Source organism: Micromonospora sp. H33, assembly GCF_052068455.1.
In the GTDB taxonomy this organism is placed as follows: Bacteria; Actinomycetota; Actinomycetes; order Mycobacteriales; family Micromonosporaceae; genus Micromonospora.
The window spans coordinates 110058-164890 of sequence record NZ_JBQHDE010000011.1; the positions used below are offsets into that span (position 1 = coordinate 110058).

58 protein-coding genes and 2 pseudogenes (2 of these 60 cut by a window edge) are annotated in these 54833 nt (G+C 73.4%); 20 read left to right on the plus strand and 40 right to left on the minus strand.

Annotated elements, in window-relative coordinates:
- Nucleotides 1-661, minus strand: the start of a protein-coding gene (gene glgX, locus ACTMS0_RS22155) for a glycogen debranching protein GlgX (protein ID WP_441157164.1). 1457 nt of this gene lie to the left of the window's left edge; the window shows 661 of its 2118 coding nt (coding positions 1-661); its start codon is at nt 659-661; its stop codon lies off the left edge, out of view.
- A gap of 324 nt (nt 662-985) precedes the next feature.
- Here glgX and ACTMS0_RS22160 point away from each other — a divergent pair, with 324 nt between their 5' ends.
- A complete protein-coding gene (locus ACTMS0_RS22160) occupies nt 986-2389 on the plus strand; it encodes a glycosyltransferase family 4 protein (RefSeq protein WP_441157165.1) in 1404 nt (467 codons plus the stop codon).
- Nucleotides 2390-2568: 179 nt separating this feature from the next.
- Here ACTMS0_RS22160 and ACTMS0_RS22165 read toward each other — a convergent pair whose 3' ends face one another.
- The 4 genes from ACTMS0_RS22165 to ACTMS0_RS22180 form a co-directional block, all read right to left on the minus strand.
- Nucleotides 2569-3852: a citrate synthase gene (locus tag ACTMS0_RS22165; protein ID WP_441157166.1), complete on the minus strand. Its 1284-nt coding sequence runs from the start codon at nt 3850-3852 to the stop codon at nt 2569-2571.
- A 218-nt stretch (nt 3853-4070) separates the two neighbouring features.
- A complete protein-coding gene (locus tag ACTMS0_RS22170) occupies nt 4071-6197 on the minus strand; it encodes a sulfatase-like hydrolase/transferase (RefSeq protein WP_441157167.1) in 2127 nt (708 codons plus the stop codon).
- Nucleotides 6190-7608 carry a methyltransferase gene (locus ACTMS0_RS22175; protein ID WP_441157168.1) on the minus strand — a complete coding sequence of 473 codons (1419 nt, stop codon included), beginning with the start codon at nt 7606-7608 and terminating at the stop codon, nt 6190-6192. The genes ACTMS0_RS22170 and ACTMS0_RS22175 overlap by 8 nt, the downstream gene beginning before the upstream one ends.
- Entirely contained in the window at nt 7608-7757 is a 150-nt protein-coding gene (locus ACTMS0_RS22180) for a hypothetical protein (protein WP_168003842.1), read from the minus strand. Before ACTMS0_RS22180 ends, ACTMS0_RS22175 begins: the two co-directional genes overlap by 1 nt.
- Nucleotides 7758-7934: 177 nt before the next feature.
- Between ACTMS0_RS22180 and ACTMS0_RS22185 the strand changes: the two genes are divergently transcribed.
- The gene (locus tag ACTMS0_RS22185; protein ID WP_441157169.1) at nt 7935-8330 is read left to right on the plus strand and encodes a VOC family protein; all 396 of its coding nucleotides are present in this window, start codon (nt 7935-7937) and stop codon (nt 8328-8330) included.
- A gap of 3 nt (nt 8331-8333) precedes the next feature.
- Here ACTMS0_RS22185 and ACTMS0_RS22190 read toward each other — a convergent pair whose 3' ends face one another.
- Nucleotides 8334-9014, minus strand: a complete 681-nt coding sequence (locus ACTMS0_RS22190; RefSeq protein ID WP_441157170.1) for a helix-turn-helix domain-containing protein — start codon at nt 9012-9014, stop codon at nt 8334-8336.
- A 37-nt stretch (nt 9015-9051) separates the two neighbouring features.
- Between ACTMS0_RS22190 and ACTMS0_RS22195 the strand changes: the two genes are divergently transcribed.
- Both ACTMS0_RS22195 and ACTMS0_RS22200 read left to right on the plus strand, forming a co-directional pair.
- Nucleotides 9052-9906: an arginase family protein gene (locus ACTMS0_RS22195; protein WP_441157171.1), complete on the plus strand. Its 855-nt coding sequence runs from the start codon at nt 9052-9054 to the stop codon at nt 9904-9906.
- Between the two features lie 31 nt (nt 9907-9937).
- Nucleotides 9938-10711 (plus strand): MFS transporter, encoded by a 774-nt coding sequence (locus tag ACTMS0_RS22200; RefSeq protein WP_441157172.1) that lies wholly within the window; start codon nt 9938-9940, stop codon nt 10709-10711.
- A 92-nt stretch (nt 10712-10803) separates the two neighbouring features.
- Here ACTMS0_RS22200 and ACTMS0_RS22205 read toward each other — a convergent pair.
- From ACTMS0_RS22205 to ACTMS0_RS22220, 4 genes and pseudogenes are all read right to left on the minus strand, one after another.
- A pseudogene (locus ACTMS0_RS22205) lies at nt 10804-12006 on the minus strand (HAMP domain-containing sensor histidine kinase); the annotation flags it as partial.
- 95 nt (nt 12007-12101) lie between these two features.
- Nucleotides 12102-12285, minus strand: a pseudogene (locus ACTMS0_RS22210) (two-component sensor histidine kinase); the annotation flags it as partial.
- Nucleotides 12263-13009 (minus strand): response regulator transcription factor, encoded by a 747-nt coding sequence (locus tag ACTMS0_RS22215; protein WP_441157173.1) that lies wholly within the window; start codon nt 13007-13009, stop codon nt 12263-12265. The gene ACTMS0_RS22215 and the pseudogene ACTMS0_RS22210, both read right to left, overlap by 23 nt.
- A 65-nt stretch (nt 13010-13074) precedes the next feature.
- Nucleotides 13075-13308 (minus strand): hypothetical protein, encoded by a 234-nt coding sequence (locus tag ACTMS0_RS22220; RefSeq protein WP_441157174.1) that lies wholly within the window; start codon nt 13306-13308, stop codon nt 13075-13077.
- A 161-nt stretch (nt 13309-13469) separates the two neighbouring features.
- Here ACTMS0_RS22220 and ACTMS0_RS22225 point away from each other — a divergent pair, with 161 nt between their 5' ends.
- The 3 genes from ACTMS0_RS22225 (at nt 13470) to ACTMS0_RS22235 (ending at nt 16057) form a co-directional block, all read left to right on the plus strand.
- Complete coding sequence (locus tag ACTMS0_RS22225) at nt 13470-14402, plus strand: serine/threonine-protein kinase (protein WP_441157175.1); 933 nt, start codon at nt 13470-13472, stop codon at nt 14400-14402.
- A gap of 89 nt (nt 14403-14491) precedes the next feature.
- Nucleotides 14492-14920, plus strand: coding sequence for an OsmC family protein (locus ACTMS0_RS22230; RefSeq protein ID WP_441157176.1), 429 nt, complete (start codon nt 14492-14494; stop codon nt 14918-14920).
- 285 nt (nt 14921-15205) lie between these two features.
- The gene (locus tag ACTMS0_RS22235) at nt 15206-16057 is read left to right on the plus strand and encodes a hypothetical protein (RefSeq protein WP_441157177.1); all 852 of its coding nucleotides are present in this window, start codon (nt 15206-15208) and stop codon (nt 16055-16057) included.
- Between the two features lie 92 nt (nt 16058-16149).
- Here the strand turns inward: ACTMS0_RS22235 and ACTMS0_RS22240 are convergent, their stop codons facing one another.
- The 6 genes from ACTMS0_RS22240 to ACTMS0_RS22265 all read right to left on the minus strand — a co-directional run bounded on the left by ACTMS0_RS22240 (nt 16150) and on the right by ACTMS0_RS22265 (nt 20291).
- Nucleotides 16150-16647, minus strand: coding sequence for an ATPase (locus tag ACTMS0_RS22240; RefSeq protein WP_441157178.1), 498 nt, complete (start codon nt 16645-16647; stop codon nt 16150-16152).
- A 181-nt stretch (nt 16648-16828) separates the two neighbouring features.
- Nucleotides 16829-17275: a response regulator gene (locus tag ACTMS0_RS22245; RefSeq protein WP_441157179.1), complete on the minus strand. Its 447-nt coding sequence runs from the start codon at nt 17273-17275 to the stop codon at nt 16829-16831.
- Nucleotides 17276-17358: 83 nt separating this feature from the next.
- Nucleotides 17359-17691, minus strand: coding sequence for an STAS domain-containing protein (locus ACTMS0_RS22250; RefSeq protein ID WP_441157180.1), 333 nt, complete (start codon nt 17689-17691; stop codon nt 17359-17361).
- 84 nt (nt 17692-17775) lie between these two features.
- A complete protein-coding gene (locus tag ACTMS0_RS22255) occupies nt 17776-17952 on the minus strand; it encodes a hypothetical protein (protein WP_441157181.1) in 177 nt (58 codons plus the stop codon).
- The gene (locus ACTMS0_RS22260) at nt 17949-19706 is read right to left on the minus strand and encodes a SpoIIE family protein phosphatase (RefSeq protein WP_441157182.1); all 1758 of its coding nucleotides are present in this window, start codon (nt 19704-19706) and stop codon (nt 17949-17951) included. The genes ACTMS0_RS22255 and ACTMS0_RS22260 overlap by 4 nt, the downstream gene beginning before the upstream one ends.
- 270 nt (nt 19707-19976) lie before the next feature.
- On the minus strand, nt 19977-20291 hold the full coding sequence (locus ACTMS0_RS22265) for a hypothetical protein (protein ID WP_441157183.1): 315 nt from the start codon (nt 20289-20291) through the stop codon (nt 19977-19979).
- Between the two features lie 232 nt (nt 20292-20523).
- On the opposite strand from ACTMS0_RS22265, the gene ACTMS0_RS22270 reads away from it, so the two are divergent.
- Both ACTMS0_RS22270 and ACTMS0_RS22275 read left to right on the plus strand, forming a co-directional pair.
- Nucleotides 20524-21498 (plus strand): DUF2267 domain-containing protein, encoded by a 975-nt coding sequence (locus tag ACTMS0_RS22270; protein WP_441157184.1) that lies wholly within the window; start codon nt 20524-20526, stop codon nt 21496-21498.
- A gap of 128 nt (nt 21499-21626) precedes the next feature.
- The gene (locus ACTMS0_RS22275) at nt 21627-22409 is read left to right on the plus strand and encodes a spermidine synthase (RefSeq protein WP_441157185.1); all 783 of its coding nucleotides are present in this window, start codon (nt 21627-21629) and stop codon (nt 22407-22409) included.
- Between the two features lie 45 nt (nt 22410-22454).
- On the opposite strand, the gene ACTMS0_RS22280 is transcribed toward ACTMS0_RS22275, so the two are convergent.
- The gene (locus tag ACTMS0_RS22280) at nt 22455-23753 is read right to left on the minus strand and encodes an NAD(P)/FAD-dependent oxidoreductase (RefSeq protein WP_441157186.1); all 1299 of its coding nucleotides are present in this window, start codon (nt 23751-23753) and stop codon (nt 22455-22457) included.
- 105 nt (nt 23754-23858) lie between these two features.
- Between ACTMS0_RS22280 and ACTMS0_RS22285 the strand changes: the two genes are divergently transcribed.
- From ACTMS0_RS22285 to ACTMS0_RS22300, 4 genes are all read left to right on the plus strand, one after another.
- Nucleotides 23859-24017: a hypothetical protein gene (locus ACTMS0_RS22285; protein ID WP_441157187.1), complete on the plus strand. Its 159-nt coding sequence runs from the start codon at nt 23859-23861 to the stop codon at nt 24015-24017.
- A 98-nt stretch (nt 24018-24115) separates the two neighbouring features.
- The gene (locus ACTMS0_RS22290) at nt 24116-25564 is read left to right on the plus strand and encodes a M20/M25/M40 family metallo-hydrolase (protein WP_441157188.1); all 1449 of its coding nucleotides are present in this window, start codon (nt 24116-24118) and stop codon (nt 25562-25564) included.
- A gap of 93 nt (nt 25565-25657) precedes the next feature.
- Nucleotides 25658-26272: a 30S ribosomal protein S4 gene (gene rpsD / locus ACTMS0_RS22295; protein WP_441157189.1), complete on the plus strand. Its 615-nt coding sequence runs from the start codon at nt 25658-25660 to the stop codon at nt 26270-26272.
- Nucleotides 26269-26445 carry a hypothetical protein gene (locus tag ACTMS0_RS22300; RefSeq protein ID WP_441157190.1) on the plus strand — a complete coding sequence of 59 codons (177 nt, stop codon included), beginning with the start codon at nt 26269-26271 and terminating at the stop codon, nt 26443-26445. Before rpsD ends, ACTMS0_RS22300 begins: the two co-directional genes overlap by 4 nt.
- Nucleotides 26446-26611: 166 nt before the next feature.
- Here ACTMS0_RS22300 and ACTMS0_RS22305 read toward each other — a convergent pair whose 3' ends face one another.
- From ACTMS0_RS22305 to ACTMS0_RS22325, 5 genes are all read right to left on the minus strand, one after another.
- Nucleotides 26612-27325 (minus strand): poly-gamma-glutamate hydrolase family protein, encoded by a 714-nt coding sequence (locus ACTMS0_RS22305; RefSeq protein WP_441157191.1) that lies wholly within the window; start codon nt 27323-27325, stop codon nt 26612-26614.
- Between the two features lie 8 nt (nt 27326-27333).
- A complete protein-coding gene (locus ACTMS0_RS22310) occupies nt 27334-27627 on the minus strand; it encodes a DUF6510 family protein (protein WP_441157192.1) in 294 nt (97 codons plus the stop codon).
- 18 nt (nt 27628-27645) lie between these two features.
- On the minus strand, nt 27646-28404 hold the full coding sequence (locus ACTMS0_RS22315; RefSeq protein WP_441157193.1) for a ferredoxin reductase: 759 nt from the start codon (nt 28402-28404) through the stop codon (nt 27646-27648).
- Entirely contained in the window at nt 28404-28994 is a 591-nt protein-coding gene (locus ACTMS0_RS22320; protein WP_441157235.1) for a sulfite oxidase-like oxidoreductase, read from the minus strand. Before ACTMS0_RS22320 ends, ACTMS0_RS22315 begins: the two co-directional genes overlap by 1 nt.
- A gap of 79 nt (nt 28995-29073) precedes the next feature.
- Complete coding sequence (locus tag ACTMS0_RS22325) at nt 29074-30087, minus strand: TerC/Alx family metal homeostasis membrane protein (protein WP_441157194.1); 1014 nt, start codon at nt 30085-30087, stop codon at nt 29074-29076.
- 415 nt (nt 30088-30502) lie between these two features.
- On the opposite strand from ACTMS0_RS22325, the gene ACTMS0_RS22330 reads away from it, so the two are divergent.
- Nucleotides 30503-31669: a CaiB/BaiF CoA transferase family protein gene (locus tag ACTMS0_RS22330; protein ID WP_441157195.1), complete on the plus strand. Its 1167-nt coding sequence runs from the start codon at nt 30503-30505 to the stop codon at nt 31667-31669.
- Between the two features lie 36 nt (nt 31670-31705).
- On the opposite strand, the gene ACTMS0_RS22335 is transcribed toward ACTMS0_RS22330, so the two are convergent.
- Nucleotides 31706-32116 carry a DUF2267 domain-containing protein gene (locus ACTMS0_RS22335; RefSeq protein ID WP_441157196.1) on the minus strand — a complete coding sequence of 137 codons (411 nt, stop codon included), beginning with the start codon at nt 32114-32116 and terminating at the stop codon, nt 31706-31708.
- A 150-nt stretch (nt 32117-32266) separates the two neighbouring features.
- Here ACTMS0_RS22335 and ACTMS0_RS22340 point away from each other — a divergent pair, with 150 nt between their 5' ends.
- Both ACTMS0_RS22340 and ACTMS0_RS22345 read left to right on the plus strand, forming a co-directional pair.
- The gene (locus tag ACTMS0_RS22340) at nt 32267-32539 is read left to right on the plus strand and encodes a DUF2795 domain-containing protein (protein WP_441157197.1); all 273 of its coding nucleotides are present in this window, start codon (nt 32267-32269) and stop codon (nt 32537-32539) included.
- 12 nt (nt 32540-32551) lie between these two features.
- Nucleotides 32552-33196 (plus strand): DUF1345 domain-containing protein, encoded by a 645-nt coding sequence (locus ACTMS0_RS22345; RefSeq protein ID WP_441157198.1) that lies wholly within the window; start codon nt 32552-32554, stop codon nt 33194-33196.
- A gap of 219 nt (nt 33197-33415) precedes the next feature.
- On the opposite strand, the gene ACTMS0_RS22350 is transcribed toward ACTMS0_RS22345, so the two are convergent.
- From ACTMS0_RS22350 to ACTMS0_RS22365, 4 genes are all read right to left on the minus strand, one after another.
- Nucleotides 33416-34075, minus strand: coding sequence for a hypothetical protein (locus tag ACTMS0_RS22350; RefSeq protein WP_441157199.1), 660 nt, complete (start codon nt 34073-34075; stop codon nt 33416-33418).
- 51 nt (nt 34076-34126) lie between these two features.
- Entirely contained in the window at nt 34127-35098 is a 972-nt protein-coding gene (locus ACTMS0_RS22355; RefSeq protein ID WP_441157200.1) for a pirin family protein, read from the minus strand.
- A 29-nt stretch (nt 35099-35127) separates the two neighbouring features.
- Complete coding sequence (locus ACTMS0_RS22360; protein ID WP_441157201.1) at nt 35128-36054, minus strand: hypothetical protein; 927 nt, start codon at nt 36052-36054, stop codon at nt 35128-35130.
- 263 nt (nt 36055-36317) lie between these two features.
- Nucleotides 36318-36905, minus strand: a complete 588-nt coding sequence (locus ACTMS0_RS22365; protein WP_441157202.1) for a hypothetical protein — start codon at nt 36903-36905, stop codon at nt 36318-36320.
- Nucleotides 36906-37750: 845 nt separating this feature from the next.
- Between ACTMS0_RS22365 and gdhA the strand changes: the two genes are divergently transcribed.
- The gene (gene gdhA, locus ACTMS0_RS22370) at nt 37751-39088 is read left to right on the plus strand and encodes an NADP-specific glutamate dehydrogenase (RefSeq protein WP_441157203.1); all 1338 of its coding nucleotides are present in this window, start codon (nt 37751-37753) and stop codon (nt 39086-39088) included.
- A 131-nt stretch (nt 39089-39219) separates the two neighbouring features.
- Nucleotides 39220-40590, plus strand: coding sequence for a hypothetical protein (locus ACTMS0_RS22375; protein WP_441157204.1), 1371 nt, complete (start codon nt 39220-39222; stop codon nt 40588-40590).
- A 97-nt stretch (nt 40591-40687) separates the two neighbouring features.
- Here ACTMS0_RS22375 and ACTMS0_RS22380 read toward each other — a convergent pair whose 3' ends face one another.
- The 3 genes from ACTMS0_RS22380 to ACTMS0_RS22390 all read right to left on the minus strand — a co-directional run bounded on the left by ACTMS0_RS22380 (nt 40688) and on the right by ACTMS0_RS22390 (nt 44457).
- A complete protein-coding gene (locus ACTMS0_RS22380) occupies nt 40688-41332 on the minus strand; it encodes a hypothetical protein (protein WP_441157205.1) in 645 nt (214 codons plus the stop codon).
- 13 nt (nt 41333-41345) lie between these two features.
- The gene (locus ACTMS0_RS22385; RefSeq protein ID WP_441157206.1) at nt 41346-43130 is read right to left on the minus strand and encodes a DUF4012 domain-containing protein; all 1785 of its coding nucleotides are present in this window, start codon (nt 43128-43130) and stop codon (nt 41346-41348) included.
- A gap of 115 nt (nt 43131-43245) precedes the next feature.
- Nucleotides 43246-44457 (minus strand): glycosyltransferase family 4 protein, encoded by a 1212-nt coding sequence (locus ACTMS0_RS22390; RefSeq protein WP_441157207.1) that lies wholly within the window; start codon nt 44455-44457, stop codon nt 43246-43248.
- Nucleotides 44458-44589: 132 nt separating this feature from the next.
- Between ACTMS0_RS22390 and ACTMS0_RS22395 the strand changes: the two genes are divergently transcribed.
- Entirely contained in the window at nt 44590-45144 is a 555-nt protein-coding gene (locus ACTMS0_RS22395; RefSeq protein ID WP_441157208.1) for an arsenate reductase/protein-tyrosine-phosphatase family protein, read from the plus strand.
- Here the strand turns inward: ACTMS0_RS22395 and ACTMS0_RS22400 are convergent.
- Nucleotides 45125-46582, minus strand: a complete 1458-nt coding sequence (locus tag ACTMS0_RS22400) for a polysaccharide biosynthesis tyrosine autokinase (protein WP_441157209.1) — start codon at nt 46580-46582, stop codon at nt 45125-45127. The genes ACTMS0_RS22395 and ACTMS0_RS22400 overlap by 20 nt on opposite strands.
- A 295-nt stretch (nt 46583-46877) precedes the next feature.
- Between ACTMS0_RS22400 and nhaA the strand changes: the two genes are divergently transcribed.
- Nucleotides 46878-48191 (plus strand): Na+/H+ antiporter NhaA, encoded by a 1314-nt coding sequence (gene nhaA, locus ACTMS0_RS22405; RefSeq protein WP_441157210.1) that lies wholly within the window; start codon nt 46878-46880, stop codon nt 48189-48191.
- A 123-nt stretch (nt 48192-48314) separates the two neighbouring features.
- Here the strand turns inward: nhaA and ACTMS0_RS22410 are convergent, their stop codons facing one another.
- The 9 genes from ACTMS0_RS22410 to ACTMS0_RS22450 all read right to left on the minus strand — a co-directional run.
- Nucleotides 48315-48512, minus strand: coding sequence for a hypothetical protein (locus ACTMS0_RS22410; RefSeq protein ID WP_441157211.1), 198 nt, complete (start codon nt 48510-48512; stop codon nt 48315-48317).
- On the minus strand, nt 48509-48829 hold the full coding sequence (locus ACTMS0_RS22415) for a hypothetical protein (RefSeq protein ID WP_441157212.1): 321 nt from the start codon (nt 48827-48829) through the stop codon (nt 48509-48511). Before ACTMS0_RS22415 ends, ACTMS0_RS22410 begins: the two co-directional genes overlap by 4 nt.
- Nucleotides 48826-49179, minus strand: a complete 354-nt coding sequence (locus ACTMS0_RS22420; RefSeq protein WP_441157213.1) for a DUF1622 domain-containing protein — start codon at nt 49177-49179, stop codon at nt 48826-48828. The genes ACTMS0_RS22415 and ACTMS0_RS22420 overlap by 4 nt, the downstream gene beginning before the upstream one ends.
- A 40-nt stretch (nt 49180-49219) precedes the next feature.
- Complete coding sequence (locus tag ACTMS0_RS22425; RefSeq protein WP_441157214.1) at nt 49220-49807, minus strand: TMEM165/GDT1 family protein; 588 nt, start codon at nt 49805-49807, stop codon at nt 49220-49222.
- A 223-nt stretch (nt 49808-50030) separates the two neighbouring features.
- The gene (egtD, locus tag ACTMS0_RS22430; protein ID WP_441157215.1) at nt 50031-50996 is read right to left on the minus strand and encodes an L-histidine N(alpha)-methyltransferase; all 966 of its coding nucleotides are present in this window, start codon (nt 50994-50996) and stop codon (nt 50031-50033) included.
- 35 nt (nt 50997-51031) lie between these two features.
- Complete coding sequence (gene egtC, locus ACTMS0_RS22435) at nt 51032-51778, minus strand: ergothioneine biosynthesis protein EgtC (RefSeq protein WP_441157216.1); 747 nt, start codon at nt 51776-51778, stop codon at nt 51032-51034.
- A 28-nt stretch (nt 51779-51806) separates the two neighbouring features.
- On the minus strand, nt 51807-53144 hold the full coding sequence (gene egtB / locus ACTMS0_RS22440; protein WP_441157217.1) for an ergothioneine biosynthesis protein EgtB: 1338 nt from the start codon (nt 53142-53144) through the stop codon (nt 51807-51809).
- Nucleotides 53141-54376 (minus strand): ergothioneine biosynthesis glutamate--cysteine ligase EgtA, encoded by a 1236-nt coding sequence (egtA, locus tag ACTMS0_RS22445; protein ID WP_441157218.1) that lies wholly within the window; start codon nt 54374-54376, stop codon nt 53141-53143. The genes egtB and egtA overlap by 4 nt, the downstream gene beginning before the upstream one ends.
- Nucleotides 54377-54516: 140 nt before the next feature.
- Nucleotides 54517-54833: the final stretch of a hypothetical protein gene (locus ACTMS0_RS22450; protein WP_441157219.1), read on the minus strand. The gene runs 427 nt beyond the window's last position; the window shows 317 of its 744 coding nt (coding positions 428-744); the start codon falls outside the window, past its right edge — the gene reads right to left on this strand; it ends in the stop codon at nt 54517-54519.

The window sequence follows — 54833 nt, forward strand, 5'->3', positions numbered from 1 at the left end:
GCAGGCCCAGGTCGGCCAGGCGGTGGTCGTGCACGAACTGGTGCACCGGCATCAGCTCGATCGCCGTCACCCCGAGCTTCCGCAGGTGCTCGATCATCGCCGGGCTGGCGATGCCCGCGTACGTGCCGCGCAGCTCCTCCGGGATGTCCGGGTGGCGCATCGTCAGGCCGCGCACGTGCGCCTCGTAGATCACCGAGTGGTGGTACGGGGTGCGGGGCGGCTTGTCGTTGCCCCAGTCGAAGTACGGGTTCACCACCACCGACTTCGGCATGAACGGCGCCGAGTCGGCGGCGCTCATCCGCTCCGGGTCGCCGTGCTCGTAGTCGTACACCGCCGGGTTCCACTCGACGTCGCCGTCGATCGCCTTCGCGTACGGGTCGAGCAGCAGCTTGTGCGGGTTGCAGCGCACCCCGTCGGCGGGGTCGTACGCGCCGTGGACGCGGTAGCCGTACCGCTGGCCCGGCTCGACCCCGGGCACGTACGCGTGCCACACGTACGCGTCGACCTCGCGCAGCTCGACCCGCCGCTCCGCCCCGGTGTCCCACTCGTCGAAGAGGCAGAGCTCCACCTTCTCCGCCACCTCGGAGAAGATCGCGAAGTTGGTGCCCATCCCGTCATAGGTGGCCCCGAGGGGGTAACGCTCGCCCGGCCAGACCTGCATGTTGCTCCTTCGGCACACGATCATGAGCGCTCACCCGCACCACGAGCCCGCCGCATGGCCGAGGTCGGTGGCGCGCACGGGCGTAATTGCCCCGCAGGATTCGCCACCAATCCAACCGTTCGGCCGATGACAGGAACCCACCTTACTGACCCTGGGTAAACCTTCAGGTGTTCTCTGTCACCATCGCTGCCCTCGAGATGCGGATTCGCGCGAGATGCCCTTTCCTGATTCAGGGCGCGCGCGAGCGTGGCCCGTCGCCCCCACCCCCCTTGTTCTGCCGGCACCGGCGCCGGCGCGACCCATCGTGCATGGACGGAGATTGATGTGACGACCCTGCGGGTCGGCGGGCAGCCCGCCACCGCCCCGGACCGGATCCACCGGCCCACCCTCACCTTCCGACCCCAGGTCCCGGCCCAGCCGGGTCCGGGTGTTCCCCCGCAGACCCGCCGGATCCTGATGCTGTCGTGGGAGTACCCGCCCGTGCTCGTCGGCGGCCTCGGCCGCCACGTCCACGCCCTCTCCGTCGCCCTCGCCACCGCCGGCCACGACGTCACCGTCGTCACCCGCCACACCGACGGCGCACCCCTCGAGGAGTACGCCGACGGCGTCCGCATCGTCCGCGCCGCCGAGGACCCGGTGACCTTTCCGCTCGCCACCGGCTCGCTGCTGGCCTGGACGATGGCGTTCAACCACACGCTCACCCGGGCCGCGCTCCGGGCCGCCGAAACCGGCACCTACGACGTCATCCACGCCCACGACTGGCTCGTCGCCCACACCGCGATGACCCTGCGCGAGCACCTGGACGTCCCGCTGGTCAGCACCATCCACGCCACCGAGGCGGGGCGCCACCAGGGCTGGCTTCCGGAGGAGATGAACCGCACCATCCACAGCGTCGAACACTGGCTCGCCTCCGAGTCCGGCCGCGTCATCGCCTGCTCCGGCTACATGCGGGACGAGGTGACCGCGCTGTTCGGGGTGCCGACCGCCCACGTGGACGTGGTGCCCAACGGCGTGGAGCCGCGCCGCTGGCGGGCGCCGGCCGCCGCGGTGGCCCGTGCCCGGGCCCGGTTCGCCGGGGACGGTCCGCTGGTGACCTTCGCCGGCCGGCTGGTGTACGAGAAGGGCGTACAGCACCTCCTCGCCGCCCTCCCCCGGCTGCGCGAACGGCACCCCGGGCTGCGGGCGGTGATCGTCGGCGACGGACCGTACCGCGGGGAACTGGAGGCTGAGGTGCGCCGGCTCGGTCTCGTCGACGCGGTCAGCCTGCCCGGGTTCCTGGGCGGCACCGACCTGCCGGCGGTGATGGCGGCGTCGGACTGCTTCGCGGTGCCGAGCATCTACGAGCCGTTCGGCATGGTGGCCCTGGAGGGCGCCGCCGCCGGGGCGCCCCTCGCCGTGTCCGCGACCGGGGGGCTCGCCGAGATCGTCGAGCCGGGCGTCACCGGGATGACCTTCCGGCCGCAGGACCCGGAGGGGCTGAGCGACGCCGTGCACGCCCTGCTGTCCGACCGCGAGCAGGCCCGCCAACTCGCCCGCCGCGCCCGGCAGATGGTCCACGACCAGTACGGCTGGGCCGCCATCGCCAGCCGCACCGCGTCAACGTACGCGCAGGCGATCACCGAGGCCCCCACCTTCACCACGGCAAGGGCAGCCCACCGCATGACCCACGGCCACACCCTGCCGGCGCTCCCCGAGGGCAACCTCCTGGCCACCGCCGGCCTGCGGTGAAAGGAAGGGCCCCCTGTTAACGCCTCGCGTGGTACAGGGGCCCCTTGTTAACAGGGCGTCCACCGCAGAACGGCGACAGGCCGCCGACCCTGGTTCGGGTCGGCGGCCTGCCGTCGTGCGCGTTAAGAAGGGGCCCTTTCTCTACCGCAGGCGTTAAGAAGGGGCCCTTCCTTACACCGTCAGCGCTGCTCGAACGGGAGGTAGTCCCGCTCGGGGGAGCCGGTGTAGACCTGCCGCGGGCGGCCGATCTTGGTCTCCGGGTCGTTGATCATCTCGCGCCACTGGGCGATCCAGCCGGGGAGCCGGCCCAGCGCGAAGAGCACCGTGAACATCTTGGTCGGGAAGCCCATGGCCTTGTAGATCAGGCCGGTGTAGAAGTCCACGTTCGGGTAGAGCTTGCGGGAGACGAAGAAGTCGTCGGCGAGCGCGATCTCCTCCAGCTCCATCGCGATGTCCAGCAGCGGGTCCGGCTTGGCCATGCGGCCGAGCACGTCCTGGGCGGCCTTCTTCACGATCGCGGCGCGCGGGTCGTAGTTCTTGTAGACCCGGTGGCCGAAGCCCATCAGCTTGACGCCGGTCTGCTTGTCCTTGACCTTCCGCACGAAGGTGCGGACGTCGTCGCCGTCGGCGTGGACACGCTCCAGCATCTCCAGCACGGCCTGGTTGGCACCCCCGTGCAGGGGGCCGAAGAGCGCGTTCACGCCGGCCGAGACCGAGGCGAAGAGGTTGGCGTTGCTGGAACCGACCAGCCGGACGGTCGACGTGGAGCAGTTCTGCTCGTGGTCGGCGTGCAGGATGAACAGCATGTCCAGCACCTTCGCCACCACCGGGTCGACCTCGTACGGCTCGGCCGGCACGCCGAAGGTCATCCGGAGGAAGTTCTCCACGTACCCGAGGGAGTTGTCCGGGTACAGCAGCGGCTGGCCGATCGACTTCTTGTACGCGTACGACGCGATCGTCGGCACCTTCGCCATCAGCCGGACCGTCGACATCTCCACGTGCTGGGCGTCGAACGGGTCGAGGCTGTCCTGGTAGAAGGTCGAGATCGCGCTGACCGCCGACGACAGCACCGCCATCGGGTGCGCGTCCCGGGGGAAGCCGTCGAAGAAGCGGCGCATCTCCTCGTGCAGCAGCGAGTGCCGACGGATCCGCTCGCTGAACTCGGTGAGCTGCTGCTGGGTGGGCAGCTCGCCGTAGATCAGCAGGTAGGAGACCTCCAGGAAGGAGGACTTCTCGGCCAGCTGCTCGATCGGGTAACCGCGGTAACGCAGGATCCCCGCGTCGCCGTCGATGTAGGTGATCGCGGACGTGCAGGCAGCCGTGTTCACGAAACCGGGGTCGTACGTCGTCAGCCCGGTTTCCTTGAGCAGGTTGCCCACCCGGATCCCGGAGGGGCCCTCGACCGCGGGGTGCACCGGCATCGAGAGCTGCCCACCGGGGTGATCGAGCTTGACTTCCGTCATGTGGTTCCTCGCTTCGCCGGCAGATCTTCGTTGAATTGCCTTCGCTTCTACCGTATTCGCGGTTCCCCGGACACCGCCCGCGGTGGTTCTCCGGTGAGGTATGCGTCACCCGATTCCCGACCAGCAGGCAGGGAAACCCGGTCGGTCAGGCCCGGTGCGAGGAGACCGGGAGGGCTCGGGGCGAGGAAACCGGAGGCCCCGGGGCCGGTCCGGCGCGGTCAGGAGAGCGCGAGGCGGGTCAGCGTACCGTCGGCGGCGACGAGGAGCAGGTCGAGGCGGTTCGCCCCGGCCTGGAAGAGCCGGTCGTCGGCGACCAGGGCCGCGAACCGGCGTCCGCCGGCGTCCCGGGGCACCACCGGCACGACGGCGGCGACCCGGCCGTTGACCGCGACGGCCAGCGGCGTGCCGTCGGGCACCGAATCGGGCAGGTCGCCCCAGACCAGCGCGGGCAGCCGGCCGGTGTCCGGGTCCACGTCCCGGAACGCGGCGAGGTCACCGACACGGGCCGAGCCCGCCGTCGGCCGGTTCCCGACCGGGGTGCCGATCAGCGGGTGCGCAGCGGGTGGCGGCGGCGCGGCCGGCACCCCGCCGGAGATCGGGGTGCGCTGCGCGGGCCGGTCGTAGAAGACCTTGCCCGCGTCGGTCCGCGGCGCCTGCCGGGCGGATCGGCCGTCGACCGGCCACGGCACCCGGATCGCCGCCTCGTCGGCGACGGTGGGCAGCAGGTCGACGTGCTGCCAGTTCCGGTCGTCGACGCGGCCGGCCCGCTGCCCCGGCGACTTCACGAACAGCGGCACCCAGGCGACCTCGTCGGCGGCGGCCCGGATCGCGTCCATTCCCCGCCCCTGCGCGCCGTTCGTGAAGCTGACCCCGTGGTCGGAGGTCACCACCAGCAGCGCCTGGTCGTACAGGCCGGTGGCCCGGAGGGTACGCAGCGTCTCGCCGATCAGCCGGTCGGTGTAGCCGAGCTGCGCCAGGTGCCGCTGCCGGGCCAGCTCGACCCAGCCCTCCCCCTCGTTCGGGAAGTCCTCGGGAGCCTCGTAGCGCATCCCGGACGGGAGATACGCCCACGGCGAGTGCGGCATCAACAGGTGCAGGAAGTGCAGCGTCGGCCTGGCCGCCGGCTTCAGCCCGGCGAGGAAGCTGGTGAACCGGGCCGGCTGGTTGGCGTTCAGCCGGTCCCAGCGGAACTTCGGGTCGGTCGGCACCGGCTCGGCCGCGTCGACGCCCGCCTCCGCGGCGGTGCGCTCGCGGTAGGAGTCCTGCGGGTCCACCCGGCTGTCGACGGGCGCGCTGAGGCGGGCCAGCAGTTCTCCGCTCTCCCGGACCAGCACACCGATGCCCTGCTCCGGCGTCACGCGGCTCTCGCACCGGCTGGGTGGGCAGAGCCGGGTGATGCTCTCCTCGGCGCGGATGTCGTACAGGCCGCCGAAGGCGGTGAAGAGGTTGTCCGGATGCTGCGAGTAGTGCGGCGCCGCCCCGGTTCTCGGGTAGCGGCCGGACAGCATCGCCGGCAGCGCGTACGGCGTCCAACCGCTCACGCCGGTCGCGTTGCGGTACCAGGTCGACCCGGCGGCCAGCTCCGCGAAGTGCGGGAACCGGGCGGCGTCCACCCGCCCGTCCGGGCCGAGCAGGGAGACCAGGGGCAGCTCGTCGAGGATCAGCATGACCACCGGCGGGTGGAGGCCCGCGTTGGCGACCCCGGCGGCCCCGCCCTCGCCCCGCGGGAGGACCACCGCCGACGTCGGTGAGGCGAGCAGGAAAAGCCCGACGAAGAGCAGCGGCCCCACGGCCGCCACGCGCAGTACCCGCCCGGGCCCGCGCCAGCGCCGGTGGGCCACCGCACCGGCGGCACCCGCCACGACGGCGAGCAGCAGCAGTGGCACGCCCCGGAGCGGCGTGACGGACCGGCCGACCTGCACGGCCAGCGCCGCGAGCAGCAGGCCGACGAGCATCGTGTGCGTCACCTTCCGGGCGAGCGGTCCGGCGAGGCGGGACACCGCGCCGAGCAGCCCCAGCGCGAGGGTGGGAACCAGCGCGACCAGCGCGACCAGCAGCAGGATCTCGCCGCGGCCGGCGCGGTGGAACAGGAAGAAGTCCGGGCTGCGGCCCAGGACGTCCAGCAGTGGCTGGGTGACCACGAGCCCGATCAGGGCGGCGACCTCCAGCAGCCGGCCGCCCTCCGCGCGCCAGCCGTCGCGGAGCCGCACGGCCCGCAAGCCCCGTCGGCCGAGCACGGCCCGCAAGCCCCGTCGGCCGAGCTCGGTCCGCCGGCGACGGGGCGGGGCGTCGGTGCGGTCCGGGGCGGGTGGATCCGGTGTCGGTGGGGTGGCCGGGTCAGCCACCCACGACCGCCCGGTAGAGCGTCCGGGTGCCCGAGGGCAGGTCGAGGCGGGCCTCGATGCGGCAGCGGGCCTCGAGCAGCCGTTCGAACTCGTCCCGGCGGTAGTCGGGGAAGAGACCGTCCGGCTTGTTGGCCAGCAGGCGGCGGGCCATCGGGTCCTCGGGATGCACGAACTCCACGACGAGCCGGGCGCCGGGCGTGCCGTGGCCGGCCAGCCAGTCCACCACCTCGGGCAGCGGCACGTTGCGCCCGATCGCCAGGTGGTGGACCACGGCCAGGGCGAGCACCGCGTCGGCCCGCGCCCGGTCGGCGAAGGCGGCCCGCTCGACGCCCCGCCAGCCCCCGCCCGGGGACGGGTCGGCCAGGTCCATCACCAGCGGCAGGATGCGCCGCTCCCCCTCGGCCCGCAACGCCCGGTACAGCCCGTCCACCACCGCCGGGTCCTGCTCGACGGCGACGACGTAGTCGGCGTGGTCGGCGGCGAGGCGGGCGTACCGGCCGTCGTTGGCTCCGAGGTCGAGCGCGAGGCGGGTGCGGGGCCCGGCCGCCAGTGACCCGGCGACGAAGCTCTCCTTGGCCGCCCGGTCGGCGGCGCTGTAGCCGCAGGTGCGCTGGTAGTCGATCCAGTGGCTGGCGGGCGGCTGCCGGTCCAGGCGGCGCACCAGGCGTTCGAGTCCGCGTACGGTGGCCAGGGCCAGCTCGCGCGAGTAGCCGGCGGCGCGCAGCTGGGTGCGGACGTCGGCCGTGCTGGCCCGGGCGTTGCCGCGCCGCATCGCGTCGTGCAGGTGCACGTGGGTGAAGACACCGGGGCGCAGCCGACGCCCGCCGACGAAGAGGCGGCGCATCTCGTCCGGCTCGATGCCGTCGACCCGGGCCCGCAGCCACGGCTGGAAGTCGAGCCCGAGGTGGGCGCCGAGCAGCAGCGGGTAGAGCAGCGTCTGGCAGAACTGGCGGTAGCCGGCCCACGGCTCGCCGTCGCGCACCGGCGTGAACGAGCCGACGTCGATGAAGACCGGCTGCGCGCCGCGCCACTGCAGGTTGTAGGCCGACCCGTCCTTGGTGGTGAAGCCGGCCGGCAGCGCCGTCCGCAGGATCTCCAGGTGCAGCAGGGCCGCGTCGCGCAGCATGGCGTGCGACCACTCGTACGGGTGGGAGACGAACGGGATGCGCTCGTGGCGCAGCACGGCCGCCCAGCCCTCCGGCACGGGTGCGGTCTCCACGGGCTCGGTGCCGCAGACCTTGCCATCGGCGAGCAGGGCGGGGAAGAAGTCGCTGGCAGCGAGCGCCCGCCACTCGGTGGCGGCGCGCTCGTCCAGCACCCGCAGCACCGCGTCCCCCTGGTGGTAGACCCGGTTCGCCGGGTCGCGGAAGGACGCCGGTTCGGCCCGCAGGCCGGTGTCGGGGTACGCCATCAGTGCTGGTCGGTGGGCTGCTTGCGGAACCGGTCCACCAGGCGCCGCCAGTAGAGCTTGGCCGCGACCGCGACCCCGGCCACGCCGCCGACCACCGCCTGCACGATCAGGCTTCCGGAACCCGCGTCCAGGTAGGCCAGATGGTTCACCGACCGCTCCTTCCGTCTCGACCCTCGGCGCACCGGACCATCCCGGTGAGGGTTTTGACCCGGTACGCCGGACTTGTCGGTCACAGTACGCGAAAGACGCCCCGGCGAGGGCGAGACCCGGCACCCGTGTCCGATCCGTTCAAGACCCAACGGCGCCACGGGCCCTACCGTTCCGGCATGACACCTCAATTCGACCTGATCGGTATGGCCGTCACCGACATGGCCCGCACCCTGGGCTTCTACCGCCGACTCGGCCTCGATATCCCGCCCGGCGCGGAGTCCGAGCCGCACGTGGAGGTGACCCTGCCCGGCGGCGTCCGGCTCGCCTGGGACGCGGTCGACACGGTCCGCTCGTTCGACCCGGACTGGACACCGCCCACCGGCAGCCCTCGGGTCAACCTCGCCTTCCGCTGCGCCGACCCGGCGGAGGTCGACCGCTGGTACGCCGAGCTCACCGACGCCGGATACCACGGCCACCTCAAGCCGTGGGATGCCTTCTGGGGACAGCGGTACGCGGTGCTGCACGACCCGGACGGCAACGGGGTGGACCTGTTCGCGCCCCTGCCCACGTAGGAATCAGAGCAGCGCGGTCGGCGGCACCCCGGCCAGGTCGCGGGTGTCCCGGGTCAGGTGGGCCTGGTCGGCGTACCCGGCCCGGGCCGCCACCTCGGCCAGCGGTGTTCCCGCCCGCGCCAGGGCCAGCGCCCGCTGCAACCGCAGGATCCGCGCGAGCGTCTTCGGGCCGTACCCGAAGAGGTGCCGGGAGCGGCGGTGCAGGGCGCGCGGGTCGAGCCCGGCCGCGGCGGCGACCGCGCCGACCGGGGCGCCGGCGCCCAGCGCGGCGGTCACCCGGGCGGCGAGCGGGTCGGGGCCGTCCGTCTCGCGCAGCCGGGCGGCGGCCACCTCGACCAGCGCCCGGGCCGGGGAGTCGGCGGCCCGGACCGCGAGCCGCGCGGCGGCCCGGTCGCCCCAGAGCGCGGCGAGGGGGACGCGCCGGTCCCGCAGGTCCACCGCGGGTACGCCGAGAACGGCCGGCCCGGCGCCCGGCGGCAGCCGCAGCCCCACCCACCGCTCCCCCGCCTCGCCGGCGCTCACGAAGGCGGTACGGTCCGGACCGGCCACCAGCAGCCCGGCCCGGCTGGACCAGAGCAGGTCGACGCAGCCGTCGGGCAGCACCCGGGTGGGCGGCGCCCCGGCGGGCACGGTGCTGGTCCAGAGCACGGCGCCGGCGATTCCGGCGGGACGTTCCCGGTACACGCCCCCAGCCTGCCACGGGCGACTAGCCTCGGAGCCTGTGCGATGGTCGGTGGTGGACGCGCCGCTCGACTCCTCAGGGCGGGGGCGGGGCGAACGGCGGGCACCGGTCGCGCTGCGCACGGCCGGTCTGGTCGACCGGCTGGGCGCCGAGGACGCCGGCGTGATCGAGACGGTGATCACCGACCCGGTCCGCGACCCGGAGACCGGGATGATCGGCGCGGACCAGGTCCGCCGCGCCGGGCGGGCGATCGCGGCCCGGGTGACCGAGCTGACCGACGCGGGCCACCTGCCGCTGGTCGTCGGGGGCGACTGCGCGATCCTGCCGGGCGTCCTCCAGGGGCTGCCGTCCGGGTTCACGCTCTGGTTCCTCGACGGGCATCTCGACTTCCACGACGGCGTCACCTCCCCCACCGGCGAGGCGGCCGACATGGACCTGTCGCTGGTCACCGACCACGGCCCGGCCGGGGTGCTCGACCGGGAGGGGCCGCTGGTCGACCCGGACCAGGTGCACCTGCTGGGCTGCCGTCCGGTGTGGGACGAGTCCGCGGCGGAGGAGGCGGCCCGCCTCGACCCGGCGATCCACGTCGTTTCGGCGGACCAGCTGCGCGGGGCCGCCGCCGCGGCCGTGGGCCGGCACCTGGCCGCCGACGGCGCCGGGCCGGCCTGGCTCCACCTCGACCTGGACGTGCTCGACCCGCTGGTGCTGCCGGCCGTCACCTACCGCGAGCCGGGCGGGCTGGACTGGACGGACCTGGCCGCCCTGGTCGGGCCGCTGGTGCGATCGGGTCGCCTGCTCGGCATGAGCCTCGCGGACTTCAACGCCGACGAGGACCCCGACGGGCGCCACGCGGAGCGCGTCGTCGAGGTCCTCGCGGAGGTGCTGGCGGACTAGCGAGGGCCGGTCCCGGTAAGGAGCACGTCTGATGAATATCGCCGAATCGAGGCGACTTTCGCCGAACGTCTCCCTGGTCCTGCTCGCCTCCGTTCTCGTGTCCTTCCTGGCGGCGTCGTCAGCCCCGATCCCCCTCTACGGGATTTACCAGGAGGGCTGGCACTTCTCGCCGATCACGACCACCGTGGTGTTCGCCGTCTACGCCGCCGCGGTGCTGGCGGCCCTGCTCACGTTCGGCAAGCTGTCCGACCATGTCGGACGACGGCCGGTCCTGCTGGTCGCGATCGCGGTCCAGATGATCTCGCTGGTCATCTTCGTCCTCGCCAACGGCGTACCCGCGCTGCTGACCGCCCGCGTCGTGCAGGGGCTCGCGGCCGGCGTCGCCACCGGCGCCGTCGGTGCCGCCATGCTGGACATCAACCGCTCCCGCGGCACGCTCGCCAACTCGATCGCCCCCGGCATCGGAACCGGTACGGGCGCCCTGCTCTCGGCGCTGCTCATCCGGTACCTGCCCGCGCCGACGCGACTCGTGTACGTCGTCCTGCTCGTCATCCTGCTGATCCAAGGCGTCGGCATCATGTTGATGCGGGAAACCGTCACGCCGGCCAAGGGAGCGCTGCAGAGTCTGCGGCCGGAGATCACGCTGCCCCGCGCCGTGCGCGGGCCGACACTGGTCGCCGGCTTCCTCGTGGTCTACGCCGGCGGCCTGCCCCGGACCGCCAACGAGTACTCCGTCGCCATCATCCTCCTCGCCCTCGTCGCCCTGCTCGGGCTGCGCAGGTCCGGCAAGACAGCACCCGGCTGACCCACCGCCCGGCCCGGCCGGGGCTGTGACTTCGAGACACGCCCTGTGGTGCATGGCCTAGCGGAGCAACACGAACCGCAACACGGTGGCGGCTATGCGTCGGCTGTGGGATACGGCAGCCGCACGGTGAACACGGTGCGACCGGGCCGGCTCTCCACCGACACGGTGCCGTGGTGCGCCTCCACCACCGCGGCGACGATGGCCAGACCGAGGCCGGTGCTGCCGTGCGCCCGGGACCGCGAGCTGTCGGCGCGCGCGAACCGTTCGAAGACGTCGGGTCGCAGGTCGGCGGGGATACCGGGTCCGTCGTCGGCGACCCGGAGCACCGCGGCGTCCGGCTCGACGGCCAGGCCGGTGGTGACGGTGGTGCCGGCCGGTGTGTGCACCCGGGCGTTGGCCAGCAGGTTCGCCAGCACCTGGTGGAGCCGGGCCGGGTCACCCGGCACCCGGATCACCTGGTCCGGCAGGTCGAGCTGCCAGCGGTGCTCCGGCCCGGCGACGTGCGCGTCGCTGACCGCGTCCACCACGAGCGCGGACAGGTCCACCGGCTCGACCGCGAGGGGACGGCCCGAGTCGAGCCGGGCGAGCAGCAGCAGGTCGTCCACGAGGCTGGTCATCCGGGTGCTCTCCGACTCCACGCGGCGCAGGGCGTGCGCCACGTCGGGCGGCACCCGGTCCCGGCCACGTCGGGCCACCTCGGCGTACCCCCGGATGGCGGCGAGCGGCGTACGCAGCTCGTGGCTCGCGTCGGCGACGAACTGGCGTACGCGCGTCTCGCTGGCCTGCCGGGCGGCGAGGGCGGCGGCGACGTGCCCGAGCAGGCGGTTGAGCGCCGCGCCGACCTGACCGACCTCGGTGCGCGGGTCGGTGTCGGCGTCCGGCACCCGTTCCGACAGCGCCACCTCGCCGCGGTCGAGCGGCAGCTCGCTGACCCGGCCGGCGGTGGCGGCGACCCGCCGCAGCGGGCGCAGGGTACGCCGGACGATCAGCGTGCCCACCGTGCCGGCGACGACGAGCCCGGCGCCGGCGACCGCGGCCTGCGCCGCGACCAGCCACATGGTGGTCTCCCGCACCTCGCTCAGCGGGATGGCCAGGACCCGGACCTCGCCGGCGCGCCACATCCGTCCGACCGCCCGGTAGTCACCGCGGTCACCGAGGCTGACGGTACGGGGAGCGCCGCCCGCCGGCAGTGCGGCGAGCGCCGTCACCTCCCCGGCCGGGATGGTCTCGCCGCCGGGTCGGCGGCCGGACTGTATCCGGGCGTCGGTGATCCGGCCGTCCACGACGGTCGCCACGATGGTGGCGGGCGGTAGGCCGGGCGGGATCCCGCGTTCCTCCCCCGGTCCCCAGCGCGGAAACGGGCGGTCCCCGCGCCCGTTGGTGTTGGGGACCAGTTGTGCGTCCACCCGGTCGATGAGGAAGTGGTGCAGCGCGGCCGTGGTGATGATGCCGATGGCGATGCTGACCAGGGCCAGCAGGGCGACCAGGATGACCACCAGCCGCGTCCGCAGCGACCAGCCGGCCAGCCGGCGCCGCAGCCCGCCCGCGCGCTCACTCGGCGGGCTTGAGGACATAGCCCGCGCCGCGCAGGGTGTGGATCATCGGCTGGCGGCCCGCGTCGATCTTCTTCCGCAGGTACGAGATGTACAGCTCGACGACGTTGGCCTGGCCACCGAAGTCGTAGTTCCAGACCCGGTCCAGGATCTGCGCCTTGCTGAGCACCCGGCGCGGGTTGCGCATCAGGTAGCGCAGCAGCTCGAACTCGGTGGCGGTCAGGGTGATCAACCGGCCGTCCCGGCGGACCTCGTGGCTGTCCTCGTCGAGGGTGAGGTCACCGACGGTGAGCACGGCCTCCTCGCGGGCGGCGACCGCGAAGCCGGAGCGGCGCAGCAGCGCCCGCAGGCGGGCGATCACCTCCTCCAGGCTGAACGGCTTGGTCACGTAGTCGTCGCCGCCGACGGTCAGCCCGGCGATCCGCTCCTCGACGGCGTCCCGGGCGGTCAGGAAGAGCACCGGCACGGTCGGGTACGCCTCCCGCAGCCGACGCAGCACCGCGAAGCCGTCCAGGTCGGGCAGCATCACGTCGAGGATCACCGCGTCCGGCTGGAACTGGCGTGCCGTGCTCAACGCGGCCATGCCGTTGCCCGCCGTACGCACCTGCCAGCCCTCGTAGCGCAGCGCCATCGACAGCAGGTCTGCCAGGGTGGGCTCGTCGTCGACCACCAGGACGCGGACGGGCTGCCCGTCGGGCCGGCGCAGCTCGAGCCGGACCGGGCCGGCCTGCTCGTTGGTCACCATGGCCCCCATCGTGGGCGGGTCCGCTGTGCCGGGCTTGTGCGCTTCCTGTGTCCCCGCTGTGCACGCTACTCCGACACGCCCACAGGGTAGGTGTGCACGAACCGCATCTCCCAGGTCCCGGAGGCGTCGGGCCGGTCGCGCTCGTAGAGGTGGTCCGGACCCCCGGCGACCGTCGGGCCACCGCCGTCGGGGTGGCGCAGCACCCAGCGGGCCGGCGGCGCGCCGTCCGGGTCGGCCGGCAGCGCGCGGACCAGGTCGTGGGCCGGCCCGCCGACGAAGCGTACGGTCACCTCGCTCATCGCGCCTCCGCCTCCCCGGGGTACGCGAATCGGTACGCGCCCTCGGCTCGCAAGCTACCGCACCCGGGACGGGCGCCGGCCGGTCCCGCGACGGTTTGCCCTGATCGGAGCCCGGGTACCGGCACCGGCAGTAGGTCGGAAAACGAGGCGAGGAGCGGTCGATGAGGACGCTGGACGGGCGGTACCGGCTCGAACAGCGCATCGGCGTCGGGGGGATGTCGGAGGTCTGGTCGGCCCATGACGAGGTGCTCGACCGGCCGGTCGCCGTCAAGCTGATCGCGCCCGCCCAGGAGGGCCGCGAGGACGTGTCGGTGGAGCGCATCCGCGCGGAGGCACGCTCGGCCGCCCGCCTGGTCCACCCCAACGTGGCCAGCGTCCACGACTTCGGCACCGCCTCGACGTCGCCCACCCGGCAGCTGCCGTACATCGTGATGGAACTGGCGGAGGGCGAGACGCTCGCCGTCCACCTGCGGGCGGGGCCGCTGGACTGGCGGATCGCCGTGCGGGTCTGCGCGGAGGTGAGCGCCGCCCTCGCCGCGGCGCACGCCCACGGAATCGTGCACCGCGACGTCAAGCCGGCGAACGTGATGCTGACCCCGTCCGGGGTCAAGGTGCTCGATTTCGGCATCTCCACGCCCTCCGGCGTCCCCGACGAGGTCCCGGACGGGATGGTGCTGGGCACGCCGGCGTACCTGGCGCCGGAGCAGCTCGATCGGGCGCCCGCCACGCCGGCCGCCGACATGTACGCGCTCGGCGTCCTTCTCTACTACTGCCTGGCCGGGCGCCTGCCGTACCCCGCCGGGACGGCCACCGAGCTGTTCGGGGTCCGGCGACGCCAGCCGCCCGCGCCGCTGCCGGAGATCGAGGGCCTGCCGCCCGAGGTCGCGGACCTGTGCACCCGATGCCTGTCCGCCGATCCGGACCGCCGGCCGACGAGCCTGATGGCCGCCCTGCTGCTCGCCGAGGCCGTGGACGCCCGCGTCTACGTGCCGATGCGGCAGCCCGTGCCGCCCCGGCAGCGGATGCCGGTGGTGTCGCCGTGGACCGAGCGGGCGGCGGCCGAGGCGACCGAGGCGGCGCCCGTCCCCGAGTGACACCGGGCCTGAGCTGCGCCGACCGTCCCAGCGCGGTTTCACGGGCCGGGCGCCGGGTAGCCGGGCCGGTGAGTGACGGGAGGAACGCGATGCCGCACCACAGTTCCTGGCTGGACGAGACGGCCGCCGCGACCGCGGAGGGCGGCCACGTCCGCACCGAGGACGGCAGTCTCTCCACCGCCCTGGCGTCCCCGCTGGCACAGCACTGCACCGGGCTGACGCCGTCGCAGCTGCTCGCCGCCGCGTTCGCCTCCTGCCTGCACCACGCGGCGGTGGAGGCGGCCGGGGAGATCACCGACGAGGCCCACACCGTGCAGGTACGGGCGGAGGCGAAGCTCGGTCGCGACGACGAGGGACGGTACCTGGCCGACGTGCACGCCTCGATCGCGTCCGCCGGGCTCACCCGCAAACAGCTCGACGAGCTGGTCGAGCACGCCGACCGGCTCTGGCCGTTCACGAGCGGGGACGCGAGCCGGCACCGCCTGACGGTGACCTCGGCGGAGAACGGCCGGCACTGACACCCGCCCGCCGGCACGTCCGACCGGCCACGGATGGACCGTACGAATGATGGGTACTCCGCTGTTCAGGTGATGGGTGCCCCACACCCTCACGAGGCCGGTCAAGATCGATCATTCGTGCCCTTACCGCACGTTGATACTGCTATATCCGACATGGCGGACAGGAGCGGAAAGCGGTATTGCTGGCTCGCTCAGACACTTCGCCCCAGCTATTGCCACGAATTGTGACGCATGCCACCAAACGGTCCTGGTGGCAACCCGCGGTCAGCTTTCTAGCCTCGGCGGGTGCACCCCGACGACACCTTCGACCAGAAGACGACCGAAACGCGACCGGATACCCGGTCCGCCGATGCCGCCTCAGCCGAACGGACGATCGGCCGGCACCGTACCCCCGAGGCGCCCAGCCGCGGCCGACGTACGCTGCTCGCCTCGACCCCCGTACGGATCGCCCTCGCCGCCGGCGTGACCTGCTGCCTCGGCGTGGTGGCGTTCACCGGTACGCGCGGCATCGCCGACAACGACCGGACCCAGGTCGCCGAGGCGGTGGCCGACCGGGCCGTCACCGACGAGCGCGCCTCCCGCTCGCTGGACCGGGCCGCCGCCTCCCCCGCGCCGGCCAGCCCGAGCCCGACGGTCAAGCCCTCCCCCTCGGCCACCAAGAAGAAGGCGCCGACGAAGCCGAAGCCGACCAAGCCGGCCCGGCCGCGCCCGGTGGCGGGCCTGACCCAGATGCAGATGGACAACGCCAAGATCATCGTCGACGTCGGCGTCGGCATGAAGATGCCCCGCCGGGCCCTGGTCGTCGCCATCGCCACCGCCATGCAGGAGAGCACCCTCCTCAACTACGCCAACGGCGGAGTGCCCGAGTCGCAGAACTACCCGCACCAGGCCACCGGCTGGGATCACGACTCGGTCGGGCTGTTCCAGCAGCGGCCCAGCAGCGGCTGGGGCACCGTCGCGCAGCTGATGCGCCCGGCGTACGCCGCGCGGGCCTTCTACACGGCGCTGCGGGAGATCCCCGGCTGGCAGGAGATGAGCATCGCCGGCGCCGCGCAGGCCGTGCAGGTGTCCGCCTTCCCCGACGCGTACGCCCAGCACGAGGTGCGTGCCACCACCATCGTCGCCGCGCTCACCTGACCGGACGGCGGCCCGGCACCGGCCGGCGCCGCACCTCGGCCCCAGCCGCCCGGCTGGGGTCATGCCTCAGCGGACCGCTCAGCGGTCACGGGTCAGCGGGCCGCCCGGCCGAAGAGCCGGCCACGGCCGGCTGGGGCCGCCGCGGCGGCGGTCGGCGTGTCCGCCGGCACCGGTTCCGCGGTCACGCCGCCGAGAATCTCGTCCACCCGGGCCTCGCGCCGGCGGCGGGCGTGCAGCGCCTCCTCGAACTCGCGGCGCGCCTGCACCGCCTCCTCGTACACCCGCTCGCGCACCTGCCGGGCCTCCTCCCGCGCGGCGTCGAGCTCAAACCGCGCCTGGGCGAGCAGCTCGGCGGCCTCCCGCTCGACCGCGCCGGCGTACCGGCGGGACACGTCGCCGTCCCCGATGTCGAGTCGCTGGAGCAGGCCGCACAGGCCCGCCGCCTCCTCGCGGATCTCGTCCCACTCCCGTCCGGTCCCCGCGGCGCCCTCGGCGCGCACCGCGAGCCGCATCAACCGGATACCGAGCTCGTCCAGGCAGTAATCCACCTGCCGCTGGTCGTAGCCGATCTCAACGACGGAGAACCTCATACTGTCGCCCCCCAGGCAGCTGGTACGTCTTTCCCCACCTTGATCCTCGGCGCTCGGGACGATCGCCGAGGGGGTTCGGGAAAAATGTTCAGCATGCGAGCGGCGCGCGCGGCCGGGCGCGTCGCGGGGTGTCGACGGGCGGCCGGGCGTGGACAATGTGCCGAGCCGCCCGCCGGCGGCGTCAGGGCCGCTTGGGCAGCACGACCACCCGGCCGAAGAACTCGTCGATGCGGCGTACCACGTCGTTGAAGTCGTCCAGGTCGATCGGCTTCGTCACGTACGCGTTGGCCTGGAGGGTGTAGCTGCCGAGGATGTCGGTATCGGCGTTGGAGGTGGTCAGCACGACGATCGGGATCGTCCGCAGGTCCGCGTCACTCTTGACCTCGCCCAGCACCTGCCGCCCGTCCATCCGCGGCATGTTCAGGTCGAGCAGGATCACGTCGGGCCGCCGGGCCTCGGCGTGCCGGCCGGTGCGCCGCAGGAACTCCATCGCCTCCTGGCCGTCGCCGACCACGTCGATGACCTTCTCGACATCCGAGTCGGCGAGGGCCTCCTCGATCATGAGCACGTCACCCGGGTCATCGTCCACCACCAGGATGCGCACCGGACTCGGGCTCGCTGGACCCATCGTTACCTGCTTCATGTCGGTGGAGCGGGGACCTGCCGGTCACCGTGCTGGCGGGGAAATCTAGTCGATCGAGAGGCCACCGGTCACACCGGGTTTCCGGTGTCCGAGTCGTGTCGCAGCACCTCGGCCAGACCGGTGACCTGGAGCACCCGGTGCACCCGCCCGGTGGCCCCGGTGAGCCGCAGCCAGCCGCCCTGGGCGGCCGCGCGGTTGTCGGCGCGGATGAAGGCGGCGATCCCGGTGGAGTCACAGAAGGTCAGGCCGCTGAGGTCGACCAGGAACCGGTGCGCGCCGGCCGCCGCCAGCCGGTCCAGCACGGCGTTGAACTCACCGGCGGTGCTCAGGTCGAGCTCGCCGGAGAGCCACACGTGGGCGGCGTCCCCGTCGCGTTCGGCGTACGTGACGGAGAACGTCACGGTGCCTCCCTCGGTCGACCGTGGACAGCCGCTTGCAGTGGGGAAAGTATACGCACGGGCACCGTGCGACAGCGGCGGCGCGAGTTACCGCGCGGCGACCGCCTTCCGACCGGCGTCGAGGAAGCGCGCCGCCCGGGGGAAGTCCCGCAACGCCTCCGCGTAATGCGTCAGCGCAAGCCTCACCGCGGGCGCCGGCGCGCCCCGGCTCGTGAGGATGTCGACGAGCCAGTCGACGAACTCGGTGGTGGTCGGGGCGGTCACGCCCGCGTCTCCCTCGCCTCGTCGGTCGCCGCCGGGTCCGGCACGGCGTGCAGGTGCCGGGGCGTACGCCCGGCCGGGCCGGTCGCGCGAAGCGCGAGAACGGCGACGTCGTCATGGTCCCCGTCGGCCAGCCAGTCGCAGGTGACCTGTTCGACCCGTTCGGCCAGGGCCGGCGCCGGCATGCGCTGGCACCCGGTGAGGGCGGCGATCAGCCGGTCGGTGCCGAACTGCTCGTGCCCGCGGCGGCCGCCCCGGGCCCCGGTCACGCCGTCGCTGTAGAGCAGGCAGGTCTCGCCCGCGTCGAGGTGGACCGTCTGCTCGCCGATACGGGGGTCGGGCACGACGCCGACCAGCATCCCGCGCAGCGGCACCTGCTCGACCTCGCCGGAGTTGCGCAGCACCAGCGGCGGCAGGTGACCGCCGCCGGCCAGCGTCAGGGTCAGGCCACCGTCGCGGCACGGGCGGACCACCCCGACCACCATCGTCGCGAACCGCCCCCGGTCATGCGCCTGCGTGGTCTCCAGCAGGGCGTCGTTGAGCAGCTTGAGCAGCCGCCCGGGGTGGGACTCGACCCGGTGCAGCGCGTGGAGGCACTGGCGTAGCTGGTTGGTGAACACGGCCGCCTCGACGCCCTTGCCGGACACGTCACCGAGGAAGAAGACCGATCCGCCGTCGGCCAGCCGGTGCGAACCGTAGAAGTCGCCGCCGATACGCAGCCCCGCCTGCGCCGGGCGGTACGCGGTGCCCCACTGGACGCCGGTGGCCTCGGCCGGCTCCACCGGCAGCAGGCTGGCCTGGAGGGTGTCGGCCACCTGGGCCTGGTCGCGGTAGAGCAGCGCGGTCGTCAACGCCGCCCCGGCCCGCGCGGCGAACGCCCGGACCAGGTCCACGTCGGCGTCCTCGTACCACCCGCCGCCCCGCCGGGCGACCAGCAGCACCCCGGCCGGCCCGTCCCTGCCGGGCAGCGGCACCACCCGGGCGCTCGTGTCCGCCGAGGTCAGGCCGGGCAGCCAGCCGGCCTCGACGGCCTGCTCGACGAGCCAGTCCACGGCGTGCGGCTCGACGCCATCCAGTCCCTGCACGACGGCCGGTGGCAGGTCGACCGCGGCGAGGACCCCGCTGTCCACCATGGGTCCCTCGTCGTCGACGCGGGAGGCGCGCCACCAGCGGGCCCGTCCGGCGCGGGGGGCCAGCACCAGGACCGCGACCTCCCCGAGGGTGGGTACGGCGAGCCGGACGACCGCCGAAGCGGCGCGGTCGGGGTGCAGCGGGTTCCCGAGCTTCTCGCCGACCACCGCGAGGAAGGCCGACCGGGCCCGCTCCGCGAGCAGGGCGTCGGACCAGGAGACGATCTCGGTGACGTCCTCGACGTACCGGCAGGAACGGCCGGACGACAGCGCCACCCGCCGGCACCGCAGCCGGCGGCCGTGGTGGGTGAAGTCGCCGCCGGAGAGAAGCCCCGGCACGCCGACCCCGGCTAGTGGGGCACCGGCCGTGACCTCGGGGAGCAGCCGCTCGGCCACCGGGCTGACGTGCCGCACGACGTCGTCGGCGTCGCAGACGACGAGGCCCTCCCGGAAGTGCTCGACGACCTCGGACCACTCGGGTGCGGGACCGCGGTCGGACGCGAGCGCCGGGAGGGCGCGGGTGAGGCGAGCCGGGACGTCCGCGGGCCACGCCGAAACTCGTGCGGCACTCGGCGTGGAGATCCGCCCGTCGCCCGGGTCCTGACCCCTGACGTCGGCAGCAGTCACCAGCTAAGCCCCACTCCTCGTCGACATCCGCACCGCGTCGGAAACGACGCTTGTGGTCAAATCTCTCCCCGCCCCACCCTACGCCGGTGTGCCGGTACCGCCACCTCACGCCATCGCCGCGCGGGCGGGTTGCGTACCTGGTGGTCGTGCACCGTGCCGGCACGGGTGCGGTGCGCCTGTCCGGCGTGAGCCCGCAGCTTCAGCACCATCGGGGCGGCGGCGGGGATGGCCCCCGGCCCTGGGACCAGGGGCCGGGGGCCGGAGTGATGTTCAGGGTGCGGGCACCGCCACCCGACGGGGTCCGGTCGCCCGCTCGGGTACGGCCGGGGGCGGTCCGGCGTCGTCGGGCTCGCCGGAGCCGGGGGTCTGGAAGAGGTAGCGGACGAACTCCCCACCCGCCTCGTTGTCGTCCGCCCCGGGCCACTGCCCCACGCAGTCCATGCCGATCACCTCGCGGCCGGTGCCGTCGGCCTCCTCCAGCAGTGCCCACAGGCTGACGGGGTAGCAGCGCGTGTCGCCGGGGGCGAGCCGCCAGCGCGCGTACCAGCCGGGTCGGGCGGGGACGATCTCGACGATCTGCTTCATCACGACCTTCCCTTCCGGGTGCCTCGGAGGTTCCCGGTCCGCTCCGATCGTGCGGCCGCGCCGGGTGACCGTCCCTCACCCGTGCCGGATGAAGCTCGTACTCGGTCGGGCCGGGCCGACCGGGGCAGGCGACACGTCCCTTTCGTAGCCGGCGACGTCCGTTTCGTGGTCGGCGGCGACGGGAAGGCGACCGGCTGGAAGCGAGGGAACACCAGCGAAGCGAGGTGTCACCATGCGCAAACAGATGGAGGGCGACAACCAGCGCCGCCGCGCGCTGGCCCGCCAGGCCCGGACACGAGGCATGCGGGCCAGCGAGACCGGCGCCAGCCTGAGCGCCACCAAGCAGCTGACCCACCTCGACCAGGCACGGCGGAACGGGCCGCCCCCGGCGGGTCGCCGCAAACCGGACACCATGCGCGGTGGGCCCGCACCGCCTCCGGCCGGCATCCCGGAGAATCCCCGGCCGACACCGGATCCCGGTCCCGCCGGTGCCACCACCACGGTGGGCTACCAGGACCTGGTGGACGAGGTGGGACGCCGGGCCGGAGTCGACTTCTCCACCGCCAAGGTGGGGGTGGAGGCGACGGTGCTGGCACTGGCCTTCGCCCTGGGCGAGGCCGAACGCACGCGCCTGCTCACGGCCCTGCCGACGAAGCTGCACGACGTCACACCGGTGGACGGTGTCGAGAGCCACTCCGACCTGCCCGGCTTCCTCGCCGAGGTGGGCCGGCTCAGCGGCCGTACACCGGAACAGGCCCGCTACCAGGCCGAGGCGACCCTCTCCGCGCTCGCCGACCGGGACCGCGACCTGGTCGAGTCGCTGCACGTCCCGGACGGGTTGCGGGACCTCCTCTCCCCGCCCGAGACCGGCGGCGGCCTGGTGGGCACGACCACCTCGACCCCGCCGCTCACCGAGGCGGAGCTGCGGGAGGCCCTGGCCGACCTGCCGTACTGGTCCGGCGACGGGAACGCGCTGTCGCGGACCGTCGCGTTGCCGGCGGACAACCTCGACCGGGTGCTCGACCGGCTCGACCAGCTGCGGGAAGAGACCGGTCGTGGGCCGAAGATCGGCCGGTCGGGCGCCACCACCGCGGTGGTGAGCGTCCGCTCCCGGCAAGCCCGCGCGGTGACCGCGCAGGACGTCGACCTGGCGCACGCCGTCGACGACGCGATCGACGAGGTCGCCGCCGGGATGGCGAGCGGCTGACGCGGCGCGGGCCGGCGGGGCTCCTCCCCGTCGGCCCGCCCCGGGTGGAAGGAAGGGCCCCTTCTTAACGCCTGCGATAGAGGAGGGGCCCCTTGTTAACACGGTCGGGTCCGTTAACCTGCCGTCACATGGAGGCTCCCGACGACCGGCTGGAGCTGGTCGTCGACCCGGGCCGGCCCACCGGACGCACGCTCCTCGCGGCCGGCGTCGAGCAGTCGTACGTGGACGTCGCCGACCCCCGGTACCTGCACTTCGAGTACGTCCGCCGACTGGCCGCCCTGATCGACCTGGCGGCGCCGGCCGGCCGGCCGGTGCACGTGCTGCACCTCGGCGGCGGCGCGCTGACGCTGCCGCGCTACGTCGCGGCGACCCGGCCGGATTCGACACAGGTGGTCGTCGAGCGGGACCGGGCCGTGGTCGACCTGGTGGCGCGGGACCTGCCGCCCCTGCCGGCCGGGATCGAGGTCGACGTCGCCGAGGCGCGGGAGGCGGTCACCGCCACCCGTTCCGCGGCGTACGACCTGGTGGTGGCCGACATCTACCGCGCGGCCCGGATGCCGCCGCACGTGGCCACGCTGGAGTTCGCCGCCGAGGTGGCCCGGGTGCTGCGCCCGGACGGCGTCCACCTGGTCAACGTCACCGACCTCCCGCCGCTCGTCCACGCCCGCGTGCACGCGGCGACCCTGCGGGCGGTGTTCGCCGACGTGTGCCTCGTCGCCGACCGGCGGATGCTGCGCGGGCGGCGGTACGGCAACCTGGTGCTCGCCGCCGGGCTGCGTCCCGACCGGCTGCCGGTGCCGCGCCTGGTGGTACGGGCGCTTCGCGACCCAGTGCCGGGCGGCGTGCTGCACGGCCCGGCACTCGACGCGTTCGTCGCCGGCGCCCGCCCCCGCACCGACGCCGACGGTTAGGAAGGGGCCCTTCTACAACGCGAGGCGTTAAGAAGGGGCCCTTCCTTACACGCGGGCCGGTACCTCCGGTGAACTGCTCTCCAGCGGCACGGCGTTCGCGGGCACCAGGCCCAGCTGCACCGCCGGGCGGGGCAGCGTGGCGTCGAGCAGCCAGTCGGCCCCCACCCGGGCGCGGTTGCTCGGCATCGCCAGCAGGTGGTAGCCGCGGGTGACCGCCTTGGCGGGCAGCCCGGACAGGGACACCTTCAACGGGTTGGCGGCCGCGTCCTTCCCGCCCAGGTCGACCACCCACCCCAGCTCGCGGTGCCTGTACGGCTTGCGACGGCCCTGCCCGTACGAGGCGGCGATGTTGTGCGCGACCAGTTTGCCCTGCCGCTGCGCGTGCTGGGCGGTCATGCCGCAGATCTTCCCGGGGCCGGTGGGGTCAGGCACCGCGGCGGCGTCGCCGCAGGCGTACACCTCTGGGAAGCCGGGGACGTTGAGGTACTCGTCGGTGACGAGGCGACCCTTCTCGGTGCGCAGCCCGAGCTGGGCGACGAACGGGTCGGGGCGCACGCCGACGCACCAGACCAGGGTGCAGGTGGGGACGTAGTCCCCGTCGGTGAGCTTGACGCCGTCGGCGGTCGCCAGGCCCACCGAGGTGCCCATCCGCACGTCCACGCCGCGCCGGCGCAGCACCCGGTCGGCGGTGTCCGACATCCGCCGGTCCATCTCGGGTAGGACCCGGGGCGCCACGTCGAGCAGCATCCACCGCGGCCGGATGGTGAGCCGGGGTCGCTGGGAGGCCAGCTCGTCCGTGAAGAGCTGGCCGTGCGCGGCCACCTCGGTGCCGGTGTAGCCGGCGCCCACCACGACGAAGGTGGCCCGGGCCCGCTGCTCGGCCGGGTCCTCCGCCTGCTCGGCCAGCTCGATCTGGCGGACGACGTGATCGTGCAGGAAAAGCGCCTCGGGCAGGCCGCGGAAGCCGTGCGCGTACTCGGTCACGCCGGGAATCGGCAGCAGCTTGTTGACGCTGCCGACGGAGAGGACCAGCCGGTCGTACGCGATCCGGTTGCGCTCCCCCTCCGGCTGGGTGAACCCGACCCAGCGGTTCTGCAGGTCGACGTGGTCGGCCTCGCCGATCACCACCCGCACCCCGTTCAGGGTGCCGGTCAGCGGCACGGAGATCCGGGTCGGCTCCAGCACGCCGGCGGCCACCTCGGGCAGCAGCGGCAGGTAGAGGAAGTAGTCGGTGGAGTTCAGGAGCACGATCTCCGCGCGGTCCTTCGCCAGCCGACTCAGCGTCTTCGCCGCGTGATAACCGGCGAACCCGGCCCCCACGATCACCACACGAGGTTTCGTCATGCCCGGTGCTTCCCGCCGACACCCGACACAAACGTGCGACCGGGGCGCTCAATCGGCGGCGAGCCGCACGTACCCCTCCGAACCGATGGCCTCGACGTCCCACCGGTGGCCGAACGCGGCGATGCCGCGGATGTGGATCCGACCGACCTCGTGCGCCGGGTCGACGACGAGCTGGCCGTCGACCGGGCGGAGCGCGGCTTGGTCGGCGTTGGATTGGCCGGGGTGGGACCCACCAGCACCATGACCCGCACGCTACGCCGTTGACCTGCGGTTAGACCTCACCCGGACCGGGTGAAATCTGCTCGCAGAATCCATGTCCAACGATATGGACAAACACCGCCATCGATGGCGAGGATGCGGGAATGGGATCTCACGACACCGCCGGCGACCGACCCACGAGGTCGACCCGGCGCACCTTCCTGTCCGCCTCCGCCGCCACCGCAGCCGCCACCGTGGCCGTACCCCTGGTCGCCGGACCGGCGGCCGCCCACGACGCCGCGCCGCCGCGCGGGCCGGGCCGACCGCTCCGGCCACAGACCCCCGACCGCGAGCTGCGCGACCTGCTCGCGGAGATCGACCAGGACCGGATCGAGGCCACCGTGCGCCGGCTGGCCGCCTTCGGCACCCGGCACACCCTCTCCAGCCAGGACGATCCGGTACGCGGCATCGGCGCCGCCCGGGACTGGATCCACGACCGGCTGCGCGAGTACGCCGCCGCCTCCGGCGGCCGGATGACGGTGGAGCTTCAGTCGTACGTCCAGGAGCCGGCACCCCGGGTCCCCACCGCCACCCGGATCACCAACGTCGTGGCGACCCTGCGCGGGGAGACGTCGCCGAACCGGACGTACGTGGTGACCGGGCACTACGATTCCCGGGCCACCGACGTGATGGACGCGGTCAGCGACGCGCCCGGCGCCGACGACGACGCCTCCGGAGTCGCCGTGCTGATGGAGCTGGCCCGGCTGATGGCCACCCGGCGTCCGGCGGCCACCATCGTCTTCGCCGCGGTGGCCGGCGAGGAGCAGGGCCTGTACGGGTCGACGCACCTCGCGAAGCAGCTCAAGGCGGCGGGCGCGGACGTCCAGGGCATGTTCAGCAACGACATCATCGGCTCCAGCACCGCCGACGACGGCACTCGCGACCCGTACAGCGTGCGGCTCTTCGCCGAGGGGGTGCCGAGCGCGGAGACGCCGGCGGAGGCGGCGACGCGGCAGTCGGTGGGCGGTGAGAACGACTCCCCGTCGCGGCAGCTCGCCCGGTTCGTCGGCGACGTGGCGGAGAACGGCGCGACCGGGATGCGGGTGCGGGTGATCTACCGCCGCGACCGGTACCTACGCGGCAGCGACCACATCCCGTTCCTGCGCGAGGGCTGGCCGGCCGGCCGGTTCACCGAGCCCAACGAGGACTTCGCCCACCAGCACCAGGACGTCCGGATGCTCGACGGCGAGCAGTACGGCGACCTGCCGGAGTTCTGCGACTTCGCGTACATCACCCGGGTGGCCCGGGTGAACGGCGCGGCGCTCTGGTCGCTGGCCCGCGCGCCCGGGACGCCCAAGGGAGCAGTCGTCGTCACCACCAACCTCACCAACGACACCACCCTGCGCTGGCAGCGCGGCACCGAGCCCGACCTGGCCGGGTACGAGGTGGTGTGGCGGGAGACCACGGCTCCGGAGTGGCAGCGCGTGATCCCGGTGGGCGACGTCACCGAGGCGACCGTCGACCTGTCCAAGGACAACGTCTTCTTCGGCGTCCGCGCGGTCGGCCGGGACGGTCATCGCAGCCCGGTCGCGTTCCCCCGTCCGGGCAGCTGAGCCTCCGGCTGATTCACCCGACCCGGGTGGGGTCGTCTCACCCGGTGGCGGCGCACCGTGGTCGGACCGCGAGAGCTGAGGGAGGAAAACGACATGGCGGTCCGGACCACGGTACGTCCCGCGCCCGAGGACGTCGTCCCGCTCCACCCCGCGCACGCCTTCCGGCTGCGGCGGCAACGGCACCCGATCGGGGTCCGCGGCGGGCCACGGCGCGCGCTGCGGGGCCACTGGTTAGCCGACGCCGAGCAGCGGCACCAGGTACGCGCCCGCTACGAGCTGCGGGAGCGGCAGCTGGCCCGCGCCCTGGCGACGGCGGCCAAGCAGCCCGGCGACGCGGTGGAGAACCTGGTCGGGCAGCTTGAGCAACGGATGGACGCGCTGGTGCACCGCGCCGGCTTCGCCCGGTCCGTGGACGAGGCCCGGGACCTGGTCGCCCACAACACGTTCACCGTCGACGGGGGCAAGGTCAACCGGCCCTCGTACCTGGTCCGGCCCGGGCAGACCATCGAGGTCCGCCCGAACCGGCAGTGCCGCGCCCCGGTCGCGGTCGCGGTGAGCCGGTACGCCGACGGCGACGCCCCGCCGTACCTGGAGGTCCGGCCGGAGCGGTTCACCGCGACGCTGACCCGGGAACCGCAGCGGCAGGACGTGCCGGCCCTGCGCGACGTCCCCCTCGCCGTCCAGCCCGAACGAAGGAGCGCGTCATGAGCTTGCCGATCCCGAACGACCGGCGGGTGCCCTCGTACCTGCGGCAGAGCGGCCGCACGCAGCTCACGCCGCGGCAACGGCGGCGTGCCGAGCACAAGGAGGCGCGACTCAAGCGCCTGACCGGGCAGCAACCCCCGGCGCCGTCCCGCGGACCGACGCGCCCAGGGCGGTGACCCGTCGCCCCACGCTCAGCTTCCGGTCCCGGCGGGTGCCGTGATCGTTGTCAGCGGGACGGGGACGGCGGATGCCCACCCGCCCGTCGGTGCGCAGGTACCTCACGGCGCCCCACTCTGGCCGCCGGTCGCGCCGGTGTCCACCCGCGGTAGCGGCGGTCACCGGTCAGGCGGCGGCGCGGCGTGCGACGGCGGCCCGGGTGGCGTTCACGAACGTCCAGAACAGCGGCAGGGTGGTCTGCTCGCGCTGTGCCCGGGTGTTGGTACCGAACATGCCCCTGCGCAGCGGGGTGGTCAGTTCCAGCTGCGCCCCAGCCCCGGTCAGCGTGCGGTTGACGATGTTCCGCGGGTTGACCCCGGCCAGCCCCGGATCCGCGGACCCGTCCAGGGCGGTGATGCCCGCGGCGGTGAACTCCTGCCCCAGGTACGCCTTCAGCGTCACGTCGAGCCCGCCGACCAGGACCGCCTGGCCGGTGTCGGGCAGCCCGGCCTGGGCCGGGGTGCACCCGTGCAGGGAGACCGCGTACCGGGCGCCGGCGCACAGCGACTCGGCCTGCGGGTCGTCGCACCCGGTGGAGGTGACGTGCAGGTCGCCGTTGCCACTGTCGCGCAGCCCCTCGAACATCCAGTAGTCGTACAGCGGGGCGTCGGCGTCGACCGGGGCGAGGGTCGCCGGGTGGTAGCCGGCGATCGCCAGGCACAGCTCCGAGGTGCCGGCCTCGATGCCGCCGCCGTGCATGGCGATCACGATCGTGGTCGGAGAGTCCGCGCTGTGGGCCTGGTCGTCGTCGAGCGCGCCGTGCCGGCGGAACCGCCGGCGGTAGTCGACGCCCTCGCGGAGCGACGCGTCGGCGTACAGCTCGGTGTTCGACCGGTACACGCCGCCACTCAGAGGGGGCGCGGGTGGGGTTGGTCGAGCGGCATCGGCACCTGCAGGAACGTGGTGCCCCGCAGGTCCAGCCAGGCGCGGTCCGGCGCCCGCACGAGGCGCAGCATCACCGCGGTGCAGGACGGACAGCGCGCCACCAGGCCAGGAGCGTGCGACCACACCTGGAGCGCGGCCATCGGGCCGACCATCCCGCAGTTGTCGCAGCGGCCGGTGGCGGCGCTCAGGTCGACCGCGAACAGCTCCCGCAGCGGGCCGTCCAGCATGTTGCCGTCCAGGTAGGACATCTCCGTCATGTTTTCCCCCTCGGCGGGTCAGCCGGTCGGGCCGAACCGTTCGGTCCGCACCCGGCGGGTCTCGTGTCCCAGGCCGACCAGCAGGTCGGCGACCGTCTCCACGAAGCCGGTCGGGCCGCAGACGTAGCACTGTGGTTGCAGGTCGGGCGGCCAGCCGTGGGTGTTGACGTCGGCGAGGCCGATCCGGTGCGGCTCTCCGCGCCAGCCCTCGGGAGCCTCCCGGGTGTACACGTACGCCACGTCGAGGCCGAAGTCGTCGCGGACCCGGTGGCGCAGCTCGTCGGCGTAGAAGACGTCCGCCGGCGTGCGGACGGAGTAGAGCAGCCGGAACGGCACCCGGCTGCCGACGGCGCGTCGGGCCCGCACCATCGCCATCAGCGGCACGATCCCCGACCCGCCCCCGATGAGCAGCACCGGCGCGGTCTCCTCCGGCCGCCACACGAACCATCCGCCGACCGGGCCGCGCACCTCCACCGGGTCACCCTCGGCGTACGTGTCGATGAGGTACGGCGACACCTCGCCGTCGGGCACCCGCTGCACGGTCAGCTCGATCCGGTCCCCGTCGGCGGGGCCGGCCAGCGAGTACGACCGCGCGGCCTGGTAGCCGTCCTCAGCGGTGAGCCGTACGTCGACGTGCTGCCCGGCGAGGTGCCCGGGCCAGCCGGGGACCTCCAGCACGAGGGTCTGCGCGCTCGGCGTCTCGGTTCGACGCTCGACGAGCCGGGCCACCCGCCAGGTCAGCGGGGCGACCCGGGCGCCGGCCGTCGGTGCCGCCATCAGTCGCCCTGGTATCGCTGCTCACGCCACGGGTCGCCGTAGTCGTGGTAGCCGGCGGTCTCCCAGAACCCGGGCTGGTCGGTGGTGCCCAGCCGGATGCCGCGCACCCACTTCGCGGACTTCCAGAAGTACAGGTGCGGCACGACCAGCCGGGCGGGCCCCCCGTGATCGGCGGGCAGCGGCCGCCCGTCGTACGTGTGCGCCACCCAGGCCCGCGCGCCGCGCAGGTCCGGCAGGGGCAGGTTGGTCGTGTAGCCGCCGTACGAGTGGGCCAGCGCGTAGTGGGCGGCGGTCGGGACACCGTCGAGGAACGTGTCCAGGGAGACGCCCTGCCAGTCGGTCTCGCGCTTGGACCAGCGGGTCACGCAGTGGATGTCGACGGTGAAAGTCTCCTGGGGCAGGGCCATCATCTCGTCCCACGTCCACCGGAACTCGACGCCGGTCTCGGTGGTGATGACGAACTCCCACGTGTCCAGTGGCACCTTCGGGGTCGGGCCGGCCGACAGCACCGGAAAATCCTCGGTCAGGTACTGGCCCGGGGGCAGGGCCGGCTCCGCGGAGCGGGGCCGGCCCTGGAAGCCCGGTGACACGATTCCCACCCGTCAGTCCTACCACCCGGGGCGGGGCGTCCGCGCCCGCTCGGCCGGAAGGGACCACGACGGGTGACCGTCAGCGGCGCCCGGCGACGGTCTCCCTCTCCCCGGGTTCGCGGTCACGGGTGGCCCGCAGGCTGGTGAGGGTGACCACCACCAGGACCACGACGATCACCGCGAGGGAGATCGGTGTGGGGATCTCCGGGACGCCGTCCCAGATGCCGTGCGCCCAGTGCAGGGCGAGCTTGACACCGATGAAGCCGAGGATGATCGACAGGCCGTAGGTGAGGTGGACCAGCCGGCTCAGCGCGGCGTGCAGGACGAAGTAGAGCGCCCGCAGGCCGAGCAGCGCGAACGCGTTGGTGGCGAAGACCAGGTACGGGTCCTCCGTGATGCCGTAGACGGCGGGCACCGAGTCGACCGCGAACACCACGTCGGTGGCGAGCACCGCCACCACCACGAGGGCCAGGGGGGTCAGTGTCCGCCGGCCGTCGATGCGCACGGTCATCCTCGTGCCGTGGTAGTCGTCGGTGACCGGCATGAACCTGCGCAGCAGGCGCACCGAGCGCATCTTGTTGATGTCGACCTCCTGCTGGTGGCCGGACATCGCGTCGCGCAGCAGCTTCACGGCGGTGACCAGCAGGATGACGGCGAAGAGCAGGAAGGCGAAGTCGAGCGTCTGCAGGGCGGCGGCGCCGAGGGCGATGAAGATCGCCCGCAGCACCAGGGCGCCGGCGATGCCGTAGAGCAGGACGCGCTGGGCCAGCACGGCGGGCACCGCGAACGCGGCCAGCAGTAGCATGAAGACGAAGAGGTTGTCGACCGACAGGGACTTCTCGACCAGGTAACCCGTGAGGTAGTCGATGCCCTGCTTCGACCCGTACGCGGACCAGATCCACGCGCCGAAGGCGAGCGGCAGCGCGATGTAGAACGCCGACCAGCCGAGCGCCTCCCGGAGCGACACCTCGTGCGGGCGCCGGGTGACCAGGAAGTCGAGCAGCAGCAGCGCGAGCACGCCGGCGATGGTGACGCCCCACAGCGTCGGAGTGCCGACCGACTGGAGATCGGCGGCAAGGTGCAACTCGGTCATGGAGCCTCCTCGAACACGGTGTCATGCTCGAGGTCTCCTTCACCCACCTTCGGTGGGCAACCACCCGAGGCGTGCTCCGGGCACGCCGTACTGACCGGCATGGTTCGCGGGAAGTACTCCCCTCGTCGCGACAAGGTTAGGTCAGCCTGTTCCGGACCGGCAAACGGGCGTGGCGGCACGGGCGGCGACCGCGGCGAGGACGGCCGTCGCCGACCACACCGGGCCGGGCAGCCACGACGGGTACGCCCACCAGCCGTACTCGTGCAGCGTGGTGACCAGCGGCAGGCGTCGGGGCGGCCGGGGCCGTGCAGCATGGCCACCCTGATCCGGTCGTCGACCACACCGCCTCCCCGTCTCCCCGGTGGCGTTCCCGGCCCCTTACCGCGCAAACGCGGCGAGCGCCTATCGTGGCCCGGTGACCGAGGACCTCCCGGCCGGCCCCCTCGCCGGCGTACGGGTGATCGAGCTGGCCGGGATCGGGCCGGGGCCGTTCACCGCGATGATGCTGGCCGACCTGGGCGCGGACGTGGTCCGGGTGGACCGGGTCACGGACGTGGACACCTCCGCGTTCGGCAGTCCGCACCCGGACCTGCTCAACCGGGGTCGCCGCTCCATCGCGGTGGACCTGAAGTCGCCGGGCGGCCGGGACGTGGTGCTCGCGCTGGTCGCCGGGGCGGACGCGTTGATCGAGGGCTTCCGGCCGGGCGTGACCGAGCGGCTGGGTCTCGGGCCGGCGGACTGCCACGCGGTCAACCCGCGCCTGGTGTACGGGCGGATGACCGGATGGGGGCAGGACGGCCCGGCCGCGCCGTACGCGGGCCACGACATCGACTACCTCGCGCTGACCGGGGCGCTGCACGGCATCGGGCGGGCCGGCGAGCGGCCGGTACCGCCGATGAACCTGCTCGGCGACTTCGGTGGCGGCGGGATGATGCTCGCCCTGGGCCTGGTCAGCGCCCTGTACGCGGTGCGCGGCGGCGCGCCGGGACAGGTGGTCGACGCGGCCATCGTGGACGGGGTCTCGGTGCTCAGCACCCAGATCCACGGGCTGCGGCGGCTCGGCATGTGGCAGGACCCGCGCGGGGTGAACCTGCTCGACGGCGGCGCGCCGTTCTACGACACGTACGACTGCGCCGACGGGCGGCACCTGGCGGTGGGCGCGCTGGAGCCGCGCTTCTACGACGAACTGGTACGGCGGACCGGCTTTCCGCTGCCCGGCGACGATGCACTGGACCGCACCGACCCGGCGAACTGGCCGGCGCTGCGGGAGGCGTGGGCGCGGCTGTTCCGCACGCGGACCCGCGACGAGTGGGCGGCGCTGCTCGCCGACTCGGACGCCTGCGTGGCGCCGGTGCTGGACTGGACCGAGGCGCCGGCACACCCGCACCTGGCCGCGCGCGGCACGTTCGTCGAGCGTGACGGGGTGACCCAGCCGGCGCCCGCGCCGCGCTTCTCCGGCACCCCCACGGCGCTGCGGCGGCCACCGCCGCAGCCCGGCGAGCACACCGACGAGCTGCTGGCCGAGGCCGGCTTCGACGCCGCGCGCGTCGCCGACCTCCGCGACGCGGGCGCGGTCGCCTGAGGTGTGCGCGGGCCCCTTGTCGGGGCCGGGCGCCGGTCAGGGCCGGCGCAGCGTCGCACCCGGCGCGAGCGCCGGTTCCACCATGTCCCGGTAGTCGCGGGGCAGTTGCACCACCACGTCGTCGAACTCGCCCCCGCTGATCGCCTCCCGTAGCGTGATGAACACCGCCCGCACCGCGTCCCGGGCCGTCGGCTCGTCCACCTGCGCCCGCGCGGCCACCCGGGTGACGAACTCCGCCGCACCGAGCCGCTGCGCCGACTCGTTGTCCGGGCCCGGCTTCAGCACCACCTGCAACGGGCGCGGCAGCTGCACGGCCAGGTCGAGCACCTCCCCGCCGGTCAGCCGCTCCGCGAGGGTCTCCAGCGTCGCCCGGGTCAGCTCCACGGCCTGCTCCCCGGAGGTACGGGTGCGCTGCGCGACCTGGTCGATGAAGGTGTCGTAGTTCATGGTGTGCTCCCTCGGATTCGGCCCCGGCGTCTACCCGCAACCTCGCCCGCAAAACGGCCCGGTTACCCGCCGGTCGGGTGCGTGAGCCCGGCCCGGACGGGTAACCGCCGCCGGTCGTGACCGGATCGATGCCCTGAGGAGCTCACCATCATGGCGACGTACGCCGACGTGCTGCAGTACCTGTCGAGCCTGGACTACCCGGCCGAGAAGGACGACGTGGTACGCGAGGCCGAACGGGAGGGCGCCCCGCCGGACGTGCTGCGCGCCCTGCGTGCCCTGCCGCCGGTCGACTACGCCAACGGCAACGAGGTGGCCCGCTCGGCGAGCATCGAGGCCGCCCCGGAGGTCGGCCCGGCCCAGCGCGCCAGGCAGGCGAGGGACACACGGCACCAGCGGGTGTCACAGCACCTGCGCAGCATCTGACGCTTAGTGGCGGTGCGGACGCAGGACGGACACCCCGCGGCCGCGGTACAGCTCACCGTCATGGGCGTGGTCGGCGTGGTGACCGGCACCGTCACCGCGGCGCTCGGCATGGAGATGCTCGCGCCGCTGGTCGGCTGGGACGCCGCCGCGCTGACCTGGCTGGTGCTGGTGTGGCACAAGGTGTGGCCGCTGGACGCCGAGCGCACCGCGCGGCTCGCGGTCCGCGAGGACCCGAACCGGGCGGTACGTGACGTCCTGCTACTGGTGGCGTGTCTGGCCAGCCTGCTGGCGATCGCCTTCGTGGTGACCACCGCGCACCATGTGCCCACGCATCTGTCCCGGGTCTTCGGCGGTCTGGGTGTGCTGAGCGTGCTGCTGTCCTGGTTCGTCGTGCACACCGTCTTCACCGCGCGGTACGCCCGGATCTACTACACGGGCCCGGACGGCGGGGTGGACTTCAACCAGACGGGACGGCCCTGCTACACGGACTTCGCGTACCTGGCCTTCACCGTCGGCGCGACCTTCCAGGTGTCGGACACGGTGCTGACCAGCATCCAGATGCGCCGGACGGTGCTGCAGCACTCGCTGCTGTCGTACCTCTTCGGAGCGTTCCTCATCGCGGCGACGGTGAACCTGCTGGTCGGCCTGCCGAAGTGACCCGCCCCGAACAGGCGGGCGCCCCGGGCCGCGAACCGCGACCAGGGGCGCCACACACGGACCTGTCCCAGTGGTCTGCGCGCCCGAACCGGAACGCGCTCACCAGGCAGTTGCCCTACGCCCGAACCGGGCGAGCATTTCTGCCGCGCTCAGCATACGACATGACATCCCCCGAACGGGTGGATATTTCGGAACAGTGTGGGCTGGCGCACGTTTCGGTCAGCGGGTTAGCTCCGCGTACCGCTGCTCCAGGTCCACCCTGGCCAGTGCGCCCACCAGCCAGGCCAGCCGCTCGGACTCGCCGCTTCCGGCCAGCCCGGCGAGGTCGTCGGCGGAGCGCCCGAGCCCGAGCCGGCGCGCGGCGGCCAGTGCCCGGCGGTCGGCCACGGGCGCCACCTCCCGCCACAGCGCCTGTGCCTCCCGCAGGAAGAGGTCGACCACCGCATCGTCCACCCCGGGCAGTTCGGTGAGCAGCGCCCGCTCGCGGGCCGGGTCGTGGTGGGCGGCCGAGCGCAGCCGCCGCAGGTCGCCGCGGTACCGATCCACTACGTTCTGCGCCAGGTCGCCGAGGGTCGTGGCGAGTGCGTCCACGTCCCCACGCTGGCCGCTGTCCCGCAGCACCCGTACGCGGTCGGCGTGCAATGAGCGGGCCAACCGCGCCGCACTGTCCCACCCGTTCGCGGGGAGGGCGTGCGCGCTGTCCAGGGCCCGCCGGAAGTCGCCCCGCCGGGCCAGCAGCACGGCGAGACAGAGGATCTGGAACAGGCTCGACGGGTTGTTGGTGACCCGGAAACCGTACTGCTCGGCGAAGCCGCGCCCGCCGCCGGCCAGCCGGCGGACCAGGCGCTTCTTGTCCTCGATCGTGGAGATGCTCGGCATGCGCGGCGACTACCCGTCCCGGGCCCGGCCACGCCTATACCGCCGGAACAGTCAGCCGTGCAGGCCGCCGCTGCGGTCGCGGGCCTTCAACCGGGTGGTGGGCAGCGCGGGAGCGGGCAGCGGCGGGGCCGGGTCGTCGGCGACCACGCCGAACCGCCGCCCCGCCATCCAGTCCTCGCGGGCGGCGGCGACCTCCTCGTGTGAGCGCCCGACGAAGTTCCACCACATCACCAGGGGCTCGTCGAACGGCGTACCGCCGAGCAGCAGCAGCCGGCTTCCCGGGTCGCCGCGCAGCGTGAGCCGCTCCCGTCCCATGCCGAGGTAGAGCAGCGCACCGGGCGTCAGGGCCACCCCGTCGACGTCCGCGGCGCCGGACATGGCCAGCAGCGCGTACTCGAAGTCGGAGCGCAGCGGCAGGGTGGCCGGCGCCGGCCCGCGCAGCTCGAGCTGCGCGCCGAGCAGCGGCGTGTGCACCACCGCCGGGGAGCGCTCGCCGGCCAGCTCGCCCACCAGCAGGGTCACGTCGAGGTCGTCGTCGCGCCAGCGCGGCAGCTCCGCGTGGTGGGCGAAGTCCGCGTCGCCGGCGCGCGCCGGGTCCGGCAGCGCCACCCACAGCTGCACGCCGTGCATGAGGGGCGGATGCTGCGCGGGCGACCGCTCGGAGTGGGCGATACCGTGCCCCGACGTCATCACGTTGAGCTGACCCGGGCGGATCGGCTGCACGCTGCCGAGGCTGTCGCGGTGCAGGATCTCCCCGTCCAGCAGCCAGGTCACCGTCTGCAGGCCGGTGTGCGGATGCGGCGGCACCTCCATGCCGGGCCGCTCGGCGACGTCGTCCGGGCCGAAGTGGTCGACGAAGCACCATGCCCCGACCAGGCGCCGCTGCCGCTGCGGGAGCAGCCGCCGCACCGTCGTGTACCGCCCCAACGGCACATCGTGGCCCGGCAGCAGCACGCTGCCGGGATCCACCGTCGCCACGCCAGGTGGGCGGGTCTGCGCCGGCATCTTCTCGGTACGCTCCACGGCCCGACTGTACGCCCGCCGCCCCTCCCTCAACCGGCGGTGACGGTCACCGCGTCGGCACCCGCCACCAGATCCACGTAAAGGCGGTCGACGGAACGCTCCCAACCCGCCGTGCCCAGCAGGGCTCCGGCGACGACCCGGTCCGTACGCTCGTCCCCGACGGCGATCGAGCCGGCGCCAGCGGCCGCCCGGACTCGCACCGGCGGGTCCCCCGGCACCAGGATGTCCAGGCGGTTCACCCCACCGGTGACCCGCACGGTGAGCGTGCCGCCGATCCGGGGCAGCCGCAGGTCGGTCCGGGTGGCACCGCCCACCAGGTCGACGCCGGCGAGACGGGCGGCGCTCAGGTCGAGCCGCTGCTCGGTCACCGCACCGACGAGACGCAGCCGCCAGGTCACGCGCGCGTTGAGCACCACCTCGACAGCGGCCGGACCGGGCCGACCGGTCGCGGCCAGCCCCAGCCGCACCCGGTCGCCCAGCACCTCCGGCCGGGGCAGCAGGGCACCGTCGGCCGGGGCGACGATCCGGTAGAGGTCCTCCCCCAGGTCGCCCATACGCAGATCGAGGAGCGTCAGCCCGTCGGCGAGTTCGAACGTGGCACGCTCCCGGCCGTCCCGGGGAGCGGTCACGGCGTCGCCGCCCCCGCTCGCCGCATCGCCGCCCGCGCTCGCTGCGTCTCCGCTTCCGCTCGCCCCGTCGCCGCCCGGGACCGCCGCATTGCCGCTCCCGCTCGCGGACGCGTCGGCCGCGGCGCCCGCGCCACCCTCGGCGACCGGGACAGCGGATCCGGGGGTAGGACCCCCGCCGGAGAACGCCAGCCCCAGCCGGTGCGGATCGGACAGCGTCGCCACGATGGCCAGCGCCCCCAGCGCCAGCACCACGAGCGCCGCCGCCACCAGCAGTCTCCCGCCGTACGGCCACGACCGCCGAGCCGCCTCACCGCCGTCGCCGGTCACGTCCGCTGCCCACGCTTCCTGCCCCACCCCGCCATGGCTTCTCCCCTTCTGCGGTCCCCGCCGGGAGTACGTGCACATCCCATGCACGGATCACTCCCCGACCGCAGCCGCCCATGGGCTCCGGCTTGGTCGGCTTGGGCCCGTCCTTTGAACCCGAGTCGATCAAAGGTCAGACGCCGCTGGCCGGCACCCATGGTTCGGGTGCCGGCCAGCGACTTGTTTCCCCCTGTGAGGAAAGCCTTGAGTTGTCAGCTGCCCGGGGGTCAGCTGTTCCAGTGCTCGGCGACGAGGTCGGCGGCCTGGGTCTCCCACTGCGCGTAGTGGAACGGGTAGGCCGAGACCTGCACGGTCTGGGCGGCCTTGGTCAGCGGCATGTCCTGCCAGCCGTCGACCTGCTTGAGACCCTTCAGGAACGCCATCGTCGAGTACTCCGGGTCGGTGATCTGCTCCACCGTGCCCCAACCCGAAGACGGACGCTGCTGGAACAGGCCCTGCGAGTCGTGGTCGTTGCGCTCACCCAGATGACCCAGGTTCACCAGCTTCGACTCCTGCAGCGCGGTGGCGATCGCCACCACAGCGGCGCGCTCGTCCATGCCGGCCTTCTTCGTCGCCGCGATGATCGCCTTCACATTCGCGGCCTGCTCGTCGGTCAGGTCGATACGCGACTGCTCGCCCTGCACACCATGCGGGATCAGCTTGCCCTTGTCCACCTTGTCAGCCTGCACGGTCGCGACGACCGGCTTCGACTCGATCGACGGGACGGCGTTGGCCGTAGCCGGGCCGGCGATCATGCCACCGGCGAAAGCCAGACCAGCAATACCCAGAACGCTCTTACGCAGCATCGTGTTCATCAGAGAAGCTCCATTCGGGGGAAAGGCGCCACCAGCCACAAGAAGGGGGAACGGGCGTGGTGACGCGAGCACCATCAGGCACTCAAAGACTTGAGGGATTTCCGTCCGGAGGCCACGCCCCGGGGGGCGGGCTGCTTCCGTGGTGCCGGGTCCAGATGTAACGACCGCCGGCCCGCCATCATTCCGGGGCCCGCACCCTGCCACGAAGGCAGGCGCTGCTCGATCGTCCAGGTGATGTAACGACCCCGCCCCCGCCACGATTCCGACCCTGGGATGCCGCCGGTCACACCCCGAAACCGGACACCCGACCCCGGCGATCCGGACAAAGCGGTCAGGGCACGCACGGCACGTGGAGATCTTGGAAGATTTCGGCCCCTCCAGGGGCCGTTTGCTTCCAAGATCTGCGCGGGGACGGGGTTGAGCCGGCGCACCACGGGCGGACCGGGACCAGGTCAGGGGTGTGGCCCGCCGTGACCGGCGCAGGGATCAAGCCTGACCGCCCGGAGCCGGGCACGGCGGGCCACACCCCCCAACCGCAACCACGATCAAGCCGCCACCATGCCCGGCGCCACGCCCCCAAGCGGCAACCACGACCAAGCCACAACCATGCCCACCTGCCGCCACAAGGCCAACCGCAACCACACGACAGAGCCGGCGAACCCCGGCACCCGGTCAACGACACACGGCACGAAGCCAGGGCCACCTCTGACCACAAAGGAAGCCGGCACCGAGAGGCGGGACGGTGAACCGGACAGGGGTGACGGTCCGTATTCGGGGACGGTTCGGCGAAGGCGCCGACGCGGGCGGCAACGGGGCCGCCGTAGCGATCGAAGGGACGTGTCGGGATGCCGGAGACGGTCGAGACGGTGTTCGCCCGTGTAGTCACCCGGAACCCGGGTGAGCCGGAGTTCCACCAGGCGGTTCGGGAGGTGTTGGAGAGCATCGGGCCGGCCCTGGCACGGCACCCGGAGTACGTCGAGGCGCGGATCATCGAGCGCATCTGTGAGCCGGAGCGGCAGGTGATCTTCCGGGTGCCGTGGGAGGACGACCACGGCCGGGTGCGGGTAAACCGGGGCTTCCGGGTCGAGTTCAACAGCGCGCTCGGTCCGTTCAAGGGTGGGCTTCGTTTCCACCCGTCGGTGTACCTGGGGATCGTCAAGTTCCTGGGTTTCGAGCAGATCTTCAAGAACGCGCTGACCGGGCTGCCCATCGGCGGCGGCAAGGGCGGGGCGGACTTCGACCCGAAGGGCCGCTCGGACCGGGAGGTGATGCGCTTCTGCCAGAGCTTCATGACCGAGCTGTACCGGCACATCGGCGCGCAGACCGACGTGCCGGCCGGGGACATCGGGGTGGGCAGCCGCGAGATCGGCTACCTGTTCGGTCAGTACAAGCGGATCACCAACCGCTACGAGTCGGGCGTGCTCACCGGGAAGGGCCTGGCGTACGGGGGTGCGCAGGTGCGTCGGGAGGCGACCGGGTACGGGGCGGTCTTCTTCGCCGAGGAGATGTTGAAGCAGACCGGGGACGGCATGGACGGCAAGCGGGTGGTGATCTCCGGCTCCGGGAACGTGGCGATCTACGCGATCGAGAAGGTGCACCAGCTCGGGGGGACGGTGGTCGCCTGCTCCGACTCGGACGGGTACGTGCTCGACGAGAAGGGCATCGACCTGGAGCTGCTGCGGGAGCTGAAGGAGGAGCGCCGCAGCCGCTTGGACGACTACGTACGCCATGTGCCGCACGCGGTCGCGGTCTCCGCCCGTACCGTCTGGGAGGTGCCGTGCGACGTGGCCCTGCCGTGCGCGACGCAGAACGAGATCGGCGGCGCGGAGGCCGCGGAGCTCGTCGCCGGCGGCTGCATCGCGGTGGTCGAGGGCGCCAACATGCCGACCACGCCGGAGGCGGTACGGATCCTCGGGCGGGCCGGGGTGCGGTTCGCCCCGGGCAAGGCGGCCAACGCGGGCGGGGTGGCGGTCAGTGCGCTGGAGATGCAGCAGAACGCCAGCCGCGACTCGTGGACCTTCGCGCAGTCGGAGCAGCGGTTGCGGGACACCATGCGGGACATCCACGCCCGCTGCTGGGCGACCGCCGCGGAGTACGGGCTGCCCGGCGACTACGTGGCCGGGGCGAACATCAACGGGTTCCGCCGGGTGGCGGAGGCGATGCTGGCGCACGGGGTGGTCTGACTGGCCGGTCGGTCAGTCGTCCATTGACAGCGGTGGAACGGCGCGCCTACGTTCAGGTCCCTACCGGTCGGTAGGCCACCGCCCCGCCCGGGCTCACCACCGGGCGGCCACCGTCCCCAGGGGGAGCGCCGATGCTGTCCTCGACCGCCCGTACCCTGCGGCGCCTGCTCGGTGCCGGCGTGGCCCTGACCCTGACGGTGGGGCTCGCCGGCGCCGCGCCCGCGACCGCCGCCCCCGACCGCCACGGCGACGGCGCGCAGCCGCTGCCCGGCTACACGATCAGCAACCCGCCGCTCGAGCCGCTGGTGGTCGGCGGCGCGCCCACCACCGTCCGGCAGGGCGTCCACCGCCACTCCGGCTACCTCATCGAGGTCCCGGAGAAGTGGAACGGCGACCTGGTGATGTGGGCGCACGGCTACCGCGGGCAGACCACCGTCCTGTCGCCGGAGCCGCCCGGGTTCGGGTTGCGGCAGCGCCTGCTGGAGCAGGGGTACGCGTGGGCGTCCTCCTCGTACTTCCGCAACGGTTTCGACATCAGGGCCGGCGTGCTGAGCACCAAGGACCTGGCCGACCACTTCCGCCGGGAGGTGAAGCGTCCCCACCGGACGTACCTGGCCGGCGCCTCGATGGGCGGCTACGTGACCGCCCGCTCGCTGGAGCAGTACCCCGGCTTCTACGCGGGTGCCCTGCCGTTCTGCGGGGTGCTCGGCGATCACGCGCTGCTGGACTTCTTCCTCGACTACAACCTGGTCGCGCAGGCCCTGGCCGGGGTCAGCGCCTACCCCGTACCGGCCGACTATCTGACGAACGCGGTGCCCCGGATCCAGGTGGCGCTCGGCCTGACCGGGATCACGCCCACCAGCCCGGGGATCACCAACGAGCGGGGTCGCCAACTCCGGGACATCACCATCAACCGGTCGGGCGGGCCACGTCCCGGCGCCGACATCACGTTCGCGATCTGGAAGGACTTCCTGTTCGGGATCAGCGCCACCAACGACGGTGACTCCCCCGCCGAGCGGCCCGGGCAGATCGCCACCAACCTGTTCACCCGGTACGCGCCGAACAGCCCGGTGAACATCGACGCCACCGTGCAGCGGGTCGCCCCGGAGAACCTGCGGCAGCGGCTGTCCCCGACCCTGACCGAGGTGCCCCGCATCGCCGGCCGGCCCACTGCACCGGTGCTCAGCCTGCACAACCTCGGTGACCTCTTCGTACCGTTCTCGATGGAGCAGGTGTACGCCCGCGACGTCGCCAAGCATGGCCGCAGCCGGCTGGTCGTCCAGCGGGCGATCCGGGCCGCGCAGCACTGCGAGTTCACTCCGGCCGAGGCCGGCGCCGCCTGGGACGACATGGTCTCCTGGGTACGCACCGGCGAGCGCCCGGCCGGCGACACGGTCACCGATCCGGCGGTGGTGGCCGCGCCGGACTACGGCTGCCGGTTCAGCGACCGGGCCGCGTACGCCGCCGGCGTCGGCACCCGCCGCCTCTACCCCGCCTGCTGACGGCCCATACGACGACAGCGGGCGCCCGCCGGACAAAAGGATCCGACGAGCGCCCGCTCTAGCAGATGTTCCGAGCCCTGCCCGGAGCACCGTCACGTCAACGCATGCTCCGCGCGCCGAGGCGGTGACGCTGGCGCCACGCGAAGGTCATGAGCAGCAGGACGGCACCAACGCCCACGAGCCCGCCACCGACCTTCATCGGCGTGCTGGTGCTGGCACCCGTCACCGGCAGGTGCTTCTTGTCGTCGTCCTTCTTGTCGTCCTTCTTGTCGTGCTTCTTCTTCTTGGGCAGGATGGTCACCGACGCCGTGTCGGACTCGCCACCGCCCGTCGCCGTGAAGAAGCAGCGGCCGGGGTGGCGCGGCGTGTAGTTGACACTGAACCTGCCGTTCTCGTCGGCGGTGACCTGAATCTGGTCGGTTACCGGCTGCCGCGCGAACGACACGGGCACCATCGCGACCCGCTCGCCGTCGGCGCGCCGGGCGCCGCTCATGGCGGTGGCCCGCGGCGAGCAGCTGACGGCGATCGTGATGTTCGCGCCGGGGGTCCAGTTCCTTCCGAGCAGAAGTACGCTTCCGCCGATTTTGATCGTCGGCGGGTGGACGTCCAGGTGGGCGTGGTCACCCGGCGGGTATTGCGTTACCGTCGGCGCCGGCTGCGGCTGTGCCGCCCCCGCCGCGGTCGGCACGACGGCCACGGCCAGACCGACCGTGAGCGCCATGATGATGCGGGATAGCCGCATGATTGGTTCCCTCCTACTGGTCACAACTTGGTGCGGTAACAACTTGGGTGGTCCATGGGGTGGCGGTCGGGGTGAGCCACAGCTCGGCCGCTCCGCTGCCGGTTTTCGCGGTCAGCAGGGTCACCTCCAACGTGCGGGAGGCGCCCGGGCCGACCTCGACTTTCACCGTGGCAACCTGCCGGTGTCGCTCGAGGCCACTGCCCACCGCCACGTCGACGCCGTCGAGGCGGGCGCCGAGAACCGCGCCGACGGCCGGGCTGTGGACGGACACGAACGTCCGGACGGTGTACGGGTCGCCCGCCAGGCCGAGGCCGAGGACGGACTTGCTGAGCCCGCTCTTCGGCGCCGACGAGCGGAGGGTGACCCGCAGCCGGAGCTCCCGGCCACCGTCCGACTGGCAGTCACCGACCGTCAGGGTCGCCTCCGGCCGGAGGTAGTAGCCGAGCTTCGCGCCGCTGCCGTCGTTGAGGAACACGCCGACCGTCGGCACGGTGTCCTTCTCCGGAAGCACCCCGGCCACCCGGCTGTCGCCGAGGGTCCGCTGTTCCTCCGGTCGGGCACTCCAGAACAATATCCGGCGTTCGGTGACGGCACGGTCAAATGCGGACAAAAGCGCCCGGAGGTTGACATTATTCTTGAACAGCGTGTCGAAGACCGCGGCGGCGGCCGTCCCGAAGAAGTCGTCCTGCTCCTCGTTGTCCAGCCGCTGGTAGGCCTCACTCAGCAGAGTCCGGACGACGGTGTCGCCGGCCAGTGAGACGCCGCCGGGCACCACCACTGGCCCGGTGGCCTTCAGCAGGTACGACAGCACGACCGGGTCGACGGCGAGCACTCCGTCCACGGTGGTCCCGGTCTTCCGCCGGACCATCTCCCGGTAGAGCGCGGCCGCGGTCGGGAAGTGCGGGCTGAGGTTGACGTCCGCGGGATAGATGCCGGGCAGGTCACCCCAGCTGGCGCGCACCTGCGCCGGAATCTTGAGCGGCGGGGTGAAGCGGCCGAGGCTGGCGCTGGTGCCCTGCCGGCCCAGCCGGACCCGTCCGCGGTCGGCGTGGAGCATGGCGTACGCGCCGATCATGCCCCCGGTGGCCCGCAGCTCGGCGGGGTTCTGGGAGACCAGGAGGTAGGTGCGGGGGCCGTCGATGCCCAGCAGCGGCGGCAGCAGCCGGGTGGCCTGGTCCGCGGCGGCGGTCAGTCCGGCGAGCCGGTCGATCTCGCCCCGCAGCTCGGCGAGCGCCCGCCGGACCTGTTCCACCAGGCCGTCCGTGGGCACCTCGGCCAGCCGCACCCGGGTGCCCTGCACCGCGTCGTCGATGACCTTCAGCTCGGCCGACACCGTACGCACCCGGGCCACGTCCAACCGTCCCTCCCGGGGCAACAGGGCGGTGAGGTCGGTCCGGAGCAAGGGCGGGAACGCGTCCCGTGCCAGGTCGTCGATGGCGACCGCGATGTGCCGCACCGCCGCCAGGTTGTCCCCGGCGTACGGGGCCTGCCGGCCGAGCCACCAACCCGGGTCGTCGGTGGCCGCCCGAGCGGCGCCGGCCTGCTCCTGGAGCGCGGCGAGGGTGCGCTGGGCCCGCTCGGTGTCGCCGGTGACCACCTGGTTGCTCAGGTCACGGGCCAGTCCCGCCGCGTTGACCAGATGGGCGCGCGCCTGCCACCCGCGGAAGCCCACCCAGCCGCCGGAGACCAACAGCACCGAGCCGGCCACCAGAGCGGCAAGCAGCGCGCGGCGCAGGCGGGCGCGGCGCCGCCGGCGGGATCGACCGCGCCGTCGACGCGGTGTCTCGCTTTCCCTCACACCACACTCCGTTCCCCTGAAATCGGACAGCCGGGATCATCTCTCCCGACGTTCTTAACACCTAACGACCGATCTAGGGCGGAATCGACCGTTTAGCCCGTTGAGCGAGAAAGGCTCAGCGACCGGCGGCGGCGTCGTAGAGCAGCCGCTCGACCTGGTCCACGCCCGCCGACATGGACATCTGCCGTAGGTACGCCTCGCGGCCGCGCCGGCCCATCTCGGCCCGGGCGGGCGGCGGGATGGTGGCGGCCAGCCAGAACCGGTCGGCGAGGGTCGCCCAGTCCTCAGGCGGGCAGGAGAGCCCGGCGCGGGCCCGCTCGACCAGCTCGGCGGTGTCGCCACCGGCGGAGGCGACGACCGGCGCCGCGCAGGAGAGCGCCGCCTGGAGCTTGCCGGGCAGGGTGCTGCGCAGTTCGGGCAGGTCCCGGAGCATGACCAGCTGGTAGTCGGCGGCCGCGTACAGGCCCGGCATGTCCAGCGGCGAGCGCCGCTCGACGAACCGCACGTTGTCGGCCCGCAGCTCGGCGGCGAGCCCCCGCACCCGCCGCTCCTGCTCGCCCGACCCCACCAGGACCAGGTCCATCGTGCCGTCGAGAGCCGCCGCCGCGCGTACCGCCGTCTCCAGGCCCTGCCGCGCTCCGATGGTGCCGGCGTGCATGACCACGCACCGGTCGTCCCGGCGGATGAGCCGCCGGGCGGCAGGGCTGGGCCGGACCGGGTGGAAGATCCGTTCGTCGGTCCAGTTGAGGACCACCTCGACCCGGGCCGGGTCGGCGCCGGCGGCCACCACGAGGTCGCGCATCGAGGGCGCGGCGACCGCCACGCGGTCGGCGGCCCGGTAGGTCCGGGCCATCGCCCCGGCGATCCGGGCGGCCCAGCGGCCGTGCTCGCCGGCGGCGGGCTCCTCCTCGGCCCACACGTCCTGCACGTGCAGGACGGTCGGCACCCGGCCGAGCAGCCGCAGCAGGGCAGCGGCCGCGAAGGCGGTCGCCGGCGGCTGGTGGACGTAGAGCGTGTCGACGCTGGCGAGGAACCGCCGGCCGACCAGCGACGCGCTGCCGGCGAACGACAGGTAGCGGGCCATGCGGGTCCTGACCGACCCGTCGCCCCCGGCGTAGCGGGGCACCCGGCGCACGGTCAGCCGCTCGCTGCGGGTCTCGTGGTGCCAACGCTGGCGCCACCCCGGATAGACGTGGCCGCCCGGGTAGTCCGGGAACCCGGTGAGCACCCGCACCTCGTGACCGCGGCGGGCCAGCTCCTCCGCGAGGCTGCCGGGGATGAAGGCCGGTTCCGGCGGGAAGTGGTACGACAGGATCCCGATCCTCACCGCGACTCCCCCGTGCTCGGCGCGGCATCGTGACACGGCCGGGCGGTCTCCGCGTACGATGCCGGCAACCCCTCCGCGTCCGGCCGACCGTGCCGGACGCCCGCCGTCTCCGCGTCTGCATGAGGGGTCCTGATGATCGACCGGGTGCTGTTCGTCTGCCACGCCAACCTGTGCCGGTCACCGATGGCCGAGTATCTCGCCCGCCGGCTGCTGGCCGACCGTCCGGTGGAGGTGTGCAGCGCGGGCACCGACGCCGTCGAGGACCTGGCCATGCACCCGTACGCGGCGGAGGTCGCGGTCGGGACCGGCGCGGATCCGGCCGGGTTCCGCAGCCGCCGGTTGCGCCGCGAGCACCTGGTCGGCGCGACGCTGGTGCTGACCGCGACCCGGCGGCAGCGGTCGGTGTGCACCGCTCTCGCCCCGGCCGTGCTGCACCGCACGTTCACCCTGCGCCAGTTCGGCCGGCTGGCCGCCGCAGTGGAACCGGAGCCGACGACAGCCGGTGACCCGCTGCGGACGGCGGTCGAGGCCGCCGCCCGCGCCCGGGGGCGGCTGCAACCAGCCGCCCCCGACGCGGATGACCTGCGGGACCCCATCGGCGGTACGGCCGCCGACTTCCGACGCTGCGCCGAGGAGATCGAACGGTCGCTGCGACCCCTCGCGGCGCTCATCGCGACAGCCGGGTGAGTTCCTGAGTATGGTCGCTGACCACCCCCGGCTGCTCGGCGTGCCGGGGGCCGGAGACCTGCTCGGCCGGCACGACGGGCGGCTCGGCGGCGGCGACCACCCGGTAGGCCTCGTACTGGTACGCCTCGGTCTTCGGCACCTTGGCCATGTTGAGGACGCAGCCGAGCAGCCGCACCGAGACCGAGTGCAGGGACCGGGCGGCGGCGGCCACCTGCGAACGCGAGGTCCGGCCCTGCTGGGTCACCAGCAGCGCGCCGTCGGCCTGGACGGCCACCACCACACCGTCCGTGACCGCGAGCAACGGCGCGGTGTCGATGATGACGATGTCGGCCGACTCGCGCAGCGCCAGCAGCAGGTCCGCCATCGCCTTCGAGCCGAGCAGCTCGCTCGGGTTGGGCGGCGCCGAGCCGCTGGGCAGCACCAGCAGCGACTTGTCGCCCCAGCGCTGCACGACGTCGCCGACCTGCACGTCGCCGACGAGCACGTCGGTGAGCCCGACGCCGTTGTCCAGCCCGAGGTAGTCGCCGACCTTCGGCCGGCGCAGGTCCGCGTCGACCAGCAGCACCCGCCATCCGGCCTCGGCCAGCGCGATGGCGAGGTTGCAGGACATCGTCGTCTTGCCCTCGCCCTGCAGCGCGCTGGTGACCGCGATGACCCGGGCCGGTTCGTGCACGTCGACGAAGCGCAGGTTGGTCCGCAGCTTCCGGACCGCCTCGGCCCGGGCGGAAGCGGCGGCCTCGCCGACGATCAGCGGAGAGGCCTTCGCCGTGGTCTCGAAGGGGATCTCCCCGAGCAGCGGGCTGCCGGTGACGCGCTGGAGGCCGGCGGCGTCGCGCAGCCGGACGTCGGCCAGCCCGCGCAGGATCGCCAGGCCGATGCCGGCGAGCAGACCGACCAGGGCCCCGATCGTGAAGTTGCGGACCGGCTGCGGGGAGACCGGTGTCGGGCTGACCCGCGGTCCGCTGACCACCTCGATCTTGATCGGTCCGGCCTTGCCGTCCTGCGTGGTCTCGACCTTCTGCACCAGCTCGACGAACCTCGCCGACAGGGCCTCGGTCACCCGCAGCGCACGCGTCTGGTCGGTGTCGGTGACCGAGGCGCGCAGCAGGACCGTACCGGTCTCGGTGGAGGTGCTGACCCGTCGCTGGACCTGCTCGGCGGTGAGCCCGACCGGGTTGTCGGCCACCACGCTCTGCGCGAGGCGGTCGCTGGTCAGAAGTTCCGCGTACGACTTCACGCGTTGCTGGAGGAACAGACCGCCCTGGTAGGCGTCGGTCACCCCCTGGCTGGGCGTCGTGACGAAGAAGGTCACCGAAGCGACGTACCGGGGCTGGGCCCGGACGGTGACCAGGGCGGTGACGCCCATCGCGACCATGAGTGTGAGGAGAACGATCCACCAGTGCCGACGCACTAGGCGGAGGTGGCGGTACAGGTCCATCAGGCGTGCCTCCGTACCAGGCCGGTAACGCCAAAGAACTTCACGAAAACCCCCAAGGTCGTCTTAATCGCGTGAAACCATTAAAGCGGTTCGTGCGTCTTATGTCCGGAGTTATGCATTTTCGCCTATCCGTCGGACGCACTTTTCCTCCGAGGACAAACGGCAGGGCGCGGAGGAGGTCACGTCGTCTGCGTTCGCGGCCGTTCGCCCGGCTGGATAGGGTCGGGGGTGGTGTGCCGGGAAGCCTGGTCGGCGATCGATTCCTGCTGCCTCTAGATCCGGGGATGGACCGCCGATGACCCACCGCACCCCGCAGCCCCGCCGCTCCCGCCGCCTGTTCTCGCGTACCTCCTGGCCGGAGGCGCGGTTCCTGGCCGACGTGCTGCGGACCGAGACGGTCGGCGGCGGCCTGCTGCTGCTCGGCGCGGTCGTGGCGCTGGTCTGGGCGAATTCGCCCTGGGGGGACTCGTACACCGCGCTCTCGAGGTGGGTGCCCTGGCCGGGCGGCTCGGCCCTGCACCTGGACCTGACCCTGGCGACGTGGGCCGCGGACGGCCTGCTGGCCGTCTTCTTCTTCGTAGTGGGCCTGGAACTCAAGCGCGAGTTCGTCGCCGGGGAACTACGCGACCCGCGACGTGCCACCCTGCCGGTGGTCGCCGCGGTCGGCGGCATGGCGATGCCCGCGCTGATCTACGTGGGCGTCACCCTGGCCGCCGGCGGCGAGGGCGTACGCGGCTGGGCGATCCCCACCGCGACCGACATCGCCTTCGCCCTCGCGGTGCTGGCCGTGATCGGCTCCCACCTGCCTCAGGGGCTGCGGGCCTTCCTGCTCACGCTCGCCGTCGTCGACGACCTCTTCGCCATCACGATCATCGCCGTCTTCTACACCGACGACTTCAGCCTGCTGCCGCTGCTCGGCGCGCTGGCGCCGATCGCGGTGTTCGGGCTGCTGGTGCAGCGCCGCAGGACGTGGTGGTGGGCCCTCATCCCGCTCGCCGTTGCGGCCTGGACGCTCGTGCACGCCTCCGGCGTGCACGCCACGGTGGCCGGCGTGCTGCTCGGCTTCACCGTTCCGGTGCTGGGCACCAGGAAGGGTGACCGGCACGGGCTCGCCGAGCACCTGGAGCACCGCTGGCGGCCGGTGTCCGCGGGCTTCGCCGTACCGGTCTTCGCGTTCTTCGCCGCCGGGGTCTCCCTGCGCGAGGCGGATCTGCGTGTGGTGATCACCGACCCGATCGTCATCGGCATCGTGGCCGGTCTGGTGCTCGGCAAGGCGATCGGCATCTTCGGCTCGACGTTCCTACTGGCCCGGTTCACCCGTGCCGAACTGGACGAGGACATCACCTGGTCGGACCTGCTCGGCGTCGCCGTGCTCGCCGGCATCGGCTTCACCGTGTCACTGCTGATCGGCGAACTGGCCTTCGGCACCGGCAGCGCCGCCGACGCCAACGTGAAGGCCGCGGTGCTGGGCGGCTCGGTGATCTCGGCGCTGCTCGCCACGACTGTCCTGGTCCGTCGCAACGCCGCCTACCGGCGGATCGCCGAGGCGGAACAGGCGGACGCGGACAACGACGGCATCCCGGACGTCTACCAGCGCCGCGACGCCTGACGCGGCGCATCGCCCCCGGGCGTAACGGCGGGGGCGCGGCGGGGCCCCGCGCCAGCACGGGCGCCGCGCGGGGCACGCAAGAGGCGGCCGGGCGGAGGCCCGCTCGGCGCCCGCCGCCGGTCCTCAGGCCCGCCGCTCGGTACGCCGACGCTCCTCCTGCTCGTCGGCGAGGGCGTCGCTGACCGGTTCCATGAGGTCGTCCCCGGGCACCGCCACCTCCTCGGCCCGGTCCTGCTCGTCGGCCCGACCACCGGGCGGCGGCTCGGGCGCCGTGGCCTCGCCGGCGAACCCGTACTCATTCGGCTCGTCATGCCTGCTCATGAGCTCAACCTCCCGGAACGTCCGCTTCCATCACCCACCGTCAACGGCGGTCGGTGATCGTCTTTCCCCGTGCGGGGTGGGGATACTCGCCCGGAAGCGGTCAGGGCCGCCCAGAGCAGCCGCCGCAGCACGATGATCGCCGCGGCCGTGACCAGGTCCACCCAGCCCTGGCTGGCCGTGAGCCGGAGGATGCCGGCGGCGGTGAGGAGGTCCAGGAGCACGCGCAGGGCGGCGCGCCCGGAGCCCGTGCCGACCAGCGCCGCCACCGCCGCCAGGGCGGCGAGCGCCGTGGTGACGGTGACCAGAGCGCGGATCACCGCTCGTCCCGGCCCTGCACCTGACGCTGCTCCTGGCGGATCTCCCGACCGAGGAAGTAGTTGAGCGCCGTCCGGATGGCGGCGACGGCAGCCAACTGGCCGAGCTGGGTGAACGTCGGCGACGCGGCCGTCCGCAGGATGTCCGCCGCGAGCAGGAACTCCAGCCCGAGGGTGAGGAACCGCCCCAGGGAGAGCCGGATCGGGGTGAACACCTCGGCGGTGCGGTGCCGCAACCCCTCGACGACGAAACGCGCCGCCGCCCAGGCCGCGCCGACGAAGATGATGACCGCACCCGCGATCTCCACCGTGGCGACCAGGAACTGGTACCCGTCCCGCAGGATGTCCCCCACCGGCTGGCGTTACCCCGCGAGGCGGCGCCTAGTCGACGCGTCAGGTGAGCTGGCTGACCGCCTCCAGGATCAGCCACAGCCCGCAGATGGCGAAGAGGATCGCGGCGCCGTACTTCACGGTCTTCTCGGGCAGCTTCCGGCCGAGCAGCCGGCCCACGAGGATCGCCAGGGCGTCGGCGGCCACCATGCCGACCGTGGAGCCGATCCACGTGCCGAACCAGCCGTACTGGGTGGCCAGGGTGATGGTGGCCAGCATGGTCTTGTCGCCCAGCTCGGCGAGGAAGAACGCCACCCCGACCGCGACGATCGCCGACTTGCTGCTCTTCTCCGCCTTGCGCCGCTCCTCCTCGGTGAGGGTGTCGCCGCGCAGCGTCCACGCGCCGAAGCCGAGGAACGCGACACCCGCGAGGAGGGAGATCCACTCGGTCGGCAGCGCGGCGCCCAACCCGTAGCCGATCGCCACCGACGCCAGATGCACGACGGCCGTGGCCACGGTGATGCCGATCAACACCGTCAGGGGCTTGAAGCGCGTGGCGAAGGTCAGGGCCATCAGCTGGGACTTGTCGCCCAGCTCGGCGACGAAGATGACGCCGAAGCTGACCACCAGCGCGACGAGGAAACCTTCCATGACATCCTTCCGGATCAGGCCGGGAGGAGGTACGGGGCGCCCTCGACCCGGCTGCACAGCCTGGGTCGAAGGTCTCGCCCGCCCCGTCGAAACGGGGCCGCGTGGCCGGGTGCGGAACGCACCAGTGTGTCGACCACGACATTGGGGGCTACTCCCCTTCGCGTGGTCCACCCTAACCGTTCACCCCCGCCGGATCCCGGCGGGGGTGAACGATGTCACCGGGTCAGTCCGCCCGGGCGAGGGTGACGCCGAACAGGCCCGCGGGGTCGGTCCAGAAGTCGTGGGCGGTGAAGCCCGCCGCGGCCAGCTCCGCCGCGATCCCCTCGGGCCGGAACTTCGCCGAGACCTCGGTCCGCAGCTCTTCCCCGGCGGCGAACGTCACGTCCAGATCGAGCACGTGTACGCGCATCGGCTGCAGCGCCCGCAACCGCATCTCGATCCACTCCCGCTCCGGGTCCCACCGTGCGACGTGGCAGAAGGCCTCCGGGTCGAAGTCGGCGCCCAGCTCCCGGTTGACCACCCGCAGCACGTTGCGGTTGAACTCGGCGGTCACCCCGGCCGCGTCGTCGTACGCCGGCACGATGACCGCCGGGTCCTTGACCAGGTCGGTGCCGACGAGCAGCCAGTCCCCGGGCTCCAGGGCGGCGCGCATCTGGCTCAGGAACTCCGCGCGCTCGGCCGGCAGCAGGTTGCCGATCGTGCCGCCGAGGAACACCACGAGCCGCCGGCCACCGACCGGCATCCGGTCGAGGTGCTGGGTGAAGTCGCCGACGATGCCACGGACCCGGAGGCCCGGGTAGTCGGCGGCGATTTCGGCGGTGGACTGCCGCAGGGCGCTCACCGACACGTCCAGCGGTACGAAGGTGCCCAGGTCGCCGTGTCGGGTGAACGCGTCCAGCAGCAGCCGGGTCTTCTCCGAGGAGCCCGAGCCCAACTCGATCAGCGTCTTGGCTCCGGTGACGGCGGCGATGTCGCCGGCCCGTTCGGCGAGCACCGCGCGCTCGGCCCGGGTCGGGTAGTACTCCGGCAACCGGGTGATCTCCTCGAAGAGCTGGCTGCCCCGGGCGTCGTAGAACCACTTCGGGGGCAACCACTTCTCCTCGGCGGTCAGCCCGGTGCGGACGTCCTCCCGCAGACTGCGTCCCAGGTCCTGCTCCTCGAGGTGGATCTCCAACGGCTCGGCGCCCATGTCTGCCCTTCCTGTCGAGGTGTCTCGGCCGGCGGTCACGCCTCCGCCAGGGCGCGGACCCGCGCCCCGGTGGCGGTGGCCTCCACCAGTTGCCCGTCCGGCACTTCCTGCCAGCCGGGGTCGTCGTCGTGCGGTTCCGACGCCAGCAGCACCGACGCCGGCGTCGTGCGGATCGACAGCGCGTGCCCGGCCACGCTCGCCACCACCGTGTGCCCGTCGGTGAGCAGCAGGTTGAGCCGTGACCCGGGCGCCGCCCGGGCCACCGAGATGACCGTGTCGGCGACGGCCCGGGCCGGCTCGATCCCGGACCGCAACCGGTGCCGGACCAGCGCCCACAGCAGCGCCGAGTCGGTGGACGCGTCGAGGGTGAGCAGGTCGCGGACGGGTAGGGCGCCGGCGAGCGGGACCACGCTGTCCGGCCAGCCCCGCACCACGCCGTTGTGGCTGAACAGCCAGCGCCCCTCGGCGAACGGCGCGGCGGCCGAGTCCAGCACCGCCATGCCGACCGTCGCCGACCGCACCGCCGCGAGCACCGCGCCGGCGGACGTCACGCCGGCGAGCTGCGCGATCGTCGGGTCGCTCCAGATCGGCTGGGCCCGCCGGTAGCGAACCGGCTCGCCGTCGCCCGGGTACCAGCCCACGCCGAAGCCGTCGGCGTTGATCGTCCCGCCGCCGCGCATGTCGCGCGGCGCCCAGGACTGGCGCACCAGCGAGTACGGCGGATCGAACAGCAGCTCCCGCAGGGCGACCGGGGGCCCGAGGTACGCCAGGTGGCGGCACATCAGGCGCCCGCCCTCAGCGGCTCGCCTCTCACCCGTGGGCCTCCTCGGCGGTGGCGTCACGGGCGCAGCGGAACCCGCTGAAGATCTGCCGCCGGATCGGGTAGTCCCAGTTGCGGAACGTGCCCCGGCAGGCCGACCGGTCGGTGCCGAACGACCCGCCGCGCAGCACCCGGTAGTCGTCGCCGAAGAAGACCTCCGAGTACTCCCGGTACGGGAAGGCGGTGAAGCCGGGATGGCCGCGGAAGGTCGTCGACGTCCACTCCCAGACGTCGCCCATGAGCTGGTGGACGCCCAACGGCGACGCCCCGGCCGGGTACGCACCGACCGGCGCCGGCCAGAGGTGCCGCTGGCCCAGGTTGGCGTGGTCGGCCGTCGGGTCCTCGTCGCCCCAGGGGTAGCGGCGGGAGCGGCCGGTCGCCGGGTCCCAGCGGGCCGCCTTCTCCCACTCCACCTCGCTGGGCAGCCGCTTGCCGGCCCAGGCGGCGTAGGCCTCCGCCTCGTGGAAGCAGACGTGCACCACCGGCTCGTCGGTGCGGACCGGGGACCAGCGGCCGAAGCGACGGTACGCCCAACCGTCACCATCGCGGGCCCAGTGCATCGGGGCGGTCAGCCCCGCCTCCTGTCGGTGCGCCCACCCGGCCGGGCTCCACCAGCGGGGGTCGTCGTAGCCGCCGTCGGCGATGAACGCCGCGTACGCGCCGTTGGTGACCGGCGCCGCGTCGATCACGTACGCCGGCAGGTGCACCCGGTGCGCGGGTCGCTCGTTGTCCAGCGCCCACGGATCGGTGTCGGTGCCCATGGTGAACTCGCCGGCCGGGATCAGCACCTCCCCGCCGATCCGGGCCCGTGGCTCGGGCGGGGGCGGGGCGTCCAGCACGGCCGGGCCGGAGCGCAGCTGGTGGGTGGCGAGCATGGTCTCGTCGTGCTGCTGCTCGTGCTGGACGATCATGCCGAAGGCGAACCCGTCGGCGACCAGCGGCCGGTCGGTGAACGGAATTCGGTCGAGCAGGTCGTGGACCTTGTCCCGGACGGTCGTCACGTACGCGCGGGCCTCGGACGGCGGCAGCAGCGGCAGGGCCGGCCGGTCCTTGCGGGGCTGCTTGAAGGCGTCGTAGAGGTCGTCGATGTCCTGCCGGACCGGCGGGCGGCCGCCGACATCGCGCACCAGCCAGAGCTCCTCCTGGTTGCCCACATGGGCGAGGTCCCACACGAGCGGGGACATCAGGGGCGAGTGCTGCCGCACCAGGTCCGCGTCGTCGACCGCGTCGGTCAGCGCGGCGGTGCGGGCGCGGGTGCGAGCCAACTCCGCCGCGATCCGCCCCCGCAACGCCTCCCCGTCCCGCCGGTCCATGGTCGTCTCCGTCACCGCTGCCTCCTCCCGGCGGCCGTGCGCCGCCGCCGTACGCCTCGGTCGATCTCGTCGTGCAGCGCCGCCGGCAGCCCCAGTCGGGGCAGCGCGGCGAGCGCCAGGTCGAACAGGTCGGCGGCGGCGGCCGCGAGGCCCGGGTCGCGCAGGCCATGCCGGGCCGCGGCGGACCACCGATGGGCCTGCGGGCCGGCGAGGGCCCTGGCCGCACGGGTGGTGGCCGGGTCGGCCAGCAGGGCGGCGACCACCGTCACCGGCACGGACCACGCCCGCCCCGGCTGCGCGTCGAGGTAACGCAGCTCCAGGTAGCCGCGTGGGCGCACCGGCGGGAACAGCGTGCTCACGTGGTAGTCGAGGTCGTCGGTGGTCGGCGGCCGGGGCAGCGCGCCGGCGAGCCAGTCGGCGAAGGTGACGCCGGCCGGCGGCGTCCAGTCCGGACCGGCGGCGCGCAGGCAGAGCAGCGGCGCCGCGAGCACGTACGTCGCCCAGCTCGCCACCGGGTCCGCGTCGCCCTGCTCCGGCGTCCAGACGGGGCGCGTGCGCGCCGGGTCGATGGCGAGCCAGGCGGCCATCCGGGCCGACGCCCAGCCGGTGGGGCGCCCGGCGTGGCGGCCGGCGGTGGCGAAGGCGGCGAGCAGGGGCGGACCGATCGCGTGCACGGTGGCCCACCGGTCCGGGATCTGGTCCGCCTCGCCGGCGTCGAGGCAGACCTGGAGCCCGGCGGTGCTGTACATCATCGTGCGCCCGGCGGGACCGCGCCGGTCGAACACGCGGCGCATCGCCCGGTATCGCGGGGTTTCCACCATCGCGCGTGGCGGCCGGTGCGGATCGATGCCGTTGCGGCCGAGAACCAGCCCGGCCGGTGCGAGACGTGCCGACAACTGGGCGATGTCGGCGTCCGTCGCGTCGACGAGTGCGGCGATCGAGGTGCGTGGTGGGGTGGAGAGCTCCACCTGCCCGCCCGGCTCGACGGTCACGGTGCTGCCGTGCCGGAGCTGCTGGGCGGGGCTCGTGCTGTCCAATGTGTGGGGGCAGTGCGGCCCCAGCGCGGCCCGCAGTCGGTCGGCCTCGACCGGGCGGGCGGGGTCGACGGCGTCGTGCACCGTCCACTCCAGCTCGACTCCGACATGGCGGGGTGGGCCGGTCTTGAAGCAGATCCGGGCGAGGTGCACTGCGGCCGCGGCGGACGATGACAGGACGGTTGCCCGATCCACCTCCGGAGACGTCACCACAGGTTCGGCCTCCTTCGCCGCGCCGACGTCCGATCGGTGCCACCGTAACGCGACCCACCGACATCGGTAGGCGCCGGCGGGCCGACCTCTTTCTGTCTAGCAGACGAACGTCCCGTGTCCGGCGTAAACGCGAACGGGGTTCAGGGGGTGGCCGACGCCGCCGGTGTCGGCGTCGGCCTGGGCTCCTTCGTCTTCGCCGGCGCGGGCTCGCCGACCCGCTCCTCGCAGTAGTCGGTCACCTGCGCGCGGCCGCCGGCGGCGGTGACGAGGTCCGCGAAGCCGGGCGTGTCGAGCGCCTTCTCCCGCTGGGCCGGCGACCTCGCCAGGTACGCGCGGCACTGCCCGTCCATCTGCTCGGCCCGCTCCGGGGGTGACGGTGAGCCGGGGCCGGTCGTGGGAGCCCCGGTGGTGGGCGCCGGCGGGCCGGACGGCGTCCCGCTCGGCGCGCCGGTGGTGG

Excerpts from the sequence above, each read along its gene's own strand:
- ACTMS0_RS22165 (WP_441157166.1), bottom strand. The coding sequence starts at position 3,852 with ATGACGGAAGTCAAGCTCGATCACCCCGGTGGGCAGCTCTCGATGCCG.
- ACTMS0_RS22175 (WP_441157168.1), bottom strand. The coding sequence starts at position 7,608 with ATGGCGTACCCCGACACCGGCCTGCGGGCCGAACCGGCGTCCTTCCGC.
- ACTMS0_RS22185 (WP_441157169.1), top strand. The coding sequence starts at position 7,935 with ATGACACCTCAATTCGACCTGATCGGTATGGCCGTCACCGACATGGCC.
- ACTMS0_RS22200 (WP_441157172.1), top strand. The coding sequence starts at position 9,938 with ATGAATATCGCCGAATCGAGGCGACTTTCGCCGAACGTCTCCCTGGTC.
- ACTMS0_RS22215 (WP_441157173.1), bottom strand. The coding sequence starts at position 13,009 with ATGGTGACCAACGAGCAGGCCGGCCCGGTCCGGCTCGAGCTGCGCCGG.
- ACTMS0_RS22220 (WP_441157174.1), bottom strand. The coding sequence starts at position 13,308 with ATGAGCGAGGTGACCGTACGCTTCGTCGGCGGGCCGGCCCACGACCTG.
- ACTMS0_RS22225 (WP_441157175.1), top strand. The coding sequence starts at position 13,470 with ATGAGGACGCTGGACGGGCGGTACCGGCTCGAACAGCGCATCGGCGTC.
- ACTMS0_RS22230 (WP_441157176.1), top strand. The coding sequence starts at position 14,492 with ATGCCGCACCACAGTTCCTGGCTGGACGAGACGGCCGCCGCGACCGCG.
- ACTMS0_RS22240 (WP_441157178.1), bottom strand. The coding sequence starts at position 16,647 with ATGAGGTTCTCCGTCGTTGAGATCGGCTACGACCAGCGGCAGGTGGAT.
- ACTMS0_RS22245 (WP_441157179.1), bottom strand. The coding sequence starts at position 17,275 with ATGGGTCCAGCGAGCCCGAGTCCGGTGCGCATCCTGGTGGTGGACGAT.
- ACTMS0_RS22265 (WP_441157183.1), bottom strand. The coding sequence starts at position 20,291 with ATGAAGCAGATCGTCGAGATCGTCCCCGCCCGACCCGGCTGGTACGCG.
- ACTMS0_RS22270 (WP_441157184.1), top strand. The coding sequence starts at position 20,524 with ATGCGCAAACAGATGGAGGGCGACAACCAGCGCCGCCGCGCGCTGGCC.
- ACTMS0_RS22275 (WP_441157185.1), top strand. The coding sequence starts at position 21,627 with ATGGAGGCTCCCGACGACCGGCTGGAGCTGGTCGTCGACCCGGGCCGG.
- ACTMS0_RS22280 (WP_441157186.1), bottom strand. The coding sequence starts at position 23,753 with ATGACGAAACCTCGTGTGGTGATCGTGGGGGCCGGGTTCGCCGGTTAT.
- ACTMS0_RS22290 (WP_441157188.1), top strand. The coding sequence starts at position 24,116 with ATGGGATCTCACGACACCGCCGGCGACCGACCCACGAGGTCGACCCGG.
- rpsD (WP_441157189.1), top strand. The coding sequence starts at position 25,658 with ATGGCGGTCCGGACCACGGTACGTCCCGCGCCCGAGGACGTCGTCCCG.
- ACTMS0_RS22300 (WP_441157190.1), top strand. The coding sequence starts at position 26,269 with ATGAGCTTGCCGATCCCGAACGACCGGCGGGTGCCCTCGTACCTGCGG.
- ACTMS0_RS22310 (WP_441157192.1), bottom strand. The coding sequence starts at position 27,627 with ATGACGGAGATGTCCTACCTGGACGGCAACATGCTGGACGGCCCGCTG.
- ACTMS0_RS22315 (WP_441157193.1), bottom strand. The coding sequence starts at position 28,404 with ATGGCGGCACCGACGGCCGGCGCCCGGGTCGCCCCGCTGACCTGGCGG.
- ACTMS0_RS22325 (WP_441157194.1), bottom strand. The coding sequence starts at position 30,087 with ATGACCGAGTTGCACCTTGCCGCCGATCTCCAGTCGGTCGGCACTCCG.
- ACTMS0_RS22335 (WP_441157196.1), bottom strand. The coding sequence starts at position 32,116 with ATGAACTACGACACCTTCATCGACCAGGTCGCGCAGCGCACCCGTACC.
- ACTMS0_RS22340 (WP_441157197.1), top strand. The coding sequence starts at position 32,267 with ATGGCGACGTACGCCGACGTGCTGCAGTACCTGTCGAGCCTGGACTAC.
- ACTMS0_RS22350 (WP_441157199.1), bottom strand. The coding sequence starts at position 34,075 with ATGCCGAGCATCTCCACGATCGAGGACAAGAAGCGCCTGGTCCGCCGG.
- ACTMS0_RS22365 (WP_441157202.1), bottom strand. The coding sequence starts at position 36,905 with ATGAACACGATGCTGCGTAAGAGCGTTCTGGGTATTGCTGGTCTGGCT.
- gdhA (WP_441157203.1), top strand. The coding sequence starts at position 37,751 with ATGCCGGAGACGGTCGAGACGGTGTTCGCCCGTGTAGTCACCCGGAAC.
- ACTMS0_RS22375 (WP_441157204.1), top strand. The coding sequence starts at position 39,220 with ATGCTGTCCTCGACCGCCCGTACCCTGCGGCGCCTGCTCGGTGCCGGC.
- ACTMS0_RS22380 (WP_441157205.1), bottom strand. The coding sequence starts at position 41,332 with ATGCGGCTATCCCGCATCATCATGGCGCTCACGGTCGGTCTGGCCGTG.
- ACTMS0_RS22395 (WP_441157208.1), top strand. The coding sequence starts at position 44,590 with ATGATCGACCGGGTGCTGTTCGTCTGCCACGCCAACCTGTGCCGGTCA.
- ACTMS0_RS22400 (WP_441157209.1), bottom strand. The coding sequence starts at position 46,582 with ATGGACCTGTACCGCCACCTCCGCCTAGTGCGTCGGCACTGGTGGATC.
- nhaA (WP_441157210.1), top strand. The coding sequence starts at position 46,878 with ATGACCCACCGCACCCCGCAGCCCCGCCGCTCCCGCCGCCTGTTCTCG.
- ACTMS0_RS22410 (WP_441157211.1), bottom strand. The coding sequence starts at position 48,512 with ATGAGCAGGCATGACGAGCCGAATGAGTACGGGTTCGCCGGCGAGGCC.
- ACTMS0_RS22425 (WP_441157214.1), bottom strand. The coding sequence starts at position 49,807 with ATGGAAGGTTTCCTCGTCGCGCTGGTGGTCAGCTTCGGCGTCATCTTC.
- egtD (WP_441157215.1), bottom strand. The coding sequence starts at position 50,996 with ATGGGCGCCGAGCCGTTGGAGATCCACCTCGAGGAGCAGGACCTGGGA.
- egtC (WP_441157216.1), bottom strand. The coding sequence starts at position 51,778 with ATGTGCCGCCACCTGGCGTACCTCGGGCCCCCGGTCGCCCTGCGGGAG.